This is a genomic window from Streptomyces sp. NPDC048600 (assembly GCF_055587025.1).
In genome coordinates this window covers 185864-243406 of sequence record NZ_JBVJGZ010000011.1, presented here as the reverse complement: position 1 = coordinate 243406, position 57543 = coordinate 185864, and the positions used below count along the sequence as shown (strand labels likewise).

General features: G+C 72.7%; 47 protein-coding genes (1 of these 47 running past the window's edge). 24 read left to right on the top strand and 23 right to left on the bottom strand.

Annotated features, from left to right (window positions below; translation table 11 throughout):
* Positions 1-109: 109 nt before the first annotated feature.
* Positions 110-781: a hypothetical protein gene (locus ACZ6SQ_RS17820; protein WP_469562655.1), complete on the top strand. Its 672-nt coding sequence runs from the start codon at positions 110-112 to the stop codon at positions 779-781.
* A gap of 81 nt (positions 782-862) precedes the next feature.
* On the opposite strand, the gene ACZ6SQ_RS17815 is transcribed toward ACZ6SQ_RS17820, so the two are convergent.
* Positions 863-1357 (bottom strand): GNAT family N-acetyltransferase, encoded by a 495-nt coding sequence (locus ACZ6SQ_RS17815; protein ID WP_469562652.1) that lies wholly within the window; start codon positions 1355-1357, stop codon positions 863-865.
* Positions 1358-1568: 211 nt separating this feature from the next.
* Here ACZ6SQ_RS17815 and ACZ6SQ_RS17810 point away from each other — a divergent pair, with 211 nt between their 5' ends.
* The 11 genes from ACZ6SQ_RS17810 (at position 1569) to ACZ6SQ_RS17760 (ending at position 13574) form a co-directional block, all read left to right on the top strand.
* Positions 1569-2843, top strand: a complete 1275-nt coding sequence (locus tag ACZ6SQ_RS17810; protein ID WP_469562649.1) for an ATP-grasp domain-containing protein — start codon at positions 1569-1571, stop codon at positions 2841-2843.
* A gap of 92 nt (positions 2844-2935) precedes the next feature.
* A complete protein-coding gene (locus ACZ6SQ_RS17805) occupies positions 2936-3790 on the top strand; it encodes a hypothetical protein (RefSeq protein WP_469562681.1) in 855 nt (284 codons plus the stop codon).
* Positions 3787-4902, top strand: a complete 1116-nt coding sequence (locus ACZ6SQ_RS17800; RefSeq protein ID WP_469562648.1) for a PLP-dependent cysteine synthase family protein — start codon at positions 3787-3789, stop codon at positions 4900-4902. Before ACZ6SQ_RS17805 ends, ACZ6SQ_RS17800 begins: the two co-directional genes overlap by 4 nt.
* Entirely contained in the window at positions 4899-5963 is a 1065-nt protein-coding gene (locus tag ACZ6SQ_RS17795; protein WP_469562645.1) for an enolase C-terminal domain-like protein, read from the top strand. Before ACZ6SQ_RS17800 ends, ACZ6SQ_RS17795 begins: the two co-directional genes overlap by 4 nt.
* Complete coding sequence (locus ACZ6SQ_RS17790; protein WP_469562642.1) at positions 5960-7327, top strand: MFS transporter; 1368 nt, start codon at positions 5960-5962, stop codon at positions 7325-7327. Before ACZ6SQ_RS17795 ends, ACZ6SQ_RS17790 begins: the two co-directional genes overlap by 4 nt.
* Positions 7324-8160, top strand: a complete 837-nt coding sequence (locus ACZ6SQ_RS17785; protein ID WP_469562640.1) for a class I SAM-dependent methyltransferase — start codon at positions 7324-7326, stop codon at positions 8158-8160. The genes ACZ6SQ_RS17790 and ACZ6SQ_RS17785 overlap by 4 nt, the downstream gene beginning before the upstream one ends.
* Positions 8157-9722 (top strand): ABC transporter substrate-binding protein, encoded by a 1566-nt coding sequence (locus tag ACZ6SQ_RS17780; RefSeq protein ID WP_469562637.1) that lies wholly within the window; start codon positions 8157-8159, stop codon positions 9720-9722. Before ACZ6SQ_RS17785 ends, ACZ6SQ_RS17780 begins: the two co-directional genes overlap by 4 nt.
* Positions 9723-9742: 20 nt before the next feature.
* Positions 9743-10690, top strand: coding sequence for an ABC transporter permease (locus ACZ6SQ_RS17775; protein ID WP_469562634.1), 948 nt, complete (start codon positions 9743-9745; stop codon positions 10688-10690).
* Entirely contained in the window at positions 10687-11502 is an 816-nt protein-coding gene (locus ACZ6SQ_RS17770; RefSeq protein ID WP_469562631.1) for an ABC transporter permease, read from the top strand. Before ACZ6SQ_RS17775 ends, ACZ6SQ_RS17770 begins: the two co-directional genes overlap by 4 nt.
* Positions 11499-12908 carry an ABC transporter ATP-binding protein gene (locus tag ACZ6SQ_RS17765; protein WP_469562629.1) on the top strand — a complete coding sequence of 470 codons (1410 nt, stop codon included), beginning with the start codon at positions 11499-11501 and terminating at the stop codon, positions 12906-12908. Before ACZ6SQ_RS17770 ends, ACZ6SQ_RS17765 begins: the two co-directional genes overlap by 4 nt.
* A 69-nt stretch (positions 12909-12977) precedes the next feature.
* Positions 12978-13574, top strand: a complete 597-nt coding sequence (locus ACZ6SQ_RS17760) for an HD domain-containing protein (RefSeq protein ID WP_469562624.1) — start codon at positions 12978-12980, stop codon at positions 13572-13574.
* Positions 13575-13646: 72 nt separating this feature from the next.
* Here ACZ6SQ_RS17760 and ACZ6SQ_RS17755 read toward each other — a convergent pair whose 3' ends face one another.
* Both ACZ6SQ_RS17755 and ACZ6SQ_RS17750 read right to left on the bottom strand, forming a co-directional pair.
* On the bottom strand, positions 13647-16067 hold the full coding sequence (locus tag ACZ6SQ_RS17755) for an endonuclease/exonuclease/phosphatase family protein (protein WP_469562622.1): 2421 nt from the start codon (positions 16065-16067) through the stop codon (positions 13647-13649).
* Positions 16068-16313: 246 nt separating this feature from the next.
* Entirely contained in the window at positions 16314-16676 is a 363-nt protein-coding gene (locus tag ACZ6SQ_RS17750; RefSeq protein WP_469562620.1) for a DoxX family protein, read from the bottom strand.
* Between the two features lie 201 nt (positions 16677-16877).
* Here ACZ6SQ_RS17750 and ACZ6SQ_RS17745 point away from each other — a divergent pair, with 201 nt between their 5' ends.
* On the top strand, positions 16878-17732 hold the full coding sequence (locus tag ACZ6SQ_RS17745; protein ID WP_469562618.1) for a LysR family transcriptional regulator: 855 nt from the start codon (positions 16878-16880) through the stop codon (positions 17730-17732).
* Between the two features lie 152 nt (positions 17733-17884).
* Here the strand turns inward: ACZ6SQ_RS17745 and ACZ6SQ_RS17740 are convergent, their stop codons facing one another.
* From ACZ6SQ_RS17740 to ACZ6SQ_RS17730, 3 genes are all read right to left on the bottom strand, one after another.
* The gene (locus ACZ6SQ_RS17740; RefSeq protein WP_469562616.1) at positions 17885-18208 is read right to left on the bottom strand and encodes a hypothetical protein; all 324 of its coding nucleotides are present in this window, start codon (positions 18206-18208) and stop codon (positions 17885-17887) included.
* A gap of 43 nt (positions 18209-18251) precedes the next feature.
* Positions 18252-18953 carry a DJ-1/PfpI family protein gene (locus ACZ6SQ_RS17735; protein WP_469562614.1) on the bottom strand — a complete coding sequence of 234 codons (702 nt, stop codon included), beginning with the start codon at positions 18951-18953 and terminating at the stop codon, positions 18252-18254.
* Between the two features lie 272 nt (positions 18954-19225).
* Positions 19226-20194, bottom strand: coding sequence for a LysR family transcriptional regulator (locus ACZ6SQ_RS17730; protein ID WP_469562611.1), 969 nt, complete (start codon positions 20192-20194; stop codon positions 19226-19228).
* A gap of 134 nt (positions 20195-20328) precedes the next feature.
* Between ACZ6SQ_RS17730 and ACZ6SQ_RS17725 the strand changes: the two genes are divergently transcribed.
* Complete coding sequence (locus ACZ6SQ_RS17725) at positions 20329-22521, top strand: M4 family metallopeptidase (protein WP_469562609.1); 2193 nt, start codon at positions 20329-20331, stop codon at positions 22519-22521.
* A 126-nt stretch (positions 22522-22647) separates the two neighbouring features.
* On the opposite strand, the gene ACZ6SQ_RS17720 is transcribed toward ACZ6SQ_RS17725, so the two are convergent.
* From ACZ6SQ_RS17720 to ACZ6SQ_RS17710, 3 genes are all read right to left on the bottom strand, one after another.
* Positions 22648-24339: a hypothetical protein gene (locus ACZ6SQ_RS17720; protein WP_469562607.1), complete on the bottom strand. Its 1692-nt coding sequence runs from the start codon at positions 24337-24339 to the stop codon at positions 22648-22650.
* 101 nt (positions 24340-24440) lie between these two features.
* Positions 24441-25538, bottom strand: a complete 1098-nt coding sequence (locus tag ACZ6SQ_RS17715; protein ID WP_469562605.1) for a PP2C family protein-serine/threonine phosphatase — start codon at positions 25536-25538, stop codon at positions 24441-24443.
* A gap of 104 nt (positions 25539-25642) precedes the next feature.
* Positions 25643-26458 (bottom strand): GNAT family N-acetyltransferase, encoded by an 816-nt coding sequence (locus ACZ6SQ_RS17710; protein ID WP_469562602.1) that lies wholly within the window; start codon positions 26456-26458, stop codon positions 25643-25645.
* Between the two features lie 474 nt (positions 26459-26932).
* On the opposite strand from ACZ6SQ_RS17710, the gene ACZ6SQ_RS17705 reads away from it, so the two are divergent.
* Positions 26933-33664 (top strand): polymorphic toxin-type HINT domain-containing protein, encoded by a 6732-nt coding sequence (locus ACZ6SQ_RS17705; RefSeq protein ID WP_469562599.1) that lies wholly within the window; start codon positions 26933-26935, stop codon positions 33662-33664.
* Positions 33665-33780: 116 nt separating this feature from the next.
* Here the strand turns inward: ACZ6SQ_RS17705 and ACZ6SQ_RS17700 are convergent, their stop codons facing one another.
* The 3 genes from ACZ6SQ_RS17700 to ACZ6SQ_RS17690 form a co-directional block, all read right to left on the bottom strand.
* Positions 33781-34161: a hypothetical protein gene (locus ACZ6SQ_RS17700; protein WP_469562597.1), complete on the bottom strand. Its 381-nt coding sequence runs from the start codon at positions 34159-34161 to the stop codon at positions 33781-33783.
* A 90-nt stretch (positions 34162-34251) separates the two neighbouring features.
* On the bottom strand, positions 34252-35253 hold the full coding sequence (locus tag ACZ6SQ_RS17695; RefSeq protein ID WP_469562595.1) for a mechanosensitive ion channel family protein: 1002 nt from the start codon (positions 35251-35253) through the stop codon (positions 34252-34254).
* Positions 35254-35469: 216 nt separating this feature from the next.
* A complete protein-coding gene (locus ACZ6SQ_RS17690; protein ID WP_469562592.1) occupies positions 35470-36393 on the bottom strand; it encodes an NADP-dependent oxidoreductase in 924 nt (307 codons plus the stop codon).
* Positions 36394-36554: 161 nt separating this feature from the next.
* Between ACZ6SQ_RS17690 and ACZ6SQ_RS17685 the strand changes: the two genes are divergently transcribed.
* On the top strand, positions 36555-37598 hold the full coding sequence (locus tag ACZ6SQ_RS17685; RefSeq protein ID WP_469562590.1) for a GlxA family transcriptional regulator: 1044 nt from the start codon (positions 36555-36557) through the stop codon (positions 37596-37598).
* A gap of 153 nt (positions 37599-37751) precedes the next feature.
* Positions 37752-39272, top strand: a complete 1521-nt coding sequence (locus ACZ6SQ_RS17680) for a catalase (protein ID WP_469562588.1) — start codon at positions 37752-37754, stop codon at positions 39270-39272.
* 52 nt (positions 39273-39324) lie between these two features.
* On the opposite strand, the gene ACZ6SQ_RS17675 is transcribed toward ACZ6SQ_RS17680, so the two are convergent.
* The 3 genes from ACZ6SQ_RS17675 to ACZ6SQ_RS17665 form a co-directional block, all read right to left on the bottom strand.
* Positions 39325-40491 (bottom strand): peptidoglycan recognition protein family protein, encoded by a 1167-nt coding sequence (locus ACZ6SQ_RS17675; protein ID WP_469562586.1) that lies wholly within the window; start codon positions 40489-40491, stop codon positions 39325-39327.
* Between the two features lie 182 nt (positions 40492-40673).
* Entirely contained in the window at positions 40674-41141 is a 468-nt protein-coding gene (locus tag ACZ6SQ_RS17670; RefSeq protein WP_469562585.1) for an HIT family protein, read from the bottom strand.
* Positions 41142-41184: 43 nt separating this feature from the next.
* Positions 41185-42771, bottom strand: coding sequence for a PP2C family protein-serine/threonine phosphatase (locus ACZ6SQ_RS17665; protein ID WP_469562584.1), 1587 nt, complete (start codon positions 42769-42771; stop codon positions 41185-41187).
* A 104-nt stretch (positions 42772-42875) separates the two neighbouring features.
* Between ACZ6SQ_RS17665 and ACZ6SQ_RS17660 the strand changes: the two genes are divergently transcribed.
* Positions 42876-43295, top strand: coding sequence for a hypothetical protein (locus ACZ6SQ_RS17660; protein WP_469562583.1), 420 nt, complete (start codon positions 42876-42878; stop codon positions 43293-43295).
* Between the two features lie 131 nt (positions 43296-43426).
* On the top strand, positions 43427-44074 hold the full coding sequence (locus ACZ6SQ_RS17655) for a DUF3105 domain-containing protein (protein ID WP_469562581.1): 648 nt from the start codon (positions 43427-43429) through the stop codon (positions 44072-44074).
* 236 nt (positions 44075-44310) lie between these two features.
* Here the strand turns inward: ACZ6SQ_RS17655 and ACZ6SQ_RS17650 are convergent, their stop codons facing one another.
* Entirely contained in the window at positions 44311-44523 is a 213-nt protein-coding gene (locus tag ACZ6SQ_RS17650) for a hypothetical protein (protein WP_469562579.1), read from the bottom strand.
* Positions 44524-45008: 485 nt separating this feature from the next.
* Between ACZ6SQ_RS17650 and ACZ6SQ_RS17645 the strand changes: the two genes are divergently transcribed.
* Both ACZ6SQ_RS17645 and ACZ6SQ_RS17640 read left to right on the top strand, forming a co-directional pair.
* Entirely contained in the window at positions 45009-45746 is a 738-nt protein-coding gene (locus tag ACZ6SQ_RS17645) for a DUF1775 domain-containing protein (RefSeq protein ID WP_469562576.1), read from the top strand.
* 148 nt (positions 45747-45894) lie between these two features.
* Positions 45895-48300, top strand: coding sequence for a bifunctional serine/threonine-protein kinase/ABC transporter substrate-binding protein (locus ACZ6SQ_RS17640; RefSeq protein WP_469562574.1), 2406 nt, complete (start codon positions 45895-45897; stop codon positions 48298-48300).
* On the opposite strand, the gene ACZ6SQ_RS17635 is transcribed toward ACZ6SQ_RS17640, so the two are convergent.
* From ACZ6SQ_RS17635 to ACZ6SQ_RS17625, 3 genes are all read right to left on the bottom strand, one after another.
* On the bottom strand, positions 48301-48480 hold the full coding sequence (locus ACZ6SQ_RS17635; protein WP_386382673.1) for a DUF6480 family protein: 180 nt from the start codon (positions 48478-48480) through the stop codon (positions 48301-48303).
* A gap of 233 nt (positions 48481-48713) precedes the next feature.
* Complete coding sequence (locus tag ACZ6SQ_RS17630; protein ID WP_469562571.1) at positions 48714-50219, bottom strand: cryptochrome/photolyase family protein; 1506 nt, start codon at positions 50217-50219, stop codon at positions 48714-48716.
* A 167-nt stretch (positions 50220-50386) separates the two neighbouring features.
* Positions 50387-50872, bottom strand: a complete 486-nt coding sequence (locus ACZ6SQ_RS17625) for a DUF427 domain-containing protein (protein ID WP_469562569.1) — start codon at positions 50870-50872, stop codon at positions 50387-50389.
* A gap of 160 nt (positions 50873-51032) precedes the next feature.
* Here ACZ6SQ_RS17625 and ACZ6SQ_RS17620 point away from each other — a divergent pair, with 160 nt between their 5' ends.
* Positions 51033-51641 (top strand): hypothetical protein, encoded by a 609-nt coding sequence (locus ACZ6SQ_RS17620; RefSeq protein WP_469562566.1) that lies wholly within the window; start codon positions 51033-51035, stop codon positions 51639-51641.
* Between the two features lie 116 nt (positions 51642-51757).
* Here the strand turns inward: ACZ6SQ_RS17620 and secD are convergent, their stop codons facing one another.
* The 4 genes from secD to ACZ6SQ_RS17600 all read right to left on the bottom strand — a co-directional run bounded on the left by secD (position 51758) and on the right by ACZ6SQ_RS17600 (position 56403).
* The gene (gene secD, locus ACZ6SQ_RS17615) at positions 51758-54055 is read right to left on the bottom strand and encodes a protein translocase subunit SecD (RefSeq protein WP_469562564.1); all 2298 of its coding nucleotides are present in this window, start codon (positions 54053-54055) and stop codon (positions 51758-51760) included.
* Between the two features lie 74 nt (positions 54056-54129).
* Positions 54130-54618, bottom strand: coding sequence for a hypothetical protein (locus ACZ6SQ_RS17610; protein WP_469562562.1), 489 nt, complete (start codon positions 54616-54618; stop codon positions 54130-54132).
* A gap of 80 nt (positions 54619-54698) precedes the next feature.
* The gene (locus ACZ6SQ_RS17605; RefSeq protein WP_469562559.1) at positions 54699-55382 is read right to left on the bottom strand and encodes a response regulator; all 684 of its coding nucleotides are present in this window, start codon (positions 55380-55382) and stop codon (positions 54699-54701) included.
* 4 nt (positions 55383-55386) lie between these two features.
* Positions 55387-56403: a HAMP domain-containing sensor histidine kinase gene (locus tag ACZ6SQ_RS17600; RefSeq protein WP_469562556.1), complete on the bottom strand. Its 1017-nt coding sequence runs from the start codon at positions 56401-56403 to the stop codon at positions 55387-55389.
* Positions 56404-56824: 421 nt separating this feature from the next.
* Here ACZ6SQ_RS17600 and ACZ6SQ_RS17595 point away from each other — a divergent pair, with 421 nt between their 5' ends.
* Both ACZ6SQ_RS17595 and ACZ6SQ_RS17590 read left to right on the top strand, forming a co-directional pair.
* Entirely contained in the window at positions 56825-57136 is a 312-nt protein-coding gene (locus ACZ6SQ_RS17595; RefSeq protein ID WP_469562552.1) for a TraR/DksA C4-type zinc finger protein, read from the top strand.
* A 47-nt stretch (positions 57137-57183) separates the two neighbouring features.
* Positions 57184-57543: the 5' portion of a TraR/DksA family transcriptional regulator gene (locus tag ACZ6SQ_RS17590; RefSeq protein ID WP_469562549.1), read on the top strand. 12 nt of this gene lie beyond the right edge of the window; only the first 360 of its 372 coding nucleotides appear in the window; it begins with the start codon at positions 57184-57186; the stop codon falls past the right edge of the window.

The window sequence follows — 57543 nt, the reverse complement described above, 5'->3', positions numbered from 1 at the left end:
CGTACCGTTTCCCATCACCTGTGGCCTGCTGTGATCATCTTCGGCTTTGCTGAACCGGTCGCGCCGGTTGTGAAGATTCCGGGGTGGTGTGCGGGCGACAGGAGAACTGGTGAGACGTAAGCCGATCCGCGGTGCGGTCGCCCTGGCCACCGCCTTCGTCGCCGCGCTGGCGACGGCGTCCTGCACCGCGGCTGAGGAGCCCCGGGCCGCACACCCGTCCACGGCCGGGACGACCGCCGCGAGCCGTCCCCTCCCGCGGGACTGGACCTGCCGAGGGGGCACGTTCCGCTGGGGCAAGGTGACCAGGCAGATGCGACTGGCCGCTGTGTCCGACGCCCGGCATGTGCGCGTTCCGGCGGGAAAGACGGTCAGATCGACGTTCGGGCTCGTCCCGCTGCGCACCCTGAGGGCGACCGTGTACCCGCCGCTCCCCGAGGGGGCGGCGGCCGGGCGGGCCGCCGTGGACTCCCTCGCGGATCGGACGGACTCCGACCTCGCGCGGGTGGGGGACACCTTCACTCCGTCCGAAGGGGACAGGACCCTTACCGTGTCGTCCGGCAGGTCCGACGGTGTGCTGGTGGCCGTGGTGGGTGTGACGACCGTAGAGGCGTCCTTCGTGTACAGCTGCGGCGCTTCCGGGAGCGGGACGGTGCGGGGCACGCTGTCCACGTGGTCGGCGGCCACGTACTCGGGGCTGTTCGCCTGCGGCATCCGGGAGGAGCTTCCCGCGATCGAGATCGAGGCGCGGGCTCTGATGTGCGGTCAGGGCAGCGGTACTTGAGAGCCCGCAGTACCGCGATACGGACGCCCCGCCCACGCTCGACGGCTTTCCCGTCGCCGTGGGCGGGGCGTTCCTGTGCTGTCAGCTGGTGGGCGTGAGCACGGTGTCGAGCGGCATCTCGAAGTGGACGGTGCCGAAGCCGCCGTGCTCCCCGGTGGGGCGGGCGTCGAAGACCTCGGTGGCCAGGCTGCGCCAGAAGCCCTCCGCGCCGGGGATGTCGACGTTGGTGTGCAGGTAGACGCGTTCGTACCCGGGGACCCCCGCGGCGAAGTCGCAGGCCGTGCGCACCATCGCGCGGGCGAGCCCGTGACGCCGGTGTCCAGGGCGTACGTACACGCGCAGCAACTGGGCGGTCCGTCCTGAGGGATAGCGCTCGACGAGGCTTCGCGGGTGCGGAGGGTGTACGGGGCCGCGCGAGTTGAGGGCGGTGGTGCCGACCACCTCGCCGCCGTCGCTCACCGCCACGATCAGCGTGTGCCGCGGATCGCGCAGGTACGTGCCCTCCAGGTCGACGACGTCGGGGTGCCACTCCGGCACATAGCCGTAGTCGAACTCCCGGTAGAAGGTGTCCAGCATGACGCTCCGGGCGCCGGGCAGGTCCCCGCTTCTCGCGTGCCGCACCGTGTACGGCCCGACCCTCTGATCTCGCGTCAGTTCTGTCACCGGACTCCGCCTCTCCTGCCGTGGGGCTCCGCACGCTACCTGAAAACCACCCTATTGGAAATGAAAACGATTTCGGATAACGTCTGCGTCGACCAGAACCGACGGCAGTCCGGGAGGAAGTCCGATGGGACATCTGCTGGTGATCGAAAGCTGGGTGGGGTCGATGAGCAGGCTGCTGCCCAGAGCGATCCGCGAGGCGGGGCACGAGTTCACCTTCGTCACCCGCGACCTGCACCACTACCTGCGCGCAACACCCGCGGCCGAGGGGACACACCCGCTGCTCACGGCCCGCAACGTCATCACGGCGGACACCAACGACACGACCGCGCTCCTCGCACGGCTGGAGGGCCTGCACACCGTCCTCGGCTTCGACGGCGTGGTCTCCTCGTGCGACTACTACCTGCCCGCCGTCGCCCATGCGGCCCGGCGGCTCGGCCTGCCCGGACCGGCTCCGGATGCCGTGGAGGCGGCCTGCCGCAAGGACCTGACGCGCCGGGTGCTCGCCGAAGCCGGAGTGGCCGGGCCCCGGTTCGCGATCTGCGAGGGCGCCGGGGACGCGGCGGCCGCCGCCCGCGAGATCGGCTACCCGCTCGTCGTGAAGCCGGTGGACCTGTGCGCCGGCATGCTGGTCCGCGCGGTGCGCGACGAGCGCGAACTGGAGCTCGCCTGCCGGGCCCTGGCCGAGTTCCCGGTCAATGCGCGCGGCCAGGACCGTGTCCCCGTCGTCCTGCTCGAAGAAATGCTCGACGGGCCCGAAGTCAGCGTCGAGACCGTCTCGTTCGGCGGGTCCACCCATGCCGTCGGCGTCACCGACAAGAGCATCGGCGGGGCACCGGCCTTCGTCGAGACCGGCCACATGTTCCCGGCCGCCGTCGCGGAGACCGCGGCGAAGGAAGCCGTCGGGACCGCGCTGCGGGCGGTCGAGGCGCTGGGCCTGGACCAGGTGGTCTGCCACACCGAGATCAAGCTGACGTCCGACGGGCCCCGGGTGGTCGAGGTCAACCCCCGCCCGGCCGGCAACCGCATCACCGAACTGGTCCGCCATGTCACCGGCATCGACCTGGCCACCGCCTGTGTGGACGTCGCCCTCGGCCGCGCGCCCGACCTGACGCCGCGACAGACCGGTGTGCGCAGCGCCGCCATCGCGTTCCTCCTGCCCGACGCCGAGGGCACCCTCACGGGCGTGGAGGGGGCCGACGACGTCCGGGCCCGGCCCGAGGTGCGGGAACTCGGCCTCGCCGAACCCGGCCGCGCCGTACGGGCCGCCACCAGCAACAACGAGTACCTCGGACATGTGATGACCGTCGACACCGAGGGCGACGGTGCCCGCGCGAACGCCGAGCGGCTGCTCGCGGACCTGCGTCCCGGTTACGAGCTGTCCTCGGCGGTGCCCGCGTGACCCTGTCCGCCCCGCATCAGTCTCCGGAGCGCGAGGACCCGCACCGCCACGCGCCCACGCTCGGCGACCCCGTCGTCCGGACCGTCGACCGGCTGTTCGACCTGGTCCGCGCAGGGGCGTACGGACCCGACCCGGCCCACGAGCGGATCTCGCTCGCCTTCACCACCTCCCAGGCCGTCCGCCACGCGGGCCGCGCCCGCGGCTACCGCAACGAGGTGCTCGGCCTGCGGCTCGACGCCGCGGTCGGATCCTGCGCGGTGGAGCCGGGGACCCTGCCCGAGGGCGCCCTCGACGACTGCGTGGGCGCCCGCGTCGCCGACCTGCTCGGCCATCCGGTCCTGCCCGTGAGAATCGCGGCCCTCGACGCCTACCTCGCCCACGTACGCCCGCACACACTGGACAACGGCGCCCGGCCGTACCGCCTGCCGGGCGGCGGTTCGCTGAGCCGCTCGCGGGCACGGGCCCGAGCGGTCGTCGATCTGCTGGGCACGCACACGGGTGCGGAGGCCCGGACCGACGCCGTTGGCCGCGCCGGGGCCGCCGCGTCCGCCCGCCGCTTCGGCGGGAGCGGCCCGGTCCTGGTCGTCGGTGTCGTCAACTCCCTTCTGGAACAGCTGCGTTCGCGAGACATCGAGTACCTGCCGTGCGACCTCAAGGGCGGCACCACCGAGTGGGGCGAGCCCGTACTCACCGACACGCCCGCCCACCTGGAGCACTGCGGCGCGATCCTCGCCTCCGGCATGACGCTCGGCAACGGCAGCTTCCAGGGGCTGCTCGACCACGCCGCCGCGACCGGCAAGCCGCTGGTGATGTTCGCCCAGACCGGCAGCGCCGTCCTGCCCCGCTTCCTCGGAGCCGGGGTGAGTGCCGTGTCCGCCGAGCCGTACCCGTTCTTCTGGCTCGACGGCGGCCCGGGTACCATCCACCGCTACGGAGACCGTGCATGACCCTCGCTCCGCCCGAACTCCGCGCCGCCGCCGGGCCCAACCCCGATCTGCTGCCCCTGCTGGGCCGTACTCCGCTCGCCCGTGTCCGCACCGAACTGCCCCACCCCCACCCCGGTTTCTGGGCCAAGCTCGAATGCCTCAGCGCGGGCGGGATGAAGGCCCGCGCCGCGATGTCCATGCTCACCGCGGCCAGGCGGCGCGGCGAACTGCGCCCCGGAGCCACGGTTCTGGAGTCCACCTCGGGCACCATGGGCATCGGGCTGGCCTTCGCCGGACAGACCCTCGGTCACCCTGTCGTCCTGATCGGCGACAGCGAGCTCGAGCCGTCCATGCGGCAGTTGCTGCGCGCCCACGGCGCCCGGCTGGAACTGGTCGACCGCCCCGCGGCCCGAGGCGGCTGGCAGGCCGCCCGGATCGCCCGGCTGCGCGAGGTCCTGGCCCGCACCGAGAACGCCTACTGGCCCGACCAGTACAACAACCCCGACAACCCCGCCGGTTACCGCTCCATGGCCGCCGAACTGATCGGCCAGCTCGACCACATGGACGTCCTGGTGTGCAGCGTCGGCACCGGTGGGCACAGCGCGGGACTGGTCGGCCCGCTGCGCCGCCGCTGGCCCCGGCTGAAGGTGATCGGCGTCGACTCCGTCGGCTCCGCCATCTTCGGCCAGCCCGCCCGGCCGCGCGTGATGCGGGGACTGGGCAGCAGCATCCACCCCGCCAACGTCCGCCACGGCGTCTTCGACGAAGTGCACTGGGTGGGCCCCGCCGAGGCCGTCGACACCTGTCGCCGGCTCGCCCGCGGCAGCTTCGTCAGCGGCGGCTGGAGCACCGGCGCGGTCGCCCTGGTCGCCGCGTGGGCCGCACGGGCCGAGCCCGGCGCCGTCGTCGCCACCGTCTTCCCCGACGGGCCGCACCGCTACCTCGGCACCGTCTACGACGACGACTTCTGCCACGCGCACGGCCTCACCGGCACCGCGCCGGCCACCCGCCCGCTGGAGATCCCGCATCCCCGCGCGGCCGAGGCACTCGGCTGGACCCGCTGCCGCACCGTCCTCGACTCCGCCCCCGCGTCGCGAGGCGTCCGCGCTCCGGCCCACGGAGGTGCCGTATGAGACTCACCTGGCACACCGTCTCGCTGGAACTGGCGGAGCCGCTGCGTATCTCCCGCTCCGTGATGGCCCGCCGCGACGCGGTCTGGGTGGCCCTCGAACACGGCGGACTGCGCGGCTGGGGCGAGGCCGTCAGCAGCCGGTACCTCGCACTGCCGACCGAGGAGATCCTGCGCCGGGTGAGCGCCCTGCGTCCCGAGGTCGAGCGCCTTCCGGACCCGGAGACCGCCTGGGCGGAGCTCGCCCCCGCAGGTCCGCTCGGTGCCGGTCTGCCGCCGGGCGTGCTCGCCGCGGTCGAGGCCGCCGTACTGGACCTCACGGGGAAACGGGCCGGTGCGCCCGCTCATCAGCTGCTCGGCACCCCCGTGCCGCCGTCCGCGCGCACGGCGCGCACCATCGGGATCGTCCCTCCCGTGACCGCCGCCGTACAGGCCGGCCGGCTCGTCGCGGCCGGTTTCACCGTCCTGAAGGTCAAGGCGGGGTCCCCCGAAGCCGCCGAGGACCTGGCCCGGGTCGCGGCCGTCCGCGAGGCCGCGCCCGCGGCGGAACTGCTGCTCGACCCCAACGGGGCCTGGACCGAGGAGCAGGCCCACGCCCTGCTGCCGCGGTTCGCCGCGCTCGGTGTCACCGCCGTGGAACAGCCCGTCGCGCCCGGCCGCCCCGAGGTCCTGGCCAGGGTCGCCGCCGCCTCCCCGCTGCCGGTGATCGCCGACGAGGACGCCGTCACCTACGAGGACGCCACCGCCCTCGCCGGACGCGTCCACGGGGTCAACGTGAAACTCGCCAAGTGCGGCGGCGTACGCCACGCACTGCGCATCCACGCCGCGCTGCGCGGCAGCTGTACCGACCTCATGCTCGGCTGCCTCACGGCCAGTTCGCTCGGCATCGCCCCCGCCGTCCACCTCGTCGACCGCGCCCGCTGGGCCGACCTCGACGGACACCTGCTCCTCGCCGACGACCCATGGACCGGGATCGGCGGTACCGACGGGACCGTACGCCCCGCCCCGCGCGGCGGCCTGGGAGTACGGCCCCGCGCGGGCATGGCCGCAGGGGCCGCGCGGTGAGGACGCTCGCCGGGGTGCGCGGCCTCCCGCCGGCCGTGCGGCTGCTGCTGGTCAACCAGTTCGGCGTCAACACCGGCTTCTACCTGCTCGTCCCGTACCTGGCCACCCATCTCACCGACGACCTCGGGCTGTCGGCGGCCGTGGTCGGGCTGGTCCTCGGCCTGCGCAGCCTCAGCCAGCAGGGGCTGTTCCTGATCGGGGGCTCGGCGGCCGACCGTCTCGGGGCCCGTGGCGTGATCGTCGCGGGCTGCGCGCTGCGGACCCTCGGCTTCGCCCTGTTCGCCCTGGGCGACGCACTGCCCGTGCTGATCGCCGCGTCGGTGCTCAGCGGCCTGGCCGGTGCCCTCTTCAACCCGGCCGTGCGGACGTACGTCGCCCGGGAGGCCGGCGAGCGCAGGGCCGAGGCGTTCGCGCTGTTCCAGGTGTTCGCCACGGCGGGGGCGCTGCTCGGGCCGCTGCTCGGGACCCTGCTGCTGCTCGGCGGCTTCAGGACGGCGGCGCTCACCGCGGCGGGTCTGTTCGCGCTGCTCACGATCGCGCAGGCCGCGGCGCTGCCCGCCGGGGAGCGGCCACGGCCCGCCGGTTCCTTCCTCGGCGACTGGCGGGAGGCCGCGGGCGACCGCCGTTTCCTGGCCTTCGCGCTGGCCATGACCGGCATGTACGGCATGGAGAGCCAGCTCTATCTGCTGCTCGCGCACGCCGCTCGGCAGGCCACCGGCCGGACGGGTGCCGTCGGGCTGCTGTTCGTCGTCGGTACCGTCGCGGGCCTCCTCCTCCAGCTCCGGCTCACCCGCCGACTCGCCGTGCGCGGCGGTGGCCCGGGCCGCTGGATCGCCGCCGGACTCGCCGTCGGCGGGCTCGGCTTCGTACCGCCGGCGCTGATCGCGGGAACCGCGGGGACGGACCCCGCGCGCCTCGCGCCCGTCCTGGCCGGGACCCTGCTGCTGTACCTCGGGCTGATGACCGCCCAGCCTTTCGTGCTGGACCTCGTCCCCGCCTTCGGGCGGCCCGAGCTCACCGGCACCCTCTACGGCCTGTTCTACGCCGTGTCGGGCGTGGCGACGGCGGCCGTCGGCGCCGGGGTCGGCTGGGCCATGGACACCGCGACGCGGGGCGGTCCGGCCTGGCTCCCGTACGCCTGCTGCACGGCGCTCGGCCTCGCGTCGGCGGCGGCCGTCACACTGCTGCACCTGCGCGGGGCACTGCCCGGCCCGCCCGCACCTCACCGGCGGGACTTCCCGGGTGGGGAGGCCCCGTCACCCCACCCGGATGCCCGGGACCTCCCGGGCGGAGAGGTCCCGCCACCGCACCCGGCCGACCCGTCCGCCGCCCCTCACCGTGACCCCCTGAGCGAGACCAGATGAACGACGGCAACCTCCTGACCGACCACCCCGAGCTCTACGAGCGGCGCTTCCCCGACCCCGGCCACCTCGCCGCCCGCTGGGCCGAGGACATCCTGCGCCGCCACGGCGCGGGTCCGCGGGTCCTGGACATCGGCTGCGGCACCGGCCGGGACGCGGCCTGGCTGCACCGACACGCCGGACGGCGGGTCACCGGCATCGACACCGCCGAGACGATGCTCGCCCACGCCCGCCGGCGACACCCGGGCCCCGACTACCGCCGCGCGGACATGCGCCACTTCGACCTGGGCCGGACCTTCGACGCCGTCCTGTGCCTGGACAGCGCGTTGCTGTACTGCCACACCAACGACGACCTGGCCGCCTGTCTCACCGCGTGCCGCCGCCATCTCGCCCCCGGCGGACTGCTCGTCGCGGAGATGCGCAACGGCGCCTTCTTCCTCGGCGGCACCGAACTCCTCGACGGGCCGCGCACCGCGTCCTTCGACCAGGACGGCACCACCCATACCTCCCGCACCAGCCTGTGGATCGACCACGGCGCCCAACTCCTGCGCCGCCGCCGCGTCTGGACCGCCGACGACGGCTCACCGCCGCGGGAGCAGCACTCCGCCTGGCGGCTGCTGTTCCCCCAGGAGCTGCGGTACTTCCTCACCCTCGCGGGCTTCGAGGTCCTCGCCCTGTACGACGGACCCGGCCCGCGTACCGAACCGCCCTGGTACGAGGGCGACTTGCCGCACGGGACCGCGCGTTCCGACCGCCTGCACCTCGTCGCCCGGCTCCGGCACCACGACCACCCCACGCCCGACTCCCGGCACAGCAACGGAGACACCACACCGTGACCAGCAACCGCCCCGGCCTCGACCGCCGAGGCTTCCTCCTCGCCACCACCACGGCCACCGCCCTCGCCCTCACCACCGGCTGCACCGGCACGGCCGGCGACAGCGGGAACACCACCGAGACGGGCACCCCCAGGCGCGGCGGCACCCTGCGGGCCGCCTTCGCGGGCGGCGGCGCGGGCGAGACCCTCGACCCGCACGCCGTCAACCTGTTCGTGGACGCCGCCCGTGCCAAGGCCCTCTACGACAAGCTCGCCGACTTCGGCACCGACCTCGCTCCCGTGCCGCGGCTCGCCGAGCGCTGGGAGCCCAACCGGACCCTCGACACCTGGAAGGTCACTCTGCGCGAGGCCGTCTTCCACGACGGCCGACCGGTCACCGCCGAGGACGTCCTGCACAGCTACCGCCGTATCGCCGACCCCGACGCCGCCTTCCGCGCCAAGGCGTCCCTGGAACCCGTCGACCTCGCCGCCAGCCGCGCCCTGGACGCGACCACCGTCGAGTTCCGGCTGAAGCGCCCGTACGCCGAATTCCCCAACGTGCTGGCCGCGTTCGGCGCGTACATCGTCCCCAAGGGCACGACCTCCTTCGAACGGCCCGTCGGATCGGGCCCGTTCACCTTCGTCTCCTTCACGCCCGGCAGGTCCCTCGTCGTAGAGCGCAACGAGGCCTACTGGGAGGGCGCGCCGCACCTCGACCAGGTGGAGTTCGTCGTCGCCACCGAGGAGTCGGCCCGCACCGGCGCCCTGCTGGGCGGGCAGGTCCAGTACGCCCACGAGCTCGACCCCGCCACCGCGCGCACCTACGAGGGCGGCGGGAGGATGAACGTCATCCGGCTCCCCGGCAGCGCCATGCAGGGCTTCGTGATGAAGACCGACCGGCCCCCGTTCGACGACAAGCGGGTCCGCCAGGCGTTCTTCCTCATCGCCGACCGTCAGGAACTCGTCGACGGCGCCCTCTCCGGCGCCGGTGAGATCGGCAACGACCTGTTCGGCAAGGGCTACCGCCACTACGCGTCCGGCCTGCCCCAGCGCACCCGGGATCTAGCCCGCGCCCGTGCCCTGCTCAAGGCGGCGGGCGCCGAGAACCTCGAGGTCACCCTGGACACCGCCCCCGCCGCCACCGGCTTCGTCGAGGCGGCCGGGATCTTCAAGGAGCAGGCCGCCGAGGCCGGGGTCACCGTCGAGATCAGGGTCGGCGACAAGGACACGTACTGGAGCGACATCCTGAACGACGGCACGTTCGCCTCGTACCGGTCCGGGGCGATGCCCATCGAGGCCCACATATCGCAGCGCCTGCTCACCGGCTCCACCACCAACGCCACCCGATGGCGGCACCGGGACTTCGACGACCTCTACCGGCAGGCCCAGTCCACACCCGACGAGCAGGGACGGACCGCCCTCTACGAGCGGATGCAGCGCCGTCTGCACGACGAAGGCGGCTTCCTGATCTGGGGCTTCGCCGACTGGATCGTCGCCACCGCCCCCACCGTCCGCGGCGTCTCGGCCGAGGCCCCCGCCAACACCCTCGACTGGGCCCGCTTCGACCGGGTCTGGCTCGCGTGACGGCTCTCGCGACGACTCGCGTGACCGGGCGCCTCTCCTGGACCGGCCGCCGCCTGCTCCTCGGGCTGGTGCAGACGGCGGCCGTCGTCGTGTTCGTCTTCGCCCTCACCGAGGCCCTGCCCGGGGACGCGGCGGTCGCCCTGGCCGGCGACCAGCCCGACCTCGAGCGCATCGCCCGCATCCGCGCGGCGCTGGACCTGGACCGGCCCGCCGCCGAACGCTTCCTGGACTGGGCCGCCGGACTCGTCCGCGGCGACCTCGGCACCTCACTGGTCGGCGGGCGGCCCGTCGCCGGCCTGCTCGGCGACGGCCTCGGGCCCACGGCGCTGCTCGCCGGCGTCACCCTCGCCGTGCTGCTGCCGCTGTCGGCCGGGCTCGGCGTGCTGTGCGCCCGCCGCGAGGGCGGCTCGCTGGACCGCACCCTCAGCGCGCTGACCCTGGCCGTGCACTCCGTGCCCGAGTTCGCCCTCGGCGTGCTGCTGGCCGGCCTGTTCGGGCTGTGGCTGGGCTGGCTGCCGCCCACCGCCGTCGGCGCCGACCCCCTGACCGAGCCGGCCGTGCTGGTCCTGCCCGTCCTCGTCCTGGTCTCCCGGCCCGTGTGCACGATCAGCCGCCTGGTGCGCGCCGGGATGATCGACGCGATGGCCTCGCCGTACGTCGCCCAGGCCCTGCGCTACGGCATCGGCGGCGCCCGGGTCCGCTGGGCGCACGCCCTGCCCAACGCCCTCGCGCCGGCCGCCCAGCAGGTGGCCCGCACCTGCGACTGGCTGCTCGGCGGTGTGATCGTCGTCGAGGCCCTCTTCGTCGTCCCCGGGCTGGGCACCGTACTCGTCGACGCCGTCGCCGCCCGGGACCTGCCCGTCGTCCAGGGCATGGCCGTCGTCTTCGGCACGGTCACCGTCCTGGTCAACCTCGGGGCGGATGCCCTCACCCGCGCACTCGCCCCGCGTGCGGGGGCCGCCGCATGAGGCGTCACCTGTCCAGGTACGGGCTTGCCCTGGCGCTGTTGGCCGTGCCCCTGCTGCTGGCCGTCGCCGGGCCGCTGTTCGCCGGACCGGCCGGACCGCGCGCGATCTCGTTCGCGACGGGTGACGGGCACTGGCTGGGCACCGACTTCAGTGGCCGGGACGTCTGGCGGCAGGTCCTGCTCGGCGGCCGTTCCGTCGTTCTCGTGGCACTCGCGGCCACCGGTCTCGCCTATCTGGTCGCCGTCCCGCTCGGCCTGAGCGCCGCGCTCACCCGACGCGCCTGGCTGGAGGAGGCCCTCATGCGGCCGCTCGACGTCGTGCTCGCCGTGCCCTCCCTCCTGCTGGTGCTGCTGATGGCGGCGACCCTCACACCGGGCCCGGCCGGACTGGCGGTGCTGGTCGGAGCGGCGGCCGTGCCCGACGCCGCGCGCGTGGTGCACGCGGCCGCCGCCGAGGTGGCCGCGCGGCCCGCGGTCGAGGCCCTGCGGATGCAGGGCGAGTCCTGGTGGCGCACGGCGGTCGGCTACGTGGCCCGCTCCCTGCGCCGTACGCTCGCCGCCGACGCGGGGATCCGGCTGACCGGTGCCCTGTATCTGGTGGCCACGGCCGCGTTCCTCGGGATCGGCGTCGAGCCGGACGCCGCCGACTGGGCGGTGATGGTGGACCGCAACCGCACGGGCCTGTTCCTCCAGCCGTGGGCCGTGGTGGTGCCCGCCCTGCTCGTCGCGGCCCTGTCGATGGGCACCAACCTGCTCTTCGACGCCGTCCTGCACACCCCGGCCGAGGCCACGAGGAAAGGAGGCCGGGGATGAACCCGGTCGCGGAGGTCGAAGGACTGCGTGTGGAGGTGGCCGGCAGTGTGCTCGTCGACGGTGTGAGCCTCACCGTCCGCCCGGGCCGTGTGACGGCCCTCGTCGGGCCCTCGGGCAGCGGGAAGACCACCACGGGACGGGCCCTTCTCGGCGAGTTCCCGCCCGGCGCCCGGATCGAGGGCCGCGTCCGCGCCCCGGGGCCCGGCGCCGTCGGCTACGTACCCCAGCACCCCGCCGCCGTCCTCAACCCCGCCCGCCGCGCCGGAGCCCTGCTGAAGGACATCGCGGCCCGCCGAGGCGGAACGCGCCGCGAGATCCGGGAGGCCGTCGAACACGCCCTGCGCCTGGCCCAGTTGCCGTCGCCCGACCTGGTGCTGCGCCGCTACCCCCACCAGTTGTCGGGAGGCCAGCAGCAGCGGGTCGTCATCGCCCAGGCACTGCTCCTCGGCGCCAGGCTGATCGTCCTCGACGAACCCACCACGGGACAGGACCCGGCCACCCGACAGGGCGTGGTGGAAGCGCTGGCCGATGTCGCGCGGCAGGGCATCGCGCTGGTCCTGCTGAGCCACGACCTGGACACCGTAGGGAAGTTGGCCGACGAGACGGTCGTGCTGCGCGCGGGCCGAGCGGTGGAACGCGGCCCCTCACCCGAGGCACTGTCCGCCGGGCCGCGTCCCGCGATCCCGCCACGACGAAGCACGATGGCAGAACCGTCCGGTACACGGCTGACCGTCCGGGCGCTCACCGCCCGCCACCGCACCGCGCGCGGCCCCGTGCCGGTCCTGCACGACCTCACGCTGTCGGTCGCGCCGGGTGAGTGCCTGGCCGTCACCGGCCGCTCCGGCAGCGGCAAGACCACCCTCGGCCGCTGCCTGGCCGGGCTGCACTCCGTCTACGACGGTGCGGTCCTGCTCGAAGGCGCCCCGCTGCCGCGCAGCCTCCGTTCCCGCACCCGCGCCGAACTGGTAGCCGTGCAGTACGTGTTCCAGGACCCCAGGGCGGCCTTCGACGAACACCGCCCCGTCCTGGACCAGGTGGCCCGAACCGCGGTCCGGCTGCGTGGCACCGACCGCACCACCGCCCACCGGAGCGCCGCCCGGACACTGGAACAGCTCGGCCTGCCCACGAGCCTCACCCTCCGCCGCCCCACCACTCTGTCCGGTGGTGAGCTCCAACGGGCCGCCCTGGCACGGGCCCTGCTCGCCGGACCCGCCGTCCTCGTCTGCGACGAGATCACCTCCGGCCTCGACCCCGCGACCCGCGACACGATCCTCACCCATCTGTCCGCACTCCGTGAACGGACAGCGCTGAGCCTGGTGTTCATCAGCCACGACCACGACGCCGCCACGGCTCTGGCCGACAGAACGGCGGTCCTCGACGGAGGCCGGGTGGTGACGTGCGGGTAGCCGCTTCGCCGGCGGCGCCGGGCGACCACGTCGACGTACGCTGACCTGCTCGCTTGCTACGCTCCGCGGATGACCCTTCCCAGCGTCGAGGACATCCGTGCGCTGCATGAGAAGTACGCGCCGACTCCGGAGGCGTTCGATGCCGTCCACACGCACTGCGAGATCGTCTGGAACGTCGCCCAGAGTCTCATCGACGCGGCCGGACTGCCGGTGGACGCCGACCTGGTGAGAACCGGCTGTCTGCTGCACGACATCGGGGTCTATCACCTCTACGACGCCGAGGGCCACCTCGACTACAAGAGTTACGTGCGCCACGGGGTGCTCGGGCACGAGATCCTCGCCGAGGAGAACCTTCCCGAGCGCGTCCGCCGGTTCTGTTCCTGCCACACGGGTGTCGGACTGACCCGGGAGGACATCGTGGCGCAGGATCTGCCCCTGCCCCGGCGCGACTTCCTCCCGGAGACGGCGGAGGAGCGGCTGGTCATGTACGCCGACAAGTTCCACAGCAAGACCAGCCCGCCGCGGTTCTGGACCGTGTCCTCCTACGCCCGCCACATCGGACGCTTCGGCAGCGCGAAGGCGGAGGCGTTCGAGGCGTTGCGCGCCGAGTTCGGTGAGCCGGACGTGCCGGCTCTGGCCGCCCGCTTCGGACACAGATGGGAGTGAACCCGTCCCCGGGGACGGGTGTCCCCCGCCCGGTGGCGGAACCGGGCGGGGGACCTGGACGGACGCCTCGCGTCAGGGCTTGACGCGGACCACCTGCGGGTCGTGGTCGGACGCCTGGTCGGCGAACTCGCTGTTGATGTGCACCACGTCGTAGCGGACGTGCTGCGGCTTCAGCGCGGGGCTGACCAGGATGTGGTCCAGCACCTGGGAGTTGCCCTGGAAGACGTACGAGTAGCGCTCCGACTCGGGCAGTTCGTTCACCAGGTCGCGCAGCACACCGTCCTGGGTGAGGGTCTGGAGCGCGGGTGAGAACTGGTAGTCGTTGAAGTCGCCGAGCGAGACCACGCGGGCGCTCGGGTCGGCCGCGAGCAGCTTGGCGACGAACGCCTGCTCCACCGCGGCCTGCTTGAGGCGCTGCGTCTCCGAGCTGCGGGTGGGGGCCTGGAAGCGGCTGTCCAGGCCCTGGTCGCCGCCCTTGCTGTTGAAGTGGTTGGCGATGACGAAGACCGGCTTGTTGTGGAACCGGAACTGGCCGATCAGCGGCTTGCGGCTGGAGTTCCACGCCTCGTCGCCCGGGTCGATCCGGCCCGGCGAGGCGGTCAGCGAGGTGCACTTGCCGGTGCCGGTCACGTCCACCGCCGTGGTGGCGTCGCCGCCGGGTATGTCGGTGAAGGAGACCCGCTCCGGGTTGAACAGGAACACCTGCCGGATGTTGCCGCCGGGCTCGCCCCCGTCCTTGCCGTTCACCGGGTCGACGGAGCGCCAGTCGTACGCCGGGCCGCCGGCCGCCCTGATCGCCTCGACGAACTCGGCGACGGTGGCGTCCGCCCCGACCGTGCCGTCGTTGACCGGGCCGTTGTCGTCCTGGATCTCCTCCAGGGCCACGATGTCGGGCGAGCGCAGGTTGGTGACCACGCCGGCCGCCAGTGCCGCGAACTTCTCGTCGCTGTCGCCCGGGTCGAGGTTCTCGACGTTGTACGTGCCGATCGTGAGCTCGCTCGGCAGCGCGCGCTCGGTGACCTCCCGCTGAAGTCCGCCCGACTGCAGGGCGCCGAGCCGCGTGGCCGCCATCGTGTAGCCGCCGAACTGGGTGTAGTCCAGCGGGCCGCTGCTGGCGCCGGTGAGGCTGTCGCCGACGTCGGCGACCGGGAAGTCGTCGGCCGGGCCCAGCGTCTGGACCATGATGCGGCCGGGGTTCGGCCGGTCGTAGCCGAGGTAGACCACACCGCCGCGGGCCGAACGCGGGTCCTCCTCGCGGGCGTCCACCCACAGCTCGCGGTACTCGTTGGAGGCCTGCACCACGGGAACGTCACGGACCTCGACGTTCATGCCCTCAAGGGACTCGTACAGGTCGAGCGCGTAGGTGCCGGGCTGGAGTTGCAGGGCCTCGATCGAGCCGCCCGCCGCGTCCGGGGCGTACGCCGCCGGGACGGTGGAGCCGTCCAGCACGACCGGGGCGGGCACCTGGTTGTCCGAGGAGACGACGGTGACCTTGGGGTTGGTCAGCTCGGTGAGGGACTGCGAGCCGCCGGAGCTGTTCGGGTAGTACTCGCTCACCTTGGCCGTGACCAGTACGGCGTCACCGACCTTGACGGCGGGGTCGGCGCTGCCGGTGTAGACGAAGACGCCCTCACTGGTGGCCGGGTCCGCGTCCGGGTTCGGGTCCTGGATCCAGAAGCCCTTGGAGCCGTAGGTGCGTACGGCGGTGACGACTCCGGGGACGCCCGCGATGGTCTTGCCGGCCGCCGACGAGAGGCGGGTGGCGCCCTGGATGTCGTGGATGCGCAGCGTGCCGGGCTCGGTGGGGCCGTTGTCGGAGCCGCCCTCGGGGGCCTCGCCCGCGGCGTTGACCGGAGAGGGCGCGCCGGCCCTGAGGTCGGCGGCGTTGTCGTCGGTGTCGGCGAGGGAGGCGCCACGGGCCACCGAGGCGGTGTTCGAGGCGCCCGGGGCCGGCGCCGTGCCCTCGCGGACCACGGCGGTGCCGAAGCCCACGAGGTCGACGATGCGCGGGTCGGCGGCGCAGTCCGCGGCGGTCTTGCAGTTCAGCGCGGCGGTGCCGTCGACCAGCGCAATGGTGCCGGTGGTGGCGGACAGGGCCAGGTTGCCGGTGGCGTCGGCGGTGGGCAGGTCGACGGTGCCGCCCGCGCCCGCCGCCTCGCCTATCAGAAAGCGGCCGCCGGGCGCGATCGAGCCGCTCAGCGCGGTGACGCCCCAGCGGCTGCCGGCGCTGGGGCTGCCCGGCAGGTACTGCACGCTGTAGCCGGTCAGGCCGAAGGCCGCCGCGGAGGGGTTGCCGAGCTCGATGAAGTCGTTCTTCAGCGTGGCACCGGAGTTGCCGCCACCGCCGTACACCTCGGCGATGACCGCGCCGGTGGACGGGACGGCGACCGCGCCGGGCAGCGGGACGAGCACCAGGGACGCGGTGACCGCGGCGGGCAGGGTGGCGCGCAGCAGCGTGCGGCGGGAATGGCGGGAGACGATGGGGCTGGGCACCGTTGCGGAGCTCCTTCTGGGAAGAACAGAGCCCGGCAGCCGTGCCGGCGCCGGGTCGTGAGGGTTCGTCAAGTCAGGGTCGACGGAGGAGGCCGGTGGCGTGTCACGCGGATCCAGACGTGAAGATACGCGCGTAGAAGATGACGTAACAAGGGCCTGGACGTGAACTCCTCGCAACCGCGACGGGCTGCCGCGCCGGCGTTCCCGCAGGTCCGTTCGACGCGTCCCGCCGTCTTCGCGGCGCGGTCACACCGCCGTCGCCGCCAGCCCGACGGCGACGGCCGCGGCCAGCAGCAGCGTGATGTTGAGCCCTACTTGATGGTCCCCACGGCGGAGGTGAACCCTGGTCGCGCCGATCTGGAGGACCACGAACCCGGTGGCCGCGGCCGTGGCCAGCCACGGCGCGACGCCGGTCAGCGGCGGGAGAATCAGCCCAGCCGCGCCGAGCACCTCGACCACGCCGATGGCCCTGACGGCCGGCATCGGCGTGGAGTCCACCCAGGCCATCATCGGGCGGAGCTGCTCGCGGCTGCGGATCGACTTCAGCACGCCCCCGTAGAGATAGAAGGCGGCGAGCAGACCGGCGACGGTCCAGTATGCGATCTTCACGATGTCCGTTCCTGGTCGCGGGGCGTGGGGTGGGCGCATCACCGTCCCGGGATCCGCCGGCCCCTCGGCGGGCCGACGGCGGCCACGGTGACGAGCGGGCTCATGGCCCGCCGCGGTGAGTGCTCCGATTCCACGCCCCGGGCGCCGCCCGCGTCCAAGACCTGCTCCGCGGCCTCGATACCGTGCGGGTATCGTCGCAGTATGGAGCTACGCACGCTGCGCTACTTCGTGGCCGTCGCCGAGGAACTCCACTTCGGCCGGGCCGCCGCCCGGCTGCACATGAGCCAGCCGCCGCTGAGCCGGGCGATCAGACGGCTGGAGGCGGAGCTGGGCGCCACGCTGTTCGACCGGGGCCCCACCGGTGCCACCCTCACCGCCGCGGGCACCGTACTGCTCGACGAGGCACGCGCCCTGCTCGACCGGGTCGAGCGGACACGGGCACGCGTGGCCGCGGCGGCGGGCGATTCCGTCGTCACCGTGGGCATCCTCGGCGACAGCACCGATCCCCGTGCCCTCCGGCTGGCCGACGCCTACCGCCGGCGGCACCCGCGGGTCGAGGTCCGCGTCCGCGAGACCGGGCTGACCGATCCCACCTGCGGTCTGCACGCCGGACTGGTGGATGTCGCCCTGAGCCGTGGGCCGTTCGACGAGACCGGCCTTGCTGTGCACGAACTGCGGGCGGACCCGGTGGGCGCCCTGCTGCGCTCCGACGATCCACTGGCCCGCAGCGGCAGCCTGAAGCCGGCCGATCTCGCCGACCGCCGCTGGTTCCGGTTCCCGCGGGGCACGGACCCCGCCTGGCAGTCCTACTGGAGCGGTGGTGAACCTCGCGAGGGTCCGACGGTGCGAACGGTCCAGGAGTGCCGCCAGGCCGTCCTGTGGAACGGCACGGTCGGCATGACCCTCCTCGACCACGAGCCCGCCGAGGGGCTCACCGTGGTGCCGCTCATCGGCATGCCGCCGAGCCGTGCGGTGGTGGCCGTGCGCGAGGGTGACATCACGCTTCCGCTGATCCGCTCGTTCGTCCGGACCGCGATCGCCGTGTATCGGCACTGAGCGCACGGGAGTTCGGTACGGCGACCCGTCCGGGACCGGTGCTGAGTGCCGGTGTTCGGTACGGCTACCCGTCCGCGACGGGCACTGAGCGCGCGGGAGTTCGGTACGGCTACCCGTCCGCGACGGGCACTGAGCGCCGTAGTTCGGTACCGCTACCCGTCCGCGACCGGCCGCAGGGCGCGGCGGCGGCCGGTGACCTTCGAGGCCGGGAGGCGACCTGCCCTGGAGGTTCCCGTCAGGGTGCCGTCGTGGGCGACCGTCACCGCGAAGGCCAGGTTCAGGCGCATGGGCTTGGTGATCCGCTGCTTCCAGGTGAGCCGGTCACTCTCGAGTACGACGTCGCTGAGCGGCACCTCCTCACCCGACCCGTGGGCGGTGCCGGTCAGGACACCGTCCTCGTGCCGGAGTTCGACCACGGCCTTGACGGTGCCGATCGGGGTGGCTATGGACAGGTCCCAAGTTCCTTCGACGGACATGCTGTTGTGCTTTCTGGTGAGGGGGGACAGGGGGCTGGAGAACTCAGAACGCGGCGGGCGCCGGGCCCTTTCGGCGCCAGACCGTGCCGCGGCGCTCATGGGCGAACAGTTCCTCCACGGCGTGGGCGATCCGGGGGCCCAGCTCGCGTTCCAGCAGATACAGGGCGAGGTCGAGCCCGGAGGTCACACCGCTGCCGGTGACGAGGTCGCCGTCGTCGACGACCCGGGCGCGCACAGCGTGGACGCCGGTGGCGTCGAGCAGGTCGAGGCCGAGGCGATGGGTGGTGGCGTGGCGGCCCTCGAGCAGGCCTGCCATGGCCAGGACGAGCGAGCCGCCGCACACAGTAGCGACCGTCACCCGAGGGTTCTCCATCGCCGCACCCAGCAGTTTCGGGAGGTCGGTCTTCAGGGTGCGGCCGAGCAGTACGGGGATCAGCTCGTCCCGAGGACCGTCGGCCTCGACCGGGTCCTCGCCCGCGTCCTCGCCTGGGACATCGCCGGGTTCGCCGACGCGGCCGGACGCTCCCGGCACCAGGACGATGCCGGGACGCGTGGGGTCCAGGGCGGCGGTCGCGCGCAGGGCCAGGCCGCCGGTGCCGCTGACCACCTCCCGTGGTCCCTCGGCGGACACCAGCTCCACGGCCAGCGCGCCGTCGGCGGCGACACCGCCCGCGTACAGCACCTCGTAGGGGGCGACGGCATCGAGCGGATCGAATCCGTCGAAGAGGACGATCTGTGCGTGCATGGACGAGTGCTCTCCGTTTGATCGATGAATTCGGCGTCGAACTGGGCATGCCTGCGAGGCCGGTTGTTCATTGCGCGGGATTTCCTGTGCCATGTGGTGGCAGCACGAAAACGAAGGAAAGCGCGCCGCGGACCGCGGTGAGGCGGTGCGAGAACCTCCGTAATCAGGCCCCGGACCAGCAACGGAACCGTGCGCTCGGTCCAGAATTTATCGGGATCACGGGCCGGTAATGAGAGGCATTAGTGCCGCGTGCCGACGGATAATCGCCAGCCCTACTCCGAGTCCTCCGACGCCGGGTGCAGTTCGGGCCGGGCGTCCCACCACTCACGGTGGAACGCGTTGTTGTCCACGTTCGCGAGATAGGCGCGGGCGGCCGCGCGGTAGAGCAGGTCCGCCTGCAGGGTGGAGACCGCCGAGCGGTTCCAGGCGATCCGGATACGGCCGGTGACGGGGTCGCCGAGCAGGGGGCGGAGCACGGTTCCCTCGGTGACCGGGGCGGTCGGCTGGCTCAGTGAGATGGCCCGGCCGGCGGCGATCAGGCCCCACTGCATCTTCCGGTCCGTCACCCGGTGCCGCATCAGCGGCGTGAATCCTGCCTTGGCGCAGGCGGCCACCAGCGCCTCGGGTCCGCCGTCGTCGTCCTCCACCAGCATCATCCAGGACTCGTCGGCCAGTTCGGCGAGCGCGATCCGCTTCCGGTCCGCCAGCGGGTGCGCGGCCGAGAGCCGTACGCAGAAGGGTTCCTTGGGTATCAGGGTGCGCGCCGTGGTGCCCTGCGGCAACGGCACCTCGTAGTCGTTGACCTCGCCGTACAGCACCGCGTCGTAGCGTCCCGCGCCCAGTTGGCGGGTGAGCGCGGTCGCCGAGTGCTCGACGGTCACCGTGATCTCGTGACGGGCCATCGCCTGCTCGAGTTCGCCGAGCAGCCGGTCGACGAGGACGAGCAGGATGCAGCCCAGACGCAGGGACGGGTGCGGGACGATGGCGCGGGCGCCAGCGGCCAGCGCGTCCATCTCGCCGAGCACCAGACGGGCCTTGCGCAGGACGAACTCACCGAGCGGGGTGGGTTCCACGCCGTGTCGCCCGCGCAGGAACAGCTCACCGCCGGCCACCCTTTCGATGCGCCGCAACTGGGCCGAGAGCGCGGGCTGGGAGACCCCGAGCCGCCTCGCGGCCCGGCTCAGACTGCCCGCCTCGGCGATCCGGCACACCGCTTCGAGGTGCCTCAACTCCAGCTTCATTGGCGCAGAGTACGCACCCCGCGGCCGCCGCACCATAACTCCCGTCCTATGCCACATGGCATGTCCCTAACTGGCCATGTCCACGCCCATACTCGCCGCAACGATCCGCCTCCCCATCCTGAACGGAGCAGACGTTGCACCCCACCAGATTCACCGCCGCCGTGACGGCCCTGGCCCTCTCGGCCGGCCTCGCGGCCGCACTCGCCGGGCCCGCGGGCGCGGCCCAGCAGGACCGGCCCGTGCCGCCACCCGGCGACGGCCGTTCCCGTGCCCTCGCCGCCGCGGACGGCGCCGCCACCAGCGGCCTGGACGAACTGCGGCACGGCGCCGACGAGGACCTCGTCCGCACGTCCGTCACCCCCTGGTCGAACGGGCTGTACTTCTCCGCGTACGAGCGCACGTACAAGGGCCTCCCGGTCGCCGGCGGCGGCGACGCCGTCGTGCTCAGCGACTCCACGGGCAAGGTCCGCGAGGTCACCGGTGCCCCCGCCCCGGCCCTCCGGCTCTCCACCGAGGCCAAGGTCGGCGCACGGGCCGCACTCGCCACCGCGCGGGCGCAGCTCAAGTCCGTGGAGTCCGCCGGCGCCCCCGAGCTGACCGTCCTGCTCAAGGCGGGCAAGCCGGTCCTGGCCTGGCACACCCTGGTCGTCGGACGCACGGCGAAGAACAAGCCCAGCTCGCTCGACACCTTCGTCGACGCCCGCACCGGCCGCGTCACCCAGGCGACCGAGAAGGTCCAGCACGCGGACGGCCGCGGCTACCACAACGGCACCGTCACCATCGACACCGCCGCCTCCTCGATGACCGACCCCAACCGCTCCGGCTTCCGGTGCGGCGGCCAGAACGGCAGCGCCTACACCGGGTCCTCCCCGTGGGGCAACGGCGGCGCCAACGACCTCGTGACCGCCTGCGTCGACATCATGTACGCCGCCCAGCGCGAGTCCGACATGCTCAAGTCGTGGTTCGGCTACAACGGCATCAACGGCCAGGGCGGCATGGTCCCGGCCCGTGCCGGACTCGCCGAGGTCAACGCCTACTACGACGGAACGAAGACCACGTACGGCCGCAACCAGAACGGCACCAACCAGCTCACCGGCATCGACGTCGTGGCCCACGAGTACGGCCACGAGATCTTCGACCGGACTCCGGGCAGCACCGGCTCGTCCAACGAGAACGGGGGCATGAACGAGTCCACCGGCGACATCTTCGGCGCGCTCACCGAGCACTACGCCAACAACCCGAACGACACCCCCGACTACACGGTCGGCGAGAAGCTGAACTTCACCGGCAACAACCAGCCGATCCGCAACATGTACAACCCGTCGCTCATCAACAACAACCCGAACTGTTACACCCAGTTGACCTCGAACACCGAGGTGCACGCGGCCGCGGGTCCGCAGAACCACTGGTTCTACCTGCTCGCCGAGGGCTCCAACCCGGGCGGCGGCAAGCCCAGCAGCCCGATATGTTCCGGCGGCCCGTCCTCCGTGACCGGCATCGGCATCCAGAAGGCCGGCAAGGTCTTCATGGGTGCCCTGCTGATGAAGACCTCCTCCTGGAACCACCCCGCCGCCCGCAGGGCCACGCTGACCAGTGCCAAGAACACCTACGGCAGCACCGAGTGCAACGCGGTCAAGGCGGCCTGGAACGCGATCGGCGTCCCGGCGCAGTCCGGTGAGACCGACTGCGGTGGCACCACCACCCCGGACTTCTCGCTCGCCCTGAACCCCTCCTCGGGTTCGGCCCAGCCGGGGTCCTCCGCCACCGCGACCGTGAACACCAGCACCACGGGCGGCAGTTCACAGACCGTCCAGCTCTCCGCGAGCGGCGCTCCCAGCGGTGTCACCGTGTCCTTCAGCCCCTCCTCGGTCACCTCGGGCAACTCCTCCACGATGACCGTCCAGGTCGCGTCGGGCACCGCAGACGGCACGTACCCGATCACCGTCACCGGCACCGGCTCCACCACGCACACCGTCACCTACCAGCTGACGGTCGGGACCACCACGCCGCCCACGGGATGCCAGAACGCCGAGAACACCTACCAGGGCACTCTGACCTCCGGTGCGTCGGCCGTCCAGCCGAACGGGTCCTACTACTACTCGGCGACCTCCGGTACCCACGCGGGCTGCCTGCGCGGACCGGCCGGCACCGACTTCGACCTGTACCTCCAGAAGTGGAACGGATCGAGCTGGGCCTCCGTCGCCGTGGACGGTGACGCCACCTCCGAGGAGGACATCACCTACACGGGCAGCGCGGGCTACTACCGCTACGTCGTCCACGCCTACAGCGGATCCGGCGCCTACACGCTGGGCGTGAGCGCCCCCTGACGGGTCCTGATCGCCCCGGTACAGGGACCTGACCCCTGTGCCGGGGGCCGGGTGCCGTGCGCGGATCAGGGGAGCCGCCACGCACCCGGGGCCGGGCCGCCGAACCTCACCGGCGGCCCGGCCCCTTCACACGTTCTCGGCCACGTCCCGCCGCTGAAGCGCCTCGCGTTCGGTGTCCGGGATCGTCATCGACTCGGCCAGCACGGCGGCGAGCGCGTTCACCTCGGTCGTGTCGACGTCCGTGGGGAAGAGCCACCGGACGTTCTCGTCGCGTGTGATGAGGTCGACCGTCAGGCGCGTGGTCTTGTCCTGCGCGGTCGTCACCCGGACGTAGCGCACCTGGTCGACCGGGATGTCCTGACGGATCTCGCCCTGTTCGAGGAACGTGTTCGCCCGGGCCGTGATGACACGCCGGTCGGTGACGGCGACCAGTGTCCTCGCCGTCGCCTTGTCCCTCGCCGCCGCCAGCTTCTCCTTCGCTCCGCTGAGGATCGCGGAAAGGGGAGCGAGAGCGTCGAGCTGATCGGGGAAGCCGAGGACGCGTACGGTCTCGCCGTCCTCCAGGAACCATCGCAGGATGCGAAGGTACGGCTCGACCTCCAGCGACCCGGGTGCGCAGACGACGCCCGGGGCCTCCAGCTCGGGGACCGGCGGACGGAGCGCGTCGGCGAGCGGCGCGATCGCCTCCAGCAGCCGGGCGGAGGTCTGGCGGGCCGCGATCGACTCCCTCCGCTTCCCCGGCAGAGGCAGCGTGTCACGTCCGGGGAGCTCGGCGACGATGCGCAGTTCTCGTGTCAGCGCGCCGACGAGGCTCGTCGTCTCGGCGAGGGCGGAGGCGAGTTCCTCGCGGGTGTCACGCACGATGACGTCGACGAGCCGGGCCTCACCCGCGTCCTCTGATCCGGCGGCTCTCGCCCGCGCGGCGCGGAGCGCCTGGTAACCGGTCCACGCCTTGACGGAGGACAGCAGGGCGTTGGCGTCGAAGACGACTGCCTCGGCGTTCGTCTCCAGATACTCGCGGCGACCAGGCGTGCCGAGCCGCTGGATCTGCCGGATGTGACCGCCGACGTTCAGCCGGTACAGGTCGAGCTGCTTGCGCAGCGCCGCCTCGCTGCCCGCCACGGTCTCCCACAGGGAGGTCGGGACCGATTCGACCTTTCGCGCCTGGTCCACCGCGCGATCGATGGTGGCGACATGCGCAGTCAGTTCGGACCACTGGGCGTGGCGGACAGCCGTGAGTACCTGGCTCGTCAGCGCGATGTTGGTTCTGACCAGGCCTGTGATCTCGCTCAACTGCATCTGAAGCGCGACCATGGCCAGCGCGGGACCCAGCGCGGCAGCGGTCTGCGCCGCGCTCACCGCGGTCACGGGGATGATGCGGGCCTGATGGACGATCCTGCCGTTCAGGAAGACCGCTCCGAGGTGCGCGCCGTCCTTGACGGCGAGCGTTCCGCCGGCGTTCAGCACGGCCTGTGTCGCCTCGCTGAACCTGTAGAGCCCCTGCATGCCGGCGAACGCGTTGCCGAGGTTGCCGGCCGCGGTCGCCGTGTTCCCGACCGAGGCGAGGACGGTGGAGAGCTGCCGTCGGTCGGCGACCGGCACGAGCCCGAAGTCGACCAGATCGGGCTCGAGTTCCGCCGGGACCTCACCGAAGACGACAGCGATCCCTGGCAGCACCTCCGCCAGGACGGTCGACGCCGTCGCCGATCCGATGTCCGAGCCGGGTATCGGATCGCCAGGAGCGGGGGAGTCGTCGGCCTGGCCTCGACCGTTCTCCTCAGGCTCGCCGCTCTCCGTCGAGTCCGAAGGGTCCTGCATGCGATCTCCTCCCCACGGGGCGCACGACGGCCAGACGTCGTCGGCGTTCCCCGCGCGGAAGTCTACGGCTCGGCGACCCGCGCGATCCGGACGAACAGGTGTCAGGCGAGGGCCAGGGCGAGTACCGCCTGGTCGTCCTCGTCGGCGCCGTCCGCCCAGTTCTCCGTGTCGGCGGCCAGGAAGGCGACGACGGCGGCCGGGTCGGCGGGGCGGCCGCGGAAGTGTGCGTCGAGGCGTTCGAGGACGGGATAGAACACGCCGTCGGCGTCGCGGGCCTCGCTGATGCCGTCGGTGTGCACGACCAGGACCTCGCCCGGTGCGAGCGGATGATCGGTGGCATGGACCGGCAGGGCCGAGAGGTCTCTGAGGCCGAGCGGGGGCGCGGGGACCGTGGCCAGGCGTCGGGCGCCGTCGGGGCCGACGGCGATGGGCGGCGGGTGACCGCGGTCCACGACGCGCACGCAGTCATGGCCCAGCTCCATCACCAGCGCGGTCACGAACAGTTCGAGGTCGCCGGCCGGTCCGCGCGGGCCGTTGCGCTCGATGCTCAGCTCCAGCCGGTCGGCCAGAGACGGAAGGTCGGCCCACTCGTGCGCGGAGACACGGAAGCCGCCCAGCACCGCCGCGACCGTCTGGACCGCGTCCAGTCCCTTGCCGCGGACGTCACCGATGATCGCTCGTACGCCGAACGGCGTCTCGAAGACGTCGTACAGATCGCCGCCGACCAGTGTGCCGCCCTCGCCCGCCCGGTAGTAACCGGCCGTACGCACCCGTCCGGTGGTGGGCGGCAGGGGTCGCAGCAGCGTCCGTTGCATGGCCTCCGCCACGGAGTTGGCCCGGATCAGATGCCGTCTCGTGCTCTCGCGCTGCTGGGCGAGGGCGACACTGATCAGGCCGATCAGGGCCGTCGCCGTGTACAGGGCCACGTGATGCTGCTCGGTGAAGTGCCCCGGACGCCGCCACGCCATCAGCATCTGAAGCCCGAGGCAGACGACCGCGGTGACCGCCGTGCCCTTCGGTCCACGGGTCGCGGCGGCCAGCGGGGGAGCGCCCACGAGAAGGAAACTGACCGGCTCCCGGCCCCGTAGTGCCGCCTCCACCGTCAGGTCGAGGAACACCACGACGGTCGGCAGCCACCACACCCACCCCCGCCCCCGGAGAGTCCGCCGCCGACGGGACGGCAAGGTGTCAGAAGCCACTCGCGCACTGTAGATCCACGTCGGCGCCCCCAACGGTCCGGCGCGCGGGAGCGGGCCGTCCGGCGGCCGAACCGGCCCGGACCCGCGCGCCACCGTCGAGCGGCCTATCGGACGTCGGACCTGAGACCGTAGAAGCCGATCGGGGAGTTCGGCACGAAGCCGATGCGCGGGTACACCGGGGCTCCGGCGACCGTGGCGTGCAGGGTCGCGCGGGTCAGTCCGGTGGCCCTGCCGCCCTCGTGCAGCGCCTTGCGCGTCACCGCCTCGCCGTAGCCGCGGCGCTCCCAGGCCGGGTCGGTCGCGACGAGGATCACGAACAGACGCCCGTCGGCCTCGACCGTCGCGGCGCAGGTGACGGGAACACCGTCCCGAAGGCCCAGGTAGGCGTACACCTCGCCCGTCCACAGCGTGGACCCGGCGAGGCCGTCCCGGCCGTGCTCCAAGGGGAACCCGTAGGCGCGCGCGTTGATGTCCGCGTACGCCCGCAGATGCGCCCCCGTGGTGACGCGTACGAACGTCAGGTCGGGATGCGTGGGGTCGGGCACGGGCAGCAGGTCTCCCGCCATGCCGGTCCCGGGGAACGCGTGGACGAGTCCGGCCTCGTCCGCCAGCCCGTTCAGCCGCGCGCGGGCCTCGTCGGTGAGCAGGTCCTCGAAGATCCACAGGAAGCCCGGCCGGGTCTTCTCGCGCATGACGGCGACCGCCTGCCGCAGGCGCTGTCCGAGAACATCGGCGTCCGCGCCGGCATCGGTCAGCGTGAGGCAGTTCCAGAAGGGGAACAGGCCGTCGGCCCACCGGACGGCGATGCCGGGCAGGTCCCTGACATCGGCCTCGGGATCACGGTCGAGCACCATGGTCCGCCAGACGCCGGCGAGTTGCTCCATCGACTCGACCGCGTCGGTCCGCACCGTTTCCGCCATCGATTCCTCTCACCTGGTCGATCGGGACAGAAGTGGCCGAGTCACCCTATGCGGTGGACGGGTGAAAGCGTCCCGGGACCGGCGGGAGTCGGCCGGGAACTTTCGCTCCGCGAAGCCGGCCGGCCGCCTCGAACGGGAAGGCCGAGGCGGCTGTGTGCACCGGTCGTTGTCCTTTGCGGCGGCGGGATCTGCCTCCCGGATCTCGTCGACGCGAGCGGGTGCCCGTAGATGTCGGTCCGTCAAATCTTCAACATCACAGTGGACTTGGCCGAATGTGATCGCCGATCCGCACCTGATCGCCGGACGGCGCCGAGGGTCCGATCGTGCAAGTGGTCTAGATCACTGGGCACTTTGAGACCCTTCGCGCCCCACTTGTGTCAACTTGGCTCACTTCGCTCCCACTTACCTCCGCATTACCTTTGCACGAGCACCACACATGTGGTGCACAGCAAACTCAAAAGAGACCGAGGAGTCATGACCATCCACATACCCGCTCCCGATGAGCGTGGTCGGCTTTGGTCCGGGGGGACACTCCGCTACGTCGCGGGGGGCGTTGCCCTGGCGCTGGCCGTCTCGCTGCTCGACAGTACGAGCGCGGCGTTCGCGGCCGACAGGGACAAGGCCCGCAAGGAAACGAAGCCGTCGGTGACACACGCGGCCGACATCCCGTCGGCGCGGGTGGCCGCGCGCCTGTCCGGAAAACGTGTCGAGGCCCTCTCCGAGCGCACCGAGACCTCGACGACATGGGCGAACAAGAACGGCTCGCTCACCACCGAACTCACCGCCGGCCCGATCCGCTTCCAGGAGAACGGCCGCTGGCGGCCGGTGAACCTGAACCTGGTCGAGCGGAACGGCGGCGCGGTCGAGTCCGTCGGCCACCCCAACGGGCTGCGCCTCAACCCCGGCGGCGGCGTCAAGGCCCGCTCGCTGAGCGCGGCGGCCACCGCCGGGGCGCGCGATCTCGTGACCCTGGGCGAGGGCGACGAGCAGATCACCCTCCAGTGGAAGGGCGGTCTGCCCAAGCCGCGCCTGGACGGCAACCGCGCCACCTACGCGGAAGCCGTGCCCGGCGCCGACGTCGTCGTGGAGGCGACCCGCACCGGGTACGAGCAGTACGTCGACATCCGGGAGCGCCCGCGCACGGACGGCTACACCTACACCCTGCCCCTCAAGGCCAAGGGCCTGACGGTGAAGCAGCAGAAGGACGGCAGCCTCCTCTTCACCGACCGCAGGAACAGGAAGCGGGCCGTCATGCCCGCCCCGGTGATGTGGGACGCGAGCACCGACAAGGTCTCCGGGGAGCACACCCACCGTGCGAAGGTCGGCCTGAAGGCCGTCCGGCGCGGCGCCTCGGTGGACCTGGTCGTCACCCCGGACCCGAAGTTCCTCGCCGACCCGAGGACCCGGTACCCGGTGACGGTGGACCCGTCCACCTCCGCGCTGAGCAACGTCTTCGACACCTACGTCCAGCAGGGCGAGACCGTCGACTGGTCCGCCGACACCGAGCTGGACCTCGGCAACCCGGGCACGAAGAACGCCGACGGCACCTTCCGCACGGCCCGTTCGTTCGTCTCCTGGAACACCGCGCCGATCGCGGACGCCCTGGTGACGGACGCGAAGCTGTCACTGTGGAACTTCCACTCCGGCAACTACACGGGCTCGTCGTGCCCCAACCAGCCGTGGGAGGTGTGGTCCACGGGGGCCGCGTCGACCTCCTCGCGCTGGACGGCCCAGCCGGCCTGGACCGCCGAGAAGGCATCCTCGTCGGAGACCAGGGGCAACGCCTCGTGCGGCAGCCAGCCGGACGGGTGGATCAACGCCAACGTCACCACCCTGGTGCAGGAATGGGCGTCGGCGAAGGCCGCCAAGTCCCACATGGGTCTGCGCGCCTCCGACGAGAGCGTCACCGGGCAGTGGAAGCGCGTCAACTCCGCCAACGCGGCCTCCAACCCGCCGAAGCTGGTCGTGACGTACAACTACCGGCCGCGTACGGGGACCAAGCAGGAGGCGGGACCGCCGTTCTTCTCCTACGGCGGCGACTACGTGGTCAACACCACGACCCCGACGCTGCGGGACACCTTCGTCGACCCCAACGGCGACAAGGTCAACGGCACCTTCCAGATCTTCGACTCCGCCACCAACGCCCAGGTCGGCAACGTCATCGTGTCCCCCTGGGTGAACTCCGGGCAGGTCGCCTCCGTGACCGTCCCCGCCGGGGTGCTGACGAACGGGAAGACGTACAAGTTCCGCAGCAGCCCGTACGACGGGGCGCACTACAACCTGGGCTGGTCGGCGTGGAAGACCTTCACGGTCGACACCGCCGCCCCGTCCGCGCCGACGGGCGTCACCTCCACCGACTATCCGTCCACCGCGTGGGTCAAGGGCGCCGGGCAGACCGGTACGTTCACCGTCACCCCCAACGGCCCCGACCACAACTGGCTCGAGTGGTCGCTGGACGGCGTGACCTGGACCAAGGTCGGTACCGGCGGCTCCGCCGCCGCCAAGGCCATCGGCGTCGCCCCGCCGAAGGACGGCACGCACACCCTCCAGGTCCGTCAGGTCGACAAGGGCGACAACAAGTCCGAGGCGGTCGAGTACACCTTCCACGCCGGACCGGGCGGCTTCGTCCGGCCCGACGAGGGTGAGCGCACCGCACGCCGGCTGCCGCTGGTCGCCGAGGCCGACGGATCGAAGTACGACAAGGTGTCGTTCTCCTGGCGCCGCTCCGAGGCCGACGCGTGGACGCCGATCCCCGCGGCCCATGTCACCTCCGGCGGCAGTGCGCTGACCGCCTGGCCGGTGACGCTCACGGCCGGGCGCAACGACCAGCTCGTGTGGGACACGACCACCACGGTCGACCCCGACGGCACCGTCCAGATCAAGGCCGACTTCACCGGCCCGGGCTCCGCCTCCGGCAGCACGCAGCCGCTCACCGTCGTCGTCGACCGCACCGCCTCCGGTGCCGCGACCGACGAGATCGGTCCCGGCTCGCTGAACCTGCTGACCGGTGACTACACCCTGTCCGCCACCGACACCACGCACTTCGACCTGTCGGTGACCCGCACCGCCTCCTCCCGCAAGCCGGACGCCGGGGCGCGGCAGACGGGCCAGGTGGCCGTCTTCGGCGAGGAGTGGGTGTCGGGCACGGCCGCCGAGGCCACCGACTCCGACTACTCGCACCTGCAGCGGATCTCCGACACGGCCGTGGCCGTCGTGGACCTGGAGGGCGAGGAGATCTCCTTCACCGCCAACGCGGCGAAGACCGGCTGGATCCCGGAGCCCGGCTCCGAGGAGCTGACCCTCACCGGCAGCGTGACCGGCAGCTTCACCCTCGCCGACACCGAGGGCACCGTCACGGAGTTCACCAAGCCGGACGCGGCCGCCACCACCTGGCAGGTGTCCAGCGCGCTGATGGACGGCCTGGCCCAGACCTCGACGACCGTGGTCTCCGAGACGGTGAACGTCGCGGGCAAGACACTGGCCCGCCCCAAGCGGGTCGTCGCGCCGACCTCGGCCGCGTCCGCCGCGACGTGCACGGCCACGCCCGCCACCAAGGGCTGCCGCACCCTGGAGTTCGTCTACGCGACGACCACCACCGCGAACGCCACCACCCTCGGTGACTTCGCCGGCCAGGTGAAGGAGATCCGCCTCTGGTCCACCGACCCCGGCGCCGCCTCGGCGACCGCCAAGGCCGTGCAGACCTACCGCTACGACGCGGACGGCCGGCTCACCGAGACCTGGAACCCGCTGATCAGTCCCGCGCTGAAGACGCAGTACGGCTACGACGCCGCGGGCCGGGTCACCCAGGTCACCCCGCCCGGTCAGCTGCCGTGGACGTTCACCTACGGCAAGGCCGGTGCGAGCAGCGCGGCCGGGGACGGCATGCTGCTCAAGGCGTCGCGGCCCGCGCTGCGCCAGGGCACCCTCGACGTGGTGGACGGCGAGTCCGCCACCAGCGTCGTCTACGACGTGCCGCTGACGGGCACCACCGCCCCGTACAGGATGGGCGCCGCCGAGGTGAAGGCCTGGGGCCAGACGGACGCGCCGACCGACGCGACCGCCGTGTTCCCCGCCGACGCCGCCCCGGTGTCGAACTCGGGCGGCGCGCTCACCGCCACGTCCTACGGGCGTGCGGACGTCACCTACATGGGCGCCTCGGGCCGCGCGGTGAACGCCGCGACGCCCGGCGGGCACATCACCACGAGCGAGTACGACCGCTTCGGCAACACCGTCCGTGAACTGACGGCGGCCAACCGGGCGTTGGCGCTCGGCACGACCGCCGCGGACCGTGCCGCGCAGGCCGAGCTGGGCATCGCCTCGCTGGCCTCCGCCGAGCGCGCCGACCTGCTCACCACGAAGTCGGTGTACAACGACAACGGCACCCGGGAGCTGGAGGAGTTCGGCCCGCTGCGGCGTGTCGACCTCACCGCGGACCTGAAGTCCGGAACCACCACCCTGGTGGGGGCGGGCTCGCCCGTCACCGCGCGGAGCTGGACGGTCAACGAGTACGACGCGGGCCGCCCGACCGACGGCACCGCCAAGGTGAAGGACCAGGTCACCCGGGTCACCACCGGCGCCCAGGTGCGCGAGCACCCCGCGGTGCACGGCGAGACACGGGTCGTGCAGACCGTGTACGACTGGGCCAAGGGCCTGCCGGTGAAGTCGGTCCAGGACCCGGCGGGTCTGGCGATCACCACCACCACCGAGTACGACGCGCTGGGCCGTGTGGTCAAGACGTACAACACGGGCAGCACCGGCACCGACGCGGGCACCGTGACGACCGCGTACTGGTCCGCGACCGGTACCGGCACCTGTGCCGGCCGCCCGGAGTGGGCCGACCTGGTGTGCTCCACCGGGCCCGGCGGAGCCGTCACCGGCGGCGGCAGCAACCCGGCCCAACTGCCCGTCACCACCACCGAGTACGACTGGTGGGGCAACGCCACGGTCGGCCGGGACACCGCGAACGGTGTCACGCGCACCACGACCACCACGTACGACGCGGCGGGCCGCCCCGTCACCGTCAAGGTCACCGGGGGCAGCGGCCAGGCCGTCCCGGAGGCCACGACCGAGTACGACCCGGCCACCGGCCAGGAGATCCGCACGACGTCACCGACCGGCGGCACCATCGCCCAGGTCCACGACAGGCTCGGCCGGCTCGCCTCCTACACGGACGCCGACGGCGGCCGGACCACCACCGAGTACGACCTGCTGGACCGCCCGGCCAAGGTCAGCGACACCGTCCCGTCCACCGTCACCTTCACCTACGACCACACCGCCGAGCCGCGCGGCCTGGCCACCAGGGCGACGGACTCCGTCGCGGGTGTCTTCCAGGCGACGTACGACGCGGACGGCTCGGTCGCCACGGAGAAGCTGCCCGGCGGCTACACCCTCACCCAGACCGAGGACACCACCGGCGCTCCCGTCGACCGCACGTACACCCGTGACAGCGACGGCACCGTGGTGATGTCCGACGCGGTCACCGAGTCCGTGCAGGGCCAGACCACCAGCCACGCCGGCTGGTCGGACCAGACCTACCGCTACGACGCCGCCGGACGACTCGTCCAGGTCGACGACACCGTGGAGACGGTCTGCACCCGGCGCACCTACGGGTTCGACAAGCACGCCAACCGCACGTCCCTGACCACGGCCGCCTCGGCGCCCGGTCTGGACTGCCCGACGACCGGGGGGACCAGCAGGACCTCGACGTTCGACTCCGCCGACCGCATCACCGACGCGGGCTACGTCTACGACGCGTTCGGCCGCACCACCGCCCTGCCCGGCGGCGTGAGCGTCGGCTACTACGCCAACGACCTCGCCCACCAGCAGACCGTCGGCGGCAAGCGGCAGACCTGGACCCTCGACGCCGCCCTGCGCTTCCGCGCCTGGACGGTGGAGACCAACACCGGCGGGACCTGGTCGCCGACCGAGAACAAGCTCAACCACTACGACGGCGACAACGACAATCCGCGCTGGATCGTCGAGAACACCGCCACCGGTGCCCTGACCCGCAACGTGGACTCCCTGTCCGGGAACCTCGGCGCGGTCACCAGCGCCACCGGTGACACCGTCCTCCAGTTCACCGACATCCACGGCGACGTGGCGCTCCAGCTCCCGCTGAACGCGGGCGAGGCGCCGATCGTCCTGGACACCGACGAGTACGGCAACGCGCGCGACCGCCAGCAGGCCGTGCGCTACGGCTGGCTGGGCGGCAAGCAGCGCTCCAGCGAGACGGTCGCCGGCTTCACCCTCATGGGCGTCCGCCAGTACAACCCCGCCACGGGCCGGTTCCTGTCCGTGGACCCCCAGCGGGGCGGCAACGCCAACGCCTACGAGTACTGCTCCGCCGACCCGGTCAACTGCTTCGACCTGGACGGCAAGTGGGGCTGGAAGAAGTTCTTCAAGAAGGCCAAGCGCTGGGCCTGGCGCAACAAGTGGGACATCGCGCTCACCGCGGCCGGCTTCATCCCCGGTCTGGGCGCGGCGGCCTGGGGCTACCGGGCCTACCGCGGCTACCGCGCTCTGCGCGCGGCACGGACCATCGGCCGCAGCTGCCGCTGGAACTCCTTCCTGCCCGAGACGCCGGTCGTCATGGCCGACGGCACCACGCTGCCGATCAGCCAGGTGAAGATCGGTGACCTGGTGCGGTCGGTGGACGAGATCACCGGTGAGAGCAAGGTGGCCCCGGTCACCGACGTGATCGTCGGTGACGGTACGAAGGATCTCGTCACCCTGTCCGTGGACGCGGACGGCGACGGACGGTCGCGGAAGATCACGGCGACCGCCAACCACCCGTTCTTCGTCCAGGGCCGCGGCTGGACCGACGCGTTCCGGCTCACCCCGGGCGCACGGCTGTCGGACCCGAGCGGGATCGCGCCGGAGGTCACGGCCACCAGCCGCACGCAGGCGGTCCGGACCGTCTTCAACCTGACCGTCGGCGGTACCCACACCTACTTCGTGGTGACCGACGGCCGGTCGGCGCTGGTCCACAACTGCGCCCGGTACATCCCCAAGAAGCGCAACGTGCTGAACTGGTGGCACCCCACCAGGTTCAGCAGCAAGGCCGCCGCGGTCCGCCACGCCAGGCAGGTCGCGCGTACCGGAGGCCGTTGCCGCTACCGGGGTCCGTGCGGCTCCGGCACCCATGTCCACGTCGACTTCATCAACCGGTTCGGACGGATCTTCCGCACCAACCACTACCGCTGGTGAACGAACCGGCCATGAGCCGGGATAAGTGAGACGCACGTATCGGGGCGGTCAGGAACTTCCTGACCGCCCCGACAACTTCCTGACCGCCCGGACCCGTTACCGCCGTCACCCCGGCGTCAGCAGAACTCCTCGACGTACAGCAGGACCCGGTCGTCCTCGGAGCGGAACTCGTAGGCCTGGTGCGTTCCCGGCCCGCCCGGCTCCAGCCGGTCCTTGAGCAGCTCCCAGGCCTCGTCGCGCCCCTCGGCGGGCACGGGCCGCAGGACCTCGCCCGCGCCCTCCCCGATGATCATCTCGTCCGCGCCGCGCACGAGCCGCTTGGCCAGCCGTACGTCCAGCGGGCCCCGGCTCCTCGTCCACAGACGGCCCCGGTCGTCGACGAGTTCACCCGAACTCGCGGGCGACAACTGCCCGATGCCCGGGTCCGACCCCTCCGTGTGCTCCAGGGAGGCCGTCACCTCGGCGAAACTCTTGTCGGACATTCGCTTCTTCGGCATGGGCCCAGTCTGACAGCTCGTGCGATGCGGACGGTCGCCGCGGCCCGTTCACCGGCGGCCGCGTCCTGCGTGGCGCCGCCGCTGGCCCGGTCAGCCCGGCACCGCGGGCGTGCCGGTGCTCCGGTCGCCGCTGCGCAGCCAGACGGTGCGCTGCGGGAAGGGGATGTCGATACCGGCGGCGTCCAGGGCGTCCTTGGCGCGCCGCCGAAGCTCCCGGGTGACACTCCACTGCTGGAGCGGCACGGTCTTGACGGCGAGCCGGACCACTACACCGTCGGCGTCCAGCGACTGCACGCCCCACACCGACGGATCCTCCAGCAGGAGGTCCTGGAAGTCCGGGTCGCGGTGCAGGGCACGCCCGGTCTCCTCGAGCACGTGGTACACCTCGTCCAGATCGGCCTCGTAGGCCACCGCGACGTCCAGGACGGCGCGAGCCCATTCCTGGCTGTCGTTGCGCACCCGCAGGATCTCGCCGTTGCGGATGTGCCACAGACCGCCGTTGAGGTCACGCACCTGCGTCAGCCGCAGCCCGACGTGCTCCACCTCGCCCACGGCCTCCCCGAGGTCGACCGAGTCACCGACGCCGTACTGGTCCTCGACCATGATGAGCAGGCCCGACAGATAGTCCGCGACGAGGCTCTGCGCCCCGAACCCGATCGCGAGGCCGACCACTCCCGCGCTGGCGAGCACCGGCCCGAGGGCGATACCCACCTGGTCGAGCACCATGGCCACGCCCATCAGGAACAGCACGATGGTCACCGCGCTGCTCAGCACCGAGCCGATCGTGCGTGCCCGCTGCTCGCGCCGCTGGCGGACCCGGGACGCGTCCCGGTACAGCACGGCCGCTCCGCGCCCCGACCTGCGCAGCCGCCGGACGCCGGACTCGCCCTCCGCGGGCTCCAGGATGCGCTGCACCGCCCGTGTGATGGCCCGCCGCGCCACCCAGTGGACCAGGGCCAGGACCCCGACGATCACGGCGATGCGCAGTGGGACGCCGATCAGCGCGGCAGTGTGGTCCTCGGCCCAGCCCGACCACGGAACGGCCGAGAGGAGGTCCGTGGCCATGGAGGACGGGCCTGGTGAGCGTGTCATGGGCGGGGGATCCAATCCTCGGATGCGGGTGCGACAACGGCTGCGCCTACCCACGGCCCTGACGGACATGAGTCCCCGCACGTGAGAACGATCACGGCTCGGCGCCGTCCGCGGTCCGGTACGCCCCTTCCGCCCGGTCTCCGCCCCACCGGCGGCCGGTCACCCGGTGCCAGGGCCGGTACCCGACCCCCGCGGGCACCGCGGGGGCCATCGCGCTCAGACGACCGTCAGGACGATCTTGCCCGTGGTCCGGCCCAGTTCGCCGATCTCGTGCGCCTTGGCGGCCTCGGCGAGCGGCAGCACCGTCTCCACGACCGGCTTCAGTTCGCCCCGCTCCGCCAGCGCGGCGAGCTCCCGCAGGCCCAGGTGGTCCGGCTCGACGAGGATCCATCGCGCCTCCACTCCGTCCCGGGCCGCGGGGACATCGTCCGGGCCGGGCAGGGTGATCAGCCGGCCGCCCTCGCGCAGGACCTTCAAGGAGCGCTCCGCGGTCTCGCCGCCGAGCCCGTCCAGGACCACGTCGACGTCGCGGACGGCGAACTCGAACCGCGCCGAGCGGTAGTCGATCACCTCGTCGGCGCCCAGCCGACGCACGAGGTCGTGCTTGGCGGCACTGGCGGTGCCGATGACGTACGCGCCGCGGGCCTTGGCGATCTGCACGGCGAGATGTCCGACGCCCCCGGCGGCCGCGTGGACCAGCACCCGCTCGCCGGGGCGGACGTCCGCCGCGTCCACCAGGGCCTGCCAGGCGGTGAGCGCGGCGAGCGGCAGCGCCGCGGCCTCGACGTGCGTCAGGCCCGCCGGCTTACGGGCCAGGTGCCGGGCCGGTGCCACGACGTACTCGGCGTACCCGCCCGCCTGGCGGGGGAACAGCGGCATCCCGAAGACCTCGTCGCCCGGGCGGAACAGGCCGACGCCGGGGCCGGCCGTCTCGACGGTGCCGGACACGTCCCAGCCGACCGCGGGTACCTCGCCCCACGCGATGAGGCCCCCGCTGGCGCGGGTCTTCCAGTCCACCGGGTTCACCCCGGCGGCGTGCACCCGCACCAGGACCTCGTTCAGTCCCGGCTCGGGGCGCTCCACCTCGCGCTCCACCAGCGTCTCGGGTCCGCCCCACCGCTCCACGACCATCGCACGCATGCTGTCCGCCCATTCCTTCGTCCGGTTCGGCTCGCGACCGGGCTGTCCCGGAGCGAGTTGTGCTCGCCGCCGGAGGTCTCCGGGAGCGACACCGTCCACATTCCGGTACGCCGGTCCCGCGTGGTGTTGGCCGTCCGGCCACCCTGTGACAGGATCTGGCCATGAGCGAGACGGCGACGGCATCGAAGAACGCGAGGTCCCGGGCGCGGAAGGCGCCCTCACGGCACCGGATCGCCGTGCTCGCCCTGCCCGGGGTGCCTCCCTTCGAGCTCGGCATCCCCTCCCGGGTCTTCGGCAGCGTCCACGACGCCGAGGGCCGCCCGCTGTACGAGGTCACCGTGTGCACCGCGGACGGTGCCCCGGTCCTGAGCGACGCGGGCTTCCATGTGCAGCCCGCGGCCGGCCCCGAGGCGCTGGCCGCCGCCGACACCGTGATCATCCCGCCCACCCACGCCATGCCCGAGCTGGGCCGGGGCGGTCCCCTTCCGGCCGAGGTCACCGCGGCCATCGCCGGCATCAGGCCCGGCGCCCGGCTGGTCTCCATCTGCACCGGTTCCTATGTGCTCGCCGCCGCCGGACTGCTCGACGGCCGGCCCGCCACCACCCACTGGAACCTGGCTCCCGAGTTCCGCCGCGCCTACCCCAGGGTCAAGGTCGACGAGGACGTCCTGTTCGTCGACGACGGCGACGTGCTGACCTCCGCGGGCGTGGCCGCGGGCGTCGATCTGTGCCTGCACATGATCCGCCGCGACCACGGGGCCGCCGCCGCCAACCAGGCCGCCCGCATGTGCGTCGTACCGCCCTGGCGGGACGGGGGACAGGCCCAGTACATCGACCGCCCGGTCCCCGATCCGACCGTCGCCAGTACCACCGCCACCCGCGCCTGGGCGCTGGAGCACCTCGGCGAGCCGCTCTCCCTCGCCCAGCTCGCCGAGCACGCCCGGATGAGCCTGCGCTCCTTCACCCGGCGCTTCCGCGACGAGGTCGGCATGACCCCGGTGCAGTGGCTCACCGCGCAGCGCCTGGAACTGGCCAAGCAGTTGCTGGAGACCAGCGACCTGCCGGTCGACCTCGTCGCGCACCGGGCCGGCTTCGGCTCCGCGAACTCGCTGAGGGCCCATATGAGATCCGCCTTCGGGGTCTCGCCGGCCGCCTACCGCCGGGCCTTCAGCCCGGTCGGCCACGCCGGACCCCGCGGCCGGTGAGGCGCGGCGCCCGCCCGGTCCCGCGTGCCCGATCCGCGACGGCCGGAGATCCGGACGTATGTCACAGGTGGGGCGTTTACCGTCGGCCGATCCGGGTCACGCGGCCCTCTGGAGTCCCTCCAGTGACGCGGCCGCGAAAGGAAGGCAGAGCCCATGACGGAGTTCCGACCCGCCACCACGACCGACTCGGGCGCCCCCGCCGAGACCGACGAACACTCGCTCACCGTCGGCCCCGGGGGACCGGTCCTGCTGCAGGACGCCTATCTGATCGAACAGATGGCACAGTTCAACCGGGAACGCGTCCCCGAGCGCCAGCCGCACGCCAAGGGAAGCGGGGCCTTCGGCCGCTTCGAGGTGACGGAGGACGTGAGCGCCTACACCAGAGCCGCCCTTTTCCAGCCCGGCACCCGCACCGACCTGGTCGTCCGCTTCTCGACGGTGGCCGGTGAACGGGGCAGCCCGGACACCTGGCGCGACCCGCGCGGCTTCGCGGTGAAGTTCTACACCGCCGAAGGCAACTACGACATGGTCGGCAACAACACGCCGGTGTTCTTCGTGAAGGACCCGATGAAGTTCCAGCACTTCATCCGGTCGCAGAAGCGCCGCGCGGACAGCAACCTGCGCGACCACGACATGCAGTGGGACTTCTGGACCCTCTCCCCGGAGTCCGCTCACCAGGTGACCTGGCTGATGGGCGACCGCGGCATCCCGCGCACCTGGCGCCATATGAACGGCTACTCCTCGCACACCTACATGTGGATCAACGCGAGCGGTGAGCGGTTCTGGGTGAAGTACCACTTCAAGACCGACCAGGGCATCGAGTTCTTCACCCAGCACGAGGCCGACCAGATGGCGGCGGTGGACACCGATTACCACATGCGCGACCTCTTCGAGCACATCCGAGACGGGGAGTTCCCCAGCTGGACTCTCCACGTCCAGGTGATGCCGTACGCGGACGCGGCGGGCTACCGGTTCAACCCCTTCGACCTCACCAAGGTGTGGCCGCACGGCGACTACCCGCTGATCCCCGTCGGCCGTATGACGCTCGACCGCAACCCCACGGACAACCACGCGGAGATCGAACAGGCCGCGTTCCAGCCCGACAACCTGGTCCCCGGCATCGGTCCCAGCCCGGACCGTATGCTCCTGGCCCGGCTGTTCTCCTACGCGGACGCACACCGCTACCGCATCGGCGCCAATTACCAGCAACTGCCGGTGAACGCGCCCGTCGTCGACGTCCACACGTACTCCAAGGACGGCGCGATGGCCTACCGGCGGACCAGCGACCCGGTCTACGCGCCGAACTCCAAGGGCGGCCCCGCCGCCGACACCGCCCGCCACGGCAGCCCGCCCAGCTGGGAGGCCGACGGCGAGATCACCCGCGCGGCCTACGTGGACCATCCCGAGGACGACGACTGGGGCCAGGCCGGCACCATGGTGCGCGAGGTCCTCGACGACGCCGCGCGCGACCGCCTCGTCGACAACGTCGTCGGCCACCTCCTCAACGGAGTCGGCGAACCCGTCCTCGAACGGGCCTTCGCGTACTGGTCCCATATCGACGAGGGCATCGGCAAGCGCGTCGCGGAGGGCGTACGCGCCAAGTCCGACGAGAAGGACCCGAAGGCCGCCGAGCAGGGCAACGCGGCGCGCAGTTCCATGCAGCACAAGGCCTGATCCGGCCGGGCCCGGCGGCCGGGCCCGGTCGGACGGCGCGGTCTCTGTGAGGTCAGGGTTTGGCGGGAGTCTTCCCTGCGGCGATGGCCCGGACGGCGGGCAGTTCGGCGTACAGCTTCTCGCCGGGGCACTCGGTGTTGTAGCCGTCGCGATGGCCGTGCAGGGTCGGCATGGTCAACGGGGCGCCCAGAAGCCAGGAGTTGTGGAAGTAGTTGGTGCCGTCGGCGCCCGCGGTGAGGGTGGTGGTGCCGGCCGGGTCGATGCCGTACTGGCCGAGTTTCCAGGCCGCCAGCGCGCCGAGGGAGTTCAGCACGGCCTGCGGCGGCGCGGCGGTGGTGAAGGTGCCGAGGACGGCGATCCCGGTGGTCTGGGTGTTGAACCCGTAGGCGTGGGCGCCCACGACGGCGCGGTCCACGCCGCCCTTGCGGCCCTCGTAGACCGTGCCGCACTTGTCGACGAGGAAGTTGTAGCCGATGTCCCGCCAGCCCAGCTGGTTGACGTGGTAGGCGTGGATCGCGCGGATCACCGCCGCGGCGTCGGCGCACGTGTAGCTGTTGGAGTCGGCCGTGTGGTGGACGACGGCGGCCTTGATCTTCCCGCTCGCCGCGTAGGTGGCGGCCTGGGAGCTGAGGGACTCGTCCGCGCCCCAGCCGGCCCGCGAGACGATCGTCGGCCTCGGGGCACCCGCGGCCCCCGGCGCGTTGGGTCCCGCCGCGGGCGGCGGCACGGTGGGCAGCGGGTCGATCGCGGTGCCCGGACCGGGGTCGACGAGGTCCAGGCGCAGGCCCTCGGGCAGGTCGGAGAGTTCCTCGCCCTCCGTGACGATGCGGACTTCCGCCTCGTCCGCCGTACCCACCCACAGCGGGTCGGTGCCGCCCCGGCGTGCGGAGTCGTCGCCATGGCTGTCGCCGCTGTCCAGCCGCTTCCACTCGGACCAGGCGAGGCTGCCGGAGGCCCGGGTCCGGACCTCCGCGACGCCGGTCAGCGGTGCCGCCGGATCGTCCCAGGTGACGCCGAGCATCCGGAACGGCGCGGCGGTGGTGGCATGCGTCACGGTGGTGCGGCCGGGGGCGAGTTCCACGGTGCGCACCTGGCCGCGTACGCCGTTCGGCGCGGGGGTCCCGGGATTCCTGAGGCTGTGCGCGGACGCCGCGAGAGCGGACTGCAGGGTCAGGGCTCCCAGCGCCAGGACCATGACTGCGCGTGCTGCGTGTCTCATGTACCTCTCTCCTGATCACGATGGCTGTGAGGACGCGCGGCGAGTGTGACAAGCGCGCACCGCTTGTCCGCTGATCGACGCGGACCGGGCACGGCAATGCGACCGATGAGCCCCCGGGCGGGGAACGAGGGATGCGCCGGACGGCGTACACGGGCCGGATCCGCCGGAACGGCCCGCGGACGTCACGGGGCGGAGTGGCCGGCGCGCAGACGTGCGCGAAGGGCGAGCGCGATCGCGTCGGCGGCCTCGGCGGACACCTGGTGCCGGCCGGGCTGCTTGAGCAGCTCGAAGACGCGGGAGCCACGCAGTTCCCGGGGAAGGTCGTGCATGCGCGGCATCACATGGAAGTGCACATGGGCGAACCCTTCGAGCTCGGCGAACTGCGCCACGTACGTCTTGACGCACCCGGTCACGTCCCGCAGCGCCCGGGACAGTACGACCTGCCAGATGCCGAGCGTCTCGGCCTCCGGGTCGGTGAGTTCGTGAACGGCCGTCACATGGCGGCGGGGCACCAGGACCAGCCATCCGGGAAGGGCCGTGCCGATGGCGTGCGCCACCCGCCAGTGCCGGTCCACGGCGATGCGCTCACGTGGCGGCAGATCGTCGCAGCGTGCTTCCTGGCCGCAGGTGTAGCAGTCGGCTGTCGTCATGTCAGGGAGCGTAGGGCGCACGGTTGTCCGGACGACGGGGCGATCAGGGCTCCTGCGCGACAGCCACCGACTCGGGGGGATTCGGGGTGCCGGGCTTCACCGGCGTCGCGCCGGCCGCGAGGAGGCTGACGTCGTCCCTCGCCCAGTCGATCGCGAACTGTTCGGCGGCGGCGTAGAGGGCGGTGACGGCGGCGAGCGGTGTGGGGTTGTCCAGGCCGGCCAGCACACGGGCGACGCGGTGGTCGCCGAACACCTCGCCGCCGCTGCCCCGGCCCTCGGTGAGACCGTCGGTCGACAGCACCAGCAGATCGCCGGGTCCGAGTCGGGTGGTGCGGGTCTCCCAGGTGCCGGGCGGGGTGTCCAGGAGCGGGTGGACGATGGGGCCGGTCGCCTCCAGGCGTTCGACCGTGCCGTCGGCCCGCCGCAGGAACGGCTCCTCGTGGCCGGCGTTCACCCAGGTGAGCGTGGCGTTCTCCGGGTCCAGGACGGCGACGGCGAGGGTGGTGAAGCGCTCCTCCTCGTCGGCCATGGCATGGTTCACCGCCCGCACCGAGGTGTCCAGATCCGCACCCAGCCGCAGCCCCACCATCACGACGCTCTTCAGGCGTACGGCCAGCAGCCCGGCCGCCACACCGTGCCCGCAGACGTCCCCGAGGAAGACGGCGGTCGTCCCGTCGGCCAGCGCCACCGTGCCGAGGTAGTCACCGGCGATCAGCCCCTCGGCTGCGCGGACGTCCCCGGCCACCACGATCCCGGGGCCCGGGTCCTCGCGGGCGGCCAGGATCTCGTGCAGGCCCGTGACCGCCGGCCCGACCTGGACGAGCGCCTCCTGGTCACGGCGGGACTGACGCTGGGACAGGGCCAGCCGCTCACGCACCCCCTCGGCCTCCCGGGTCAGACGGCCGATCCACCCCCGGCCGCTCCTGGGCCGTTCCCCGCCGGACGCGTCGCCGCTGGCCGCGCGCCGCAGGTCCCGGGCGAGCGCCCCCGCGGGGGCGAGATAGCGGCGTTGCAGCACCGCTGCCGCCGCCACCGCCGACACCAGCAGCGCGGCGGACAGGCCCAGGATGTAGAACATCACCCCGTTCATGTGCCAGGCCGTGTCCCGCACGTCCTGTTCCCTGCGCCGCTCCAGCAGCGCGCCGAACATCCGGGTCCGGGCGTCGACCGCCGCGTAGGTGCCCTCGGCCGGATCCGCGCCGACGGCGGACGCGGGCAGCGCGTACAGGCGCAGCCCGTTCGCCGCCGTACCGGTGCCGGCGTCCTCCAGCCATCGGGCGACAGTGCGATCGAGGTCCGTGAACCGGGCGTGCACCTCCGTGTCCGCACCGATGGCCAGCCGCCGCAGCGCTGCCAGGTGCTCGGCCGTCGCCGCCCGGGCGTCCCCGCGCAGTCCCTCGCCCGCGGCTCCGGCGAGTGCCGCCGCCCGCAGGTCACCCGCTCCCGCGCGGACTGCGCCGAGTTCGACCAGGGCGGGGCCCCAGCGGGTCTCGATCCTGCGGGCGGCCTGCTCGTGATGCGCGTTCAGCAGCAGCCCCACCAACGCGACGCAGGCCGCCAGCAACGCCGCCACGCCGACCATGGCGACGAGCAGCAGTCTCGACCCGGTCACCCCACGCAGCGACAGCACACGGCGACGCTACCGATCATCGAATCCCGCACCCGCTCCACCACGCCGGACCGGCGCCCGAGGCGTCGGCTCACCCGTCTCGCCGCCGTACTACGATCTGCCCGATGAGTCAGCGGCACGAGGGCTTCCGGAACACGGCACGGGGCAAGGCGCCGGTTCTCGTGCTGCGTTGGGCGGCGCTGCTCGCGGTGCTGATGTGGGCGCTTCCCGTGTGCGCCGCCCACGCGGCGGGGGAGCCGCTCCCCGCCACGCCTGTGACCGTGTCCGTCGTGACGGGCGGCGCCGAGGAGCGGCCGGCCCTCACACATGCCTGTCCAGACGGGGAGCACGGCCCCGGAGACACCCGCTGCCGTCCCGTGGGCGGACCGGCCGCGAGTACCTCGGCGCAGGCCGCGGCCGCGTCCCGCACGGCCGCCGACGCGGTCGCCGGGCCCGGCGTCCCGCAGGCCGCGACGGTACGGGGAGCACCGCAACTCCTCGCTCCCACCCCCGACATCCATCGCCTTCAGGTGCAGCGGACCTAGGAGAAGCAGACGCACGGCCGTTCCGCGAGCGGCCGTGCCCGCAGATCCTCCTGCCCCGCGACCGCGGGCGCAGGTCCGTACTCACCGTCCCACCGCGCCTCTTTGTCGCGCGGTGGGGAGAAGGACATGTCATGGGATCCAGCCGAGCGAAGCAGCAGCGTGCCGACCGCCGCGCGAGGATAGAGGAGATGCGCCGGGCCGAGGCCGCCCGGGACCGCCGCAACCGGATCGTCACGTGGACCCTCAGCGGCGTGATCGTCGCCGGGGTGATCGGCGGCGGCTGGTACTTCGTCCGGGACGCGCGGCAGGAGCGCGACGCGAAGGAGGCCGCGGCCGCCGCGCCGGTGAAGGGCGTCAGGACCTTCGAGGACCTGGCCCGGAACCACGTAGCCACCCCCGTCGAGTACAAGACCTCTCCGGGCGTCGGGGGCGATCACCACGCGGCCTGGGCCAACTGCGACGGCGACGTCTACGACAAGGAGATCGGCGAGACCAACGCCGTGCACTCCCTGGAACACGGCGCTGTGTGGATCACCTACAACGACAAGGCCGCCGAAGCCGACGTCAGCAGGCTCGAGGAGCGGGTGAAGAGGACGCCGTACACCCTGATGAGCCCGTTTGCCGGGCAGTCGGCCCCGATCACGCTGTCCGCCTGGGGCAGTCAGCTGGGCGTGGAGTCGGCGTCCGATCCGCGGGTGGAGCGGTTCCTGGCCAAGTACGTGCAGGGCGAGCAGACACCGGAGAAGGGTGCCGCCTGCACGGGAGGACTGACGGCGTAGCCAAGCGGCCGTCGTGCGCTCGACCGGCGCGGCGGCCCCGGCGGCGGCGGTCCGGGCCCGGACCGGGTGCCCGGGGTGAACGCCTCGGCACCACCCGCCGTATACGAGAAGGTGATCACGGCGAGCGGCGCTTCTCGGCCGCCGGGACGGCGGGAGATGGCGTTCACCTGACATGTGTGGGGCCGGGGAGGAAGATGGGCGACCGTGTCGGGTGATCATGTGACGGCGGGCCGCGGTCAGGGCGTCCGCCCGTTGCCGCGGGCCGTCGGACGCCTGCGCGCCGGGCTGTTCGCGGTCGTCGGCAGCGTCCTCGCGGCGCTCGGCCACCACACCGTCGCCGAGGGGGCGGTGCCGTGGCGGCTGGTGGCCGCCGCGGGTGTCGCCCAGTTCGCGCTGGTGCTGCCGTTCGCCCGCCGTCGACTGCCGCTGTGGCTGGTCGTCGGCTGCACGCTGGTGGCGCAGGGCGGACAGCATCTGGTGCTGAGCCGCGCGGCCGGAGGACATGAACCGGCCTCCGGCCGCGCCGGACACACCGGTCACCGTGCGGCGATGGCGGGGGACGGGCACGCCTGGCACCACGCCGGGTCGGCCATGACCGTCACCCATGTGCTGGCCGCCGTCGCGGTGGCGTGGCTGCTGCACCGCGCCGACACCGCCGTGGGCCTCGCTCTCACGGCGGCCCGGACCGCGCGTGCGGCCGCGGCGACGCTCCTGGCCCGGCTGCGGGTGCCGCGGCTCGTCGCGGACGACGTCCGCCGACCGTCGCGCGTACGGCTCGTCGGCCGGTTCCGGTGTCCGGCCGCGCCGAGGACACAACTCCTGAACCACGCGCTGGTGCGCAGAGGGCCTCCGGGACACGAGCACGTCCCGCACCGTCCCTCACCGGGCCGGGCTTCGGCCTGCCCGGCTTCAGCATCAGCAAGGAGTCCTCGACGTGTCCACCACCTCCCACGCCCCCGGCCGCGCCACGCGACGGACGGGCCTCGCCGCCGCCCTCGCGGTGACGGCCGTCCTCGCCCTGGCCGGCCCGGCCGCCGCACACGCCGAGGTCGAGGCCGACAATCCGCAGGCCCTGGCCGAGAACGTCACCCTCGCCTTCGTCACCGAGGCCGAGTCCGCCGAGGCGGGCTTCACCGAAGTGCGCGTCGTCCTCCCCGAGGGCATCGCGCCGGGTGACGTCACCCTCGTCGAAGCACCCAAGGGCTGGAAGTTCACGGCCACGGACGACGGTTACACCGTCGGCGGCCCGAAGCTCCCCGTCGGTACGGACGGGGAGTACAAGGTCAAGGTCCGGCAACTGCCGGACGCGAAGCAGCTGGTGTTCAAGACCGTCGAGACCTACAGCGACGGGGAGATCTCCCGCTGGATCGAACTGCCCGGCGCCGAGGGATCCGACCAGCCCGCGCCGGTCCTGGACCTGAAGCCCGCGGCGCCGGGCGCGAAGCCCCTCGCCCCCAGCCCCACGGCGAGCGAGACCCCCACCGCCACACCGTCGTCCGCGGCCCCCACGCCCACCGCGACAACCTCGACCACGGCCGCCGCGAAGGACAGCGACGAGGACGAGGGCGGTTCGACCGGCCTGATCGTCGGCGCGGTGATCGTGGCGCTGATCGCCGCGGGTGGCGGCGCCTGGTGGCTGCTCAAGCGCCGCGGCACCGCGTCCGCGGGCTGACCGGAGGCATCCGACGACCCCGTGGGGCCGGGCGTTGCCCGGCCTCACGGATCACACCTTCCGCACCGGGTCGAGGCACCGCTCCCGGGTGTGTGATCAAGCCACCGTTCCCTCACCTGAACGGCGCGGCACGACCTAGAGTGTGCGCGTGACCGAGCAGAACCCCGAACTCATCGCCGGCCGGTACCAGCTGGTCGAACGCATCGGCCAGGGCGGTATGGGCCGCGTCTGGCGCGGCGTGGACCAGCAGCTCTTCGGGCGCGAGGTCGCCGTCAAGGAGATCCTGTTCCCGCCGGGGCTGGAGGACGGTGACCGCGCCACACTGCTCAGGCGGTTCACCGGCGAGGCCCGCGCGGCGGTCACTCTCAGCCACCCCGGGATCATCACGATCCATGACGTGGTGGAGCACCACGGTGCCCCCGTCATCGTCATGGAGTTCATCCGCGGGGAGTCGCTGGCCGCCGCGCTCCGACGGCAGGGCAGGCTGTCCGTGCGGCGGGTCGCCGAGATCGGTGCCGCCATGCTCGACGCGCTCGAGGAGGCGCACGAGGGGCGGATCGTCCACCGCGACATCAAGCCGGACAACGTCCTGCTGACCAAGGACCGGGTCGTGCTCACCGACTTCGGTATCGCGCATCTCGCAGACGCCACGACGAAGTTGAGCCACAGCGGGATCGTCATCGGCACGCCGCAGTACATGCCCCCGGAGCAGTTGGAGGGCAAGCGCCCGACCCCGGCCAACGACCTGTGGGCGCTGGGCGCCACGCTGTATCACGCCGTCGAGGGGCAGCCGCCGTTCGAGGCGGAGGGTCTGCACGCCCTGGCCGTCGCCGTGTTCACCCGGCCGCTGCCGCCTCCGGTGCACGCCGGTCCCCTCGCGCCCGTACTGGAGGCGCTGCTCACCAAGGACCCGGAGCAGCGGGTGGGCGCCGCCGAGGCGGCCAGGATGCTGGCGTCGGTGCTGCGTTCGCTCCCGGCCCGTGACGATGACGCGGACGTCGTTCAGGAACCCGAGCCCGCGCACGATCCGACGCCGACCCCGCCATCGCCCCCGGCTCCGGACGCCGCCGCCGAGCAGACACCACCCCCCGCACCCCCGGCGCACACGCCCACGGTCCGTGACTCCGGGGCGGCCCCGGCCGACCCCCGGCGCCCGGTCCCGGACCGGCCGACCGGCCCGCCTCCGGTCCCCACCCCCGCCCCTACGCCCGCTCCCACCCCCTCGCCCGAGGACGTGGTGGCGTTGGGGACGACGGCCGCGGTGGAGAAGGACGAGCGCAGGTCCGTCCGGTCGCGCGCCCGCACCCGGCGTTCCGTGGTGCTCGGCGCGGCGCTGGCCACGCTCACGGCCGGTTCCGTCCTGACCTGGACGCTCTCCCATCAGGACGAGAAGCCCCATGGCGGCGGAGCGGCCGGCAGCGGCTCCGGGGCCTCCTCCGTCACGGTGGTGATCGGGGTGGACGCACCGCTCAGTGGTGGTCTGTCCTCCATGGGCCTCGGCATCCGCAACTCCGCCGACCTCGCGGTCAGGACGGCGAACGAGAAGGGCCACGTTCCCGGCGTCAAGTTCGAGCTGAAGGCCGTGGACGACATGGCCGACCCCTCGAAGGGCGCGTCGAACGCCGCCGAGTTCGTGTCCGACGCGAAGGTGCTGGGCGTCGTAGGACCGCTCAACTCCAGCGTGGCCCGGGCGCTGGTGCCGGCAATGGCCGAGGAGGACCTGGTCAACGTCTCCCCGGGCAACACCGACCCCGCGCTCACCCTGGGGACGGCCTGGGCCATGGGCACCAGGTCCCGCCCCTACGAGACGTACTTCCGCACGGTGACCACGGACGTGGACCAAGGGCCGTTCGCCGCCCGGTACCTGCACGACGAGGCCGGAAAGAGCAGGGTGTTCGTCATCGACGACAAGAGCGCCTACGGCACCGGTCTGGCGTCCGGTTTCACGGCCGAGTTCGAGAAGCTCGGCGGAACCGTGGTCGGCACGGAGCAGGTCGACCCCTCGCAGAGCGACTACCCCGGCCTCGCCGCGAAGGTCCGTGGCTCGGGCGCCGACGCCGTCTGGTTCGGCGGCTACTACGACACCGCCGGGGCGCTCTCCAAGGCGCTCAGGGAGGCCGGGGCCGACGTTCCCCTGATGGGCGGCGACGGCATCTTCGACCAGGAGTTCCTGACGTCCGGCCCGAAGACGGACGGGGACCTCGCCCTCAACATCGGCGTGCCCGCCGAAGACCAGGCGGGCGGACCGGACTTCCTCACCCGGTACCGCGAGGCGGGGTACTCGGAGCAGGCCGGCTGGTACGGACCGTACGCCTACGACGCCGCCTGGAGCCTCATCGAGGGCGTCAAGTCCGTCGTCGCGGCCAACGGCGGCAGGCTTCCCCGGGACGCCCGTACGAAGATGGCGGGGGCCGTGGCCGAGGTCGCCTTCGACGGGGTCACGGGCCATGTCGCCTTCGACGAGTACGGCGACACGCGCAACCGGCGCCTGACGGTGTACTCGGTGGCCTCCGGCCAGTGGAAGGCCGTCACCAGTGGCCCGGTCGCCGGCTGATCAGAGAGTGATGACGCGCACCAGGAAGAACGCCGCCACGAGAAGACAGCCGAGCACGATCAGGGACAGCCACACACGGGGGTGTTCCCAGATGCCGCCGTCCGGTCGTTCCTGATGCGCTTCGGCGATGGAGCCCTCCGCGGGGGGTGTCTCACCGGGAGGGGGCAGCGACTCGCTCATGGTCACGCCTCCCTGACGTCCTGGAGCGGAGAGACACCTTCGACGGGCTGTTCCCGCTGCTCGTGGTCGGCGCCCGCCTCGTGCGGCTTGTTCATGGTCATGGACACTCCTCGGACGGTGAGAAGGGACGTCCCGCACAGGCGGAAAGCCGTATCGCGGGACGAACGGCACTGTCGATGGTTCGGGCCGAGCGGTCCGCGCGGATGCCCGTCGACGGAACTTCTCCCTGCCGGTCAGGGCGGGGAGTCGCCGCGGTCCTGCTCCTGACGCAGCAGTTCCTCGAGGTCGGTGAGCCGGTCCAGCCCCCGGACCGCCTGGGTCATCCGCGGGTTGCGTTCCAGGCGCGACCGGTGCCGGTGCAGGAACGCCCAGTACCCGGCCGTGTACGGGCACGCGTGGGTGCCGACCCGTTCGCGCGGCCGGTGGGCGCATCCGCCGCACAGGTCGCTCATCCGGTGCACATAGGAGCCGCCGGAGGTGTACGGCTTGGTCGTCATCCGCCCGCCGTCGGCGTACTGGGACATGCCGATCACATTGGGCACCATCACCCAGTCGTAGCCGTCCACGAAGCAGCGGTGGAACCAGTCCGTCACCTGCGCGGGGTCCCAGCCGCGCTGGAGCGCGTGACCGCCCAGCAGCATCAGGCGCGGGATGTGATGGGTCCAGCCGGTGTCGCGGACCTGGGCCAGCGTCGTGGCCAGACACCGGGCCTCGACCGCGTCGGCGTCCAGTTCCAGGAACCAGTCGGGCAGCGGCCGGTGATGGCCGAGGGCGTTGCGACGGCGGTACTCCTCGCCGAAGTACCAGTACAGCTGCCACACGTACTCACGCCACCCGGCGACCTGCCGGACGAACCCCTCCACGCTGTTGACCGGAGCCCGGCCGTCGCGCCAGGCCTCCTCGGCGCGTTCCACGCACTCCGCCGGGTGCAGCAGGCCGAGGTTGAGCGAGGAGGAGAGCAGGCTGTGGCTCATCACCGGGTCCTCGGCCAGCACGGCGTCCTCGTGGGGGCCGAAACCGGCGAGCCGGTGGTCCACGAACCGGCGCAGCGCCGCCAGCGCCTCCCTCCGGGTGGCCGGGAACCGGCGCGGTCCGTCCCGGCCGACGAAGGCGACCGAGCCGTCGCGCTCCCAGCGGTCCAGGTCGTGACGCACCTCGTCGTCGATGTCGTCCTCACGCGGCCGGTAGGGCGGCGGGGCGTCCAGGGTGCGCGCCCCTCTCGGCGGGGGTTCGCGGTTGTCGTGGTCGTGGTTCCAGCGGCCGCCCGCCGGCTCGTCGCCGTCCATCAGCAGGTCGTGCGAGCGCCGCACCCAGCGGTAGAAGTCCTCCTGACGCAGTCGCTCCCCGGGCCGGCCGTCGGCCCAGGCGCGGAAGTCGCCGTGCTCGACGAGGAAGCCGCGTGCGGGCAGCGTCGTGACGTTCTCCAGCGACCGCACCAGCCGTAGGGCCGCGTACGAGGTCGGGTGGTGCACGGTCAGCGGGCCGTCGCCGACCGCTTCGCGCAGCCCTTCCCGGTAGGTGTCCGCGCGGACGAGGCGGACCCGGTCGCCGAGTTCCGCGGCGCGGTGCCGCATGGCCGACAGGACGAGGTGGGCCTTCGCCCGGTGGAATCTCCGGCGGCGGAACACCGAGCGGGCCTCGATCATGAGGACCGGCGCGTCGCGGCCGGGGCCGTCGGGACCGGGGGTCAGGAAGTGCGGACCCAACTGGTCGCCGAAGAGCCAGTGCGGAGCAGTCATACGAGACCTTCGCGATCGTGCGGCCCGGTGCCGCGCCGTATTGAGGGGCAAGTAGGGCTCGCGCGGTTACGGGACGCCGTGGAACCCGGGGCGGACCGGCCGGGATGCCGTGGAGCTCGAGGCGGACCGGCCGGGATGCCGTGGGAGGTGACATCGCCGCGCCTCCGCTACCAGCCGAGGGTCCCCGGCGCGCCCTTGAACGGTCCCCGTATCTCGTGGGTGATCCAGCCGCCGTAGAAGTCGCCCTCCTGCGGGGTGACCGTCTCGTCGGCCACCGTGCAGCGGTCGACCCGGCCCGCGTAGAAGGCGAGGTGTCCCTTCAGCACGCCGTAGGGCTCGGCGGGACTGGGGTAGCTCCACGCGGCTCGTCCGCGCAGCTCCTCGCCGACCACGAGGTCCCAGAAGCGGGCCTCGCCCTTCCATTCGCACCAGCTGCGGCCGTCCGCGACACGGAGAAACTCGAACCGGACGTCCTCCGGCGGAAGGTAGAACACCGGGGGATGGCTGGTTTCCAGCACGCGAAGCGCGTGCGTGGTCTCCGCGACGATCTGTCCGCCGCACTCCACGCGCACCGGACGCCGGTCCGCCTCCACCGCCGGAGGGCGCGGGTAGTCCCATACGGACTCGCCCTCCGACGAACCCTGCGTGCCCATCTTGCCTCCTCGTTCCAGTGACGCCCGTGGCTGTGTGTCTCTGATGGACTTCGGTGGTTCGGCCGCGTACGGATGAGGTGATCCGAACGCCGCGGGACAGCCGCCCTCGCCGCCCCGGGAGGGTTGTGTCGCGCCCTGCGGGCGTCGCTGAGGTGTGCGCATGCGTTCGACCGCCCTGGACTGGGATCTTGAACGGTTCGGTCCCAGGGCCCGCCGATGCCTGGTGTGCTCGGGCGTGGCGCTCTTCGTGCTGGTCCTGGTAGTGGTGGCACCCGCGCTGCGGCGCTGGATGGACAGCGCACCGCTGCTGGGGGCGGCGTCGTCGGCACGGCCGTCGGAAGGCGACACCGCCTGGAGCCGCCTGTACACGGCCGCCTATCTCCTCTCCCTCGCCCCGGCACTGGCTGCCGTCGGCGGCTACCTGGCCTGGACGACCCTGCGCAGGCCAGGTAACCGCGTCCCCACGCCCCTGCTCGTCGCCGTCCGCGCCCTGGCCGTCGCCCAGTGCGGCTTCGTCACCGCCGACTGGGGAGAGCCGGCGAGCGGTGACGCGCTGGGCGAGAGCCTGGACCGGGCCGGCATCAGCCTCTGGGGCCACGACGTCATCGAGCGCGGCTGGTACGTGGGCTACGCGGCGCTGGTTGCCGGCCTCGCGGCCGCCGTGTTCGCCTCGACCCGCTCCGCGCACCGCGACGCGTGGTTCGCCGCCCTGCTGATCCCGGCCGCGGTACTGCCGTGGCTACTCATGGCGGGCCCTCATCTGCCGTGACACCCGGCATGTGGGCCCGGACGCGGCCGCAGGCGGTCGTGCACGGGCAGCTCGGCCTGCGCACCAGCCCGCCGCGGACGTCGTCCTGAGCGGTTCCGGTCGTCGTCGGGCCGGTGTCACCTCGCCTCGCCGGTGGTGTGGACCCCGTCCGTCGCGCCGCGGGTGCGGGGCCGTGGCGCGGGCACCGGCGCCGACTTCAGGCGGTGGAGTTCGAGGGCGACGGGCATGGCGGTCAGGACGGAGGAGTACGTGCCGACGACCACTCCGATGAGCAGGGCGAGGGCGAAGTCGGTGAGGGAGGATCCGCCGAGCACGGCCAGGGCGGTGAGGATGAACACGGCGCCCATGCCCGTGTTCACGGTGCGGGGCAGGGTCTGCAGGATCGCCTGGTTCGCGACGCCGGGCAGCGGTGCCCGAGGAGTGCGCCGGGCCAGTTCCCGGACGCGGTCGAAGAGGACGACGGAGTCGTTGACCGAGTAGCCGATGACGGTGAGCAGCGCCGCTAGGAAGACACCGTCGACGGGCTTGCCGAGCCAGGCGAAGACACCGACCAGGATGACCACGTCGTGGGCCAGGGCCGCGACCGCGGCCGTGCCGAACACCCAGCGGAAGCGCGCCGCGAGGTAGACGAGTTGGGCCCCGAGCGCCGTGGCCAGGGCGATGAGGGCGCCCCGGCGCAGCTCTGCGCCGAGACTGGGGCCGATCAGCTCGTCGCGGACCTTGTCGGCCCGCCCGCCGAGACCGCGTACGACGTCGGTGACCTCGGCCTCCTGGGCACGGGTCAGTGACTCGGTGCGCACGGTCAGGCCGGTGTCGCCGGAGGACTGGACGACGGCCCGCGGGTGCCCGGCCTCGGCGAGCGCGTCACGCGCCCGGTCGGGGTCGACGGGGGTGGCGGTGGCGTACTCGATGAGGCGGCCCCCGGTGAACTCCACGCCGAGCTCGATGCCGCGCACCGCGACACCCGAACCGGCGAGGACGAGCACGACGGCGGCCGTGGCCAGCCAGCGGCGCGGGTGCCGCATCAGTTGCGGGTCGCGGCGCGTGAGCCGTTCGCGGAGCGCGCCCGCGGTCGCGATCCCGGTGAGGCCGGGACGGCGGCGCAGCCGGGGACGGCTCGCCGCGTACTCGGCGAGCACACGGCTGATCACCAGCGCGCTGAACATCGAGGCGAGCACTCCGATGCCGAGCGTGACGCCGAAGCCGCGCACGGGTCCGGAGGCCAGGAAGAACAGCAGCGCGGCGGCGATCAGCGTGGTGATGTTGGAGTCGGCGATCGCGCTCAGGGCGTTGCGGAACCCGGCCGCCAGCGCGGAACGGGTGCTGGGTGCCCGGCGGGCGGCGTACTCCTCACGTGCCCGCTCGAAGACCAGCACATTGGCGTCGACGGCCATGCCGATCGCCAGGACGAAACCGGCCAGGCCCGGCAGGCTCAGCGTGGCGCCGAGCGCGGCCAGCGCGGCGTAGGAGACGAGGCCGTAGCAGACCAGGGCGATCGCGGCGAGGAAGCCCATCAGCCGGTAGACGACGATGATGAACAGCGCGGTGACCGTGGTGCCGATGGCCGCCGCCCAGGCGCTGGCGCTGATCGCCTGCGCGCCCAGGGTCGGGCCGACGGTGCGCTGCTCGACCGTCTCGACGGGCACGGGCAGCGCGCCGCCGTTGATGAGCAGGGCCAGCTCGCGGGCCTCGTCGGAGTCGAAGGAGCCGGTGATCTGGGTGGCGCCGTCGCGGATGCCGGTGTCGCAGGCGACGGCCGGGTCGACCTGCGGGGAGGAGACGACCTTTCCGTCGAGGACGATGGCGACGCGGCGGGTCGGATCGCCGGGCGGGCTGCAGGCGGCCTCGCCCGTGAGCCGGGCCCAGCCGTCGCCGCCGGCGCCCTTGAAGTCGACCGTGACATGCCAGCCGGCACCGGTCTGCTGGTCGAACCGGGCGGCCGCCTCCTCGACGTGCTCGCCGGTCAGGGCCGCCGCCCCGAGTCGCAGTCGCGTTCCGGACTCGTCCGGCAGCACCGTCTCGCGGGGCCGCTTCGGCAGCGGTCGCGTGGTGTCGTCACCGGCGGTGCCCAGGACCGGGTGGAAGGACAGCTGCGCGGTGCGTCCGAGGACGTCGGCTGCCTGCTTCGGGTCCTGCACGCCCGGCAGTTCGACGATGATCCGGTCGTCGCCGGAGCGGACGAGGGTGGGTTCGGCGACACCGAGCGCGTCGATCCGGCCGCGCAGGACCTCCAGCGCGCGGTCGGTGGCCTCGCGGCCGGAGTCGGTGGTGGCGGTGGGGCGGGTCTGGAGCACGATCTGCGTGCCGCCGCGCAGGTCGAGGCCGAGACGGACCGACACGGTGAACGTGATGAACAGCGATACGGCGATCGCGGCGAGGGCCAGCACGGCCCTCAGGCGGTGGGAGCGGGTCAAGAGAAGCCTCCGGCGGGCGCGCCGCGGCCACGAAGGTGGTGCGGCGGGCGGGATGAGGGGAGAGGAAGGTGGTGTCAGATGCCGGAGGCCGAGGGAGGCGCTCGCCCGCGGTCGGGGGTGGGCCGGGGCTCGCGGGGGTGGACAGGTCCCGTGCCCGCCTCGCGCGAGAGCGACCGGGGCAGCGGGACGAATCCGGTTCGCGAGCAGGCGGTGAGCTGGTCGCGCGGGGCCGGGTGGTCGCCGCGCAGGTCGCGCACGGCCGCCGCCCGGGCGGTGCGGGCGGTGGCGGATTCGTCGTCGGCGCGGGGCTGGTCGTAGCGGTCGGCGTCGGGGTGCTCCGAACCGGTTGTCGCCTGCACGTCCGCCGTGTCGGCGCGGGCTGCGACGGCGGGGGAAGCCGAGGTTGATGACGCGGCTGAGGTGGCGGAGGCGGCTGCGGTGGCCTTCGGGGCGGAGGCCGTCGAGTCGGCGCCGGTCGGCGACAGCACCAGCAGCAGAGCCGCGAGCAGCGCGAGGACGACGCTTCGGGTGAGGCGGGGGCCGCGGCGAGCCGGGCTGTGCATGTGCCGTCCCCCCTTCCCCCGGTGGTGTGTGTTTCGTGGTGCGCGCTTCTGCGCGGACGTTCCTCGGTGACGCCCGACGGTCAGGGCTCGATCAGCCCGGCGCGGATGGCGTAGCGGGTGAGTTCGAGCCGGTCGCGCAGGCCCAGCTTGTGCAGCAGGTTGGCGCGGTGCCGCTGGACGGTCTTGATGCTGATGAACAGCAGATCGGCGATCTCCTTGGAGGAGTGGCCCTCGGCGACCAGCTTGAGGACCTCCTCCTCGCGCGGGGTGAGGACCTGGTCCGGGGTCTCCTCGCCGTGGCGGACGCGGTCGAGGTAGTTGCGGATCAGCGCGGTGACCGCACCGGGGTACAGGAAGGGCTCGTTGCGCATCGCGGCCCGGCACGCGGCGACGAGATCCTGGTCGGCGACGGACTTCAGCACATAACCGCTGGCCCCGGCCTTGAGAGCCTGGAAGAAGTACTGCTCGTTGTCGTGCATCGTGAGCATCAGGACCCTCAGGCCCGGTTTGAGGGCGGCCAGTTCCCGGGCGGCCTGGAGTCCGGTCAGCCGGGGCATGGCGATGTCGAGCACGGCCAGGTCCAGGTCGTGGCTACGGGCCAGTTCGACGGCCTCGGCGCCGTCCCCGGCCTCGGCGACCACTTCGAGGTCCGGCTCCTGGTCGAGGATGAGCCGCACACCGCGGCGGACGAGGGCGTGGTCGTCGGCGAGCAGGATCCGGATCGTCCGCGTGTCCGTGCCGGGGCTCGGGGTGGTGTCGGGCATGTCGTCAGAGCTGCTTTCGGGATACGGGCGCGGTGAGCGTGACCTGGGTGCCGGTGCCGGTGCCGGTGCCGGTGCCGGTCGTACCGGTCGTTGCGGTCGTCCCGGTGGCCGTGCCGGCCCGGGGCGCCGGGGCGACCTCCAGGCTGCCGCCGATGAACAGGGCCCGCTCGCGCATGCCCCGGATTCCGGCGCCTTCACGCGGCGTGGTGATGCCGTGGCCGTCGTCGGTGACGGTCAGCACCACTGTGTCACGGGCGAGCCGCAGGGCCACGGTGACCCGTTCGGCCTCCGCGTGGCGGGCGGCGTTGGTCAGTGACTCCTGGGCGACGCGGTAGAGGACCAGCTCCGTCTCCGGATCCAGGGCGGGCAGTTCGGTGTCGAAGCGGCGGCCGACCTGAAGCCCCGTATGCGTGGCGAAGTCCTCGGTGAGCGAGGTCAGGGCGCTGACCAGCCCGAGGTCGTCCAGCACCCCGGGCCGCAGCCGGCGCACCAGACGGCGCACCTCGTCCAGGCTGTCCCGGGTGATCTCCTGGATCTCCTGGAGCTCCTTCGACAGCGGCTCGGGCGCCCTGTCCGAAGCCCGTTTCAGCCCCAGCAGGATCGCGGTCATGCTCTGGCCGACCTCGTCGTGCAGCTCCTGCGCGATACGGCGGCGTTCGGCCTCCTGGGCCAGCAGCACCCGGGCGCTGCTGGCGACCCGCTCCTGCTCGAGGCGCTCCAGCATCGCGTTGAACGTACGGATGACGTCGGCGACCTCGCCGCCGCCCTGGGCGGGCAGACGCTGGCCAGGCCGCAGCAGATCGACGGTGGCCATCAGCTTCGTCAGCCGGTCCAGCGGAGCCAGCCCGAGCCGGAGCAGCGCGCCGTTGGCGAACAGCATGACCACCAGGCCGCCGACCAGGATCACCGCCTCCGTGAGCACCACCGGCACCGAGACGGTCACCGGCGCCCAGAGCAGCAGCGCGGTGGCCGTGCCCAGTACCACGGCGTTCAGGGCGAAGATCCGCCAGAACAACGACACCGGCTCGCGCCTCCCTCTTCCCTCAGTTGCGTCGGTCCCACTCCACTGTCGGTCATCGCGCGGTCCGCATCCGCATCCGCATCCGCGGTGCCGGTCGCGCGCGAGAGCCTGCGCCAGGCTCTCCCGGCCCGCGTCCCCGCGTCGATGGGGCCCGGACCCCATTTCGCCGGGGCAACGCTGCCCATGGCCCCGGCGCCCCGGCCGCCACCGCCGCCCGCGGCACCGTCGTATGGGGCCCGCGCCCCGGCCCAAATGGGGCCCGCGCCCGATAGGTATCCGTCCCCGGTCCGGCCAGGGTGGAAGACACCACCCCTCCGACGGGCGGCCCGGACGCGCCACCGGGCCGCCCGTCTCCCGCATGCCGCACCCGCGCACCCGCCTCACGGCGGCGCGAGGCGGACCGCCGAGAAAGGACAGAACCATGTCGCTCCCCGCCACCCCGGCCGACCTCCACCTGCACGAGGCGCGTCAGCGCCTGGAACACGCCCGTGCCTCCCGGCTGGCGCAACTGCAGGCCCTGCTCGAGACCGGGCCCGGCGTCGACGGGCACCTGCTGTCCGAGCAGAAGGCCGCGACGCTGCGCGTGCTGAAGGAGATCGAGGAGGCCCTCGCCCGCGTCGAGGACGGTACGTACGGCACCTGCGCGGGCTGCGCCAAGCCCGTCCCCGCGGAACGGCTGGAGATCCTCCCCTACACCCGCCACTGCGTCGCCTGCCGGCGCGTCTCCGCCTGACCGCCGTCCGGACCGATCCCGAGCGCAGTCACGAGGAGGGAGACAGGGTGAACCAGCAGACCGTCGGCGAGGGCGCACCGCACCTGTCGGCCGAGGATCTTGCCGCACTGCGCGAGAGCCTTCACGAGCAACTGCTCTTCCGTCAGGAGCAGTTGCGTCGGCTCGCCGCGCCCGTCGGCTCGCGCGCCGAGGACGGGCCGGCCCGGCAGACCGCCGCGCGGACGGAGGTCCTCGTCAAGCTCGCAGCCTCCGCCCGTATGGTCCTCACCGACGTCGAGGCGGCGCTCCGGCGGATGGACGACGGCTCGTACGGCACCTGCCGCGTGTGCCGGGGCCCCATCGACCGGGAACGGCTGATGATCGTGCCGCAGGTCCGCCGCTGCCGCGCCTGCCAGCAGGTCGGGGAG

Excerpts from the sequence above, each read along its gene's own strand:
- ACZ6SQ_RS17815 (WP_469562652.1), bottom strand. The coding sequence starts at position 1,357 with ATGCTGGACACCTTCTACCGGGAGTTCGACTACGGCTATGTGCCGGAG.
- ACZ6SQ_RS17810 (WP_469562649.1), top strand. The coding sequence starts at position 1,569 with ATGGGACATCTGCTGGTGATCGAAAGCTGGGTGGGGTCGATGAGCAGG.
- ACZ6SQ_RS17800 (WP_469562648.1), top strand. The coding sequence starts at position 3,787 with ATGACCCTCGCTCCGCCCGAACTCCGCGCCGCCGCCGGGCCCAACCCC.
- ACZ6SQ_RS17795 (WP_469562645.1), top strand. The coding sequence starts at position 4,899 with ATGAGACTCACCTGGCACACCGTCTCGCTGGAACTGGCGGAGCCGCTG.
- ACZ6SQ_RS17785 (WP_469562640.1), top strand. The coding sequence starts at position 7,324 with ATGAACGACGGCAACCTCCTGACCGACCACCCCGAGCTCTACGAGCGG.
- ACZ6SQ_RS17770 (WP_469562631.1), top strand. The coding sequence starts at position 10,687 with ATGAGGCGTCACCTGTCCAGGTACGGGCTTGCCCTGGCGCTGTTGGCC.
- ACZ6SQ_RS17765 (WP_469562629.1), top strand. The coding sequence starts at position 11,499 with ATGAACCCGGTCGCGGAGGTCGAAGGACTGCGTGTGGAGGTGGCCGGC.
- ACZ6SQ_RS17760 (WP_469562624.1), top strand. The coding sequence starts at position 12,978 with ATGACCCTTCCCAGCGTCGAGGACATCCGTGCGCTGCATGAGAAGTAC.
- ACZ6SQ_RS17745 (WP_469562618.1), top strand. The coding sequence starts at position 16,878 with ATGGAGCTACGCACGCTGCGCTACTTCGTGGCCGTCGCCGAGGAACTC.
- ACZ6SQ_RS17740 (WP_469562616.1), bottom strand. The coding sequence starts at position 18,208 with ATGTCCGTCGAAGGAACTTGGGACCTGTCCATAGCCACCCCGATCGGC.
- ACZ6SQ_RS17735 (WP_469562614.1), bottom strand. The coding sequence starts at position 18,953 with ATGCACGCACAGATCGTCCTCTTCGACGGATTCGATCCGCTCGATGCC.
- ACZ6SQ_RS17730 (WP_469562611.1), bottom strand. The coding sequence starts at position 20,194 with ATGAAGCTGGAGTTGAGGCACCTCGAAGCGGTGTGCCGGATCGCCGAG.
- ACZ6SQ_RS17720 (WP_469562607.1), bottom strand. The coding sequence starts at position 24,339 with ATGCAGGACCCTTCGGACTCGACGGAGAGCGGCGAGCCTGAGGAGAAC.
- ACZ6SQ_RS17710 (WP_469562602.1), bottom strand. The coding sequence starts at position 26,458 with ATGGCGGAAACGGTGCGGACCGACGCGGTCGAGTCGATGGAGCAACTC.
- ACZ6SQ_RS17705 (WP_469562599.1), top strand. The coding sequence starts at position 26,933 with ATGACCATCCACATACCCGCTCCCGATGAGCGTGGTCGGCTTTGGTCC.
- ACZ6SQ_RS17700 (WP_469562597.1), bottom strand. The coding sequence starts at position 34,161 with ATGCCGAAGAAGCGAATGTCCGACAAGAGTTTCGCCGAGGTGACGGCC.
- ACZ6SQ_RS17695 (WP_469562595.1), bottom strand. The coding sequence starts at position 35,253 with ATGACACGCTCACCAGGCCCGTCCTCCATGGCCACGGACCTCCTCTCG.
- ACZ6SQ_RS17690 (WP_469562592.1), bottom strand. The coding sequence starts at position 36,393 with ATGCGTGCGATGGTCGTGGAGCGGTGGGGCGGACCCGAGACGCTGGTG.
- ACZ6SQ_RS17685 (WP_469562590.1), top strand. The coding sequence starts at position 36,555 with ATGAGCGAGACGGCGACGGCATCGAAGAACGCGAGGTCCCGGGCGCGG.
- ACZ6SQ_RS17680 (WP_469562588.1), top strand. The coding sequence starts at position 37,752 with ATGACGGAGTTCCGACCCGCCACCACGACCGACTCGGGCGCCCCCGCC.
- ACZ6SQ_RS17675 (WP_469562586.1), bottom strand. The coding sequence starts at position 40,491 with ATGAGACACGCAGCACGCGCAGTCATGGTCCTGGCGCTGGGAGCCCTG.
- ACZ6SQ_RS17670 (WP_469562585.1), bottom strand. The coding sequence starts at position 41,141 with ATGACGACAGCCGACTGCTACACCTGCGGCCAGGAAGCACGCTGCGAC.
- ACZ6SQ_RS17660 (WP_469562583.1), top strand. The coding sequence starts at position 42,876 with ATGAGTCAGCGGCACGAGGGCTTCCGGAACACGGCACGGGGCAAGGCG.
- ACZ6SQ_RS17655 (WP_469562581.1), top strand. The coding sequence starts at position 43,427 with ATGGGATCCAGCCGAGCGAAGCAGCAGCGTGCCGACCGCCGCGCGAGG.
- ACZ6SQ_RS17635 (WP_386382673.1), bottom strand. The coding sequence starts at position 48,480 with ATGAGCGAGTCGCTGCCCCCTCCCGGTGAGACACCCCCCGCGGAGGGC.
- ACZ6SQ_RS17630 (WP_469562571.1), bottom strand. The coding sequence starts at position 50,219 with ATGACTGCTCCGCACTGGCTCTTCGGCGACCAGTTGGGTCCGCACTTC.
- ACZ6SQ_RS17625 (WP_469562569.1), bottom strand. The coding sequence starts at position 50,872 with ATGGGCACGCAGGGTTCGTCGGAGGGCGAGTCCGTATGGGACTACCCG.
- ACZ6SQ_RS17620 (WP_469562566.1), top strand. The coding sequence starts at position 51,033 with ATGCGTTCGACCGCCCTGGACTGGGATCTTGAACGGTTCGGTCCCAGG.
- ACZ6SQ_RS17610 (WP_469562562.1), bottom strand. The coding sequence starts at position 54,618 with ATGCACAGCCCGGCTCGCCGCGGCCCCCGCCTCACCCGAAGCGTCGTC.
- ACZ6SQ_RS17605 (WP_469562559.1), bottom strand. The coding sequence starts at position 55,382 with ATGCCCGACACCACCCCGAGCCCCGGCACGGACACGCGGACGATCCGG.
- ACZ6SQ_RS17595 (WP_469562552.1), top strand. The coding sequence starts at position 56,825 with ATGTCGCTCCCCGCCACCCCGGCCGACCTCCACCTGCACGAGGCGCGT.